The organism is Allosediminivita pacifica, from assembly GCF_003054175.1.
Taxonomy (GTDB): Bacteria; Pseudomonadota; Alphaproteobacteria; order Rhodobacterales; family Rhodobacteraceae; genus Allosediminivita; species Allosediminivita pacifica.
On the sequence record NZ_QBKN01000013.1, the window covers coordinates 56551 to 113491 of the forward strand.

49 protein-coding genes, 1 tRNA gene and 1 riboswitch (2 of these 51 running past the window's edge) are annotated in these 56941 nt (G+C 66.1%); of the genes, 23 read left to right on the forward strand and 27 right to left on the reverse strand.

What is annotated here, in order from left to right; genetic code table 11:
* On the reverse strand, positions 1-845 hold the 5' portion of the coding sequence (locus tag C8N44_RS11635) for an alpha/beta hydrolase (RefSeq protein WP_107976669.1). 82 nt of this gene lie to the left of the window's left edge; the window shows 845 of its 927 coding nt (coding positions 1-845); it begins with the start codon at positions 843-845; its stop codon lies off the left edge, out of view.
* Positions 846-959: 114 nt separating this feature from the next.
* Positions 960-1038: riboswitch (SAM riboswitch) on the forward strand.
* Positions 1039-1100: 62 nt separating this feature from the next.
* Here C8N44_RS11635 and metZ point away from each other — a divergent pair.
* The 5 genes from metZ to C8N44_RS11660 all read left to right on the forward strand — a co-directional run bounded on the left by metZ (position 1101) and on the right by C8N44_RS11660 (position 5788).
* On the forward strand, positions 1101-2279 hold the full coding sequence (gene metZ / locus C8N44_RS11640; RefSeq protein ID WP_107976671.1) for an O-succinylhomoserine sulfhydrylase: 1179 nt from the start codon (positions 1101-1103) through the stop codon (positions 2277-2279).
* A 129-nt stretch (positions 2280-2408) separates the two neighbouring features.
* Positions 2409-3503, forward strand: coding sequence for a GTP cyclohydrolase FolE2 (folE2, locus tag C8N44_RS11645; RefSeq protein WP_107976673.1), 1095 nt, complete (start codon positions 2409-2411; stop codon positions 3501-3503).
* Between the two features lie 165 nt (positions 3504-3668).
* The gene (locus C8N44_RS11650) at positions 3669-3896 is read left to right on the forward strand and encodes a hypothetical protein (RefSeq protein ID WP_107976676.1); all 228 of its coding nucleotides are present in this window, start codon (positions 3669-3671) and stop codon (positions 3894-3896) included.
* A 30-nt stretch (positions 3897-3926) separates the two neighbouring features.
* Positions 3927-4307, forward strand: a complete 381-nt coding sequence (locus C8N44_RS11655; protein WP_107976678.1) for a GFA family protein — start codon at positions 3927-3929, stop codon at positions 4305-4307.
* A 32-nt stretch (positions 4308-4339) separates the two neighbouring features.
* Positions 4340-5788 carry a TrkH family potassium uptake protein gene (locus C8N44_RS11660; RefSeq protein WP_107976680.1) on the forward strand — a complete coding sequence of 483 codons (1449 nt, stop codon included), beginning with the start codon at positions 4340-4342 and terminating at the stop codon, positions 5786-5788.
* Between the two features lie 164 nt (positions 5789-5952).
* Here the strand turns inward: C8N44_RS11660 and C8N44_RS11665 are convergent, their stop codons facing one another.
* Positions 5953-9138, reverse strand: coding sequence for a valine--tRNA ligase (locus C8N44_RS11665; RefSeq protein ID WP_107976682.1), 3186 nt, complete (start codon positions 9136-9138; stop codon positions 5953-5955).
* 760 nt (positions 9139-9898) lie between these two features.
* Entirely contained in the window at positions 9899-10117 is a 219-nt protein-coding gene (locus C8N44_RS11670) for a YjiS-like domain-containing protein (RefSeq protein ID WP_107976684.1), read from the reverse strand.
* Positions 10118-10377: 260 nt separating this feature from the next.
* Between C8N44_RS11670 and C8N44_RS11675 the strand changes: the two genes are divergently transcribed.
* Positions 10378-11442 carry an Mrp/NBP35 family ATP-binding protein gene (locus tag C8N44_RS11675; protein ID WP_107976686.1) on the forward strand — a complete coding sequence of 355 codons (1065 nt, stop codon included), beginning with the start codon at positions 10378-10380 and terminating at the stop codon, positions 11440-11442.
* A gap of 225 nt (positions 11443-11667) precedes the next feature.
* On the opposite strand, the gene C8N44_RS11680 is transcribed toward C8N44_RS11675, so the two are convergent.
* Genes C8N44_RS11680 through C8N44_RS11695 form a run of 4 tightly spaced genes read right to left on the reverse strand, consistent with a single transcriptional unit; the run spans position 11668 to position 15391 of the window.
* On the reverse strand, positions 11668-12789 hold the full coding sequence (locus C8N44_RS11680) for a DNA polymerase III subunit delta' (RefSeq protein ID WP_107976689.1): 1122 nt from the start codon (positions 12787-12789) through the stop codon (positions 11668-11670).
* Positions 12786-13412: a dTMP kinase gene (gene tmk, locus C8N44_RS11685; protein WP_107976691.1), complete on the reverse strand. Its 627-nt coding sequence runs from the start codon at positions 13410-13412 to the stop codon at positions 12786-12788. Before tmk ends, C8N44_RS11680 begins: the two co-directional genes overlap by 4 nt.
* Positions 13409-14578, reverse strand: coding sequence for a D-alanyl-D-alanine carboxypeptidase family protein (locus C8N44_RS11690; RefSeq protein WP_107976693.1), 1170 nt, complete (start codon positions 14576-14578; stop codon positions 13409-13411). Before C8N44_RS11690 ends, tmk begins: the two co-directional genes overlap by 4 nt.
* A gap of 33 nt (positions 14579-14611) precedes the next feature.
* Positions 14612-15391 carry an SPOR domain-containing protein gene (locus tag C8N44_RS11695; RefSeq protein ID WP_244641038.1) on the reverse strand — a complete coding sequence of 260 codons (780 nt, stop codon included), beginning with the start codon at positions 15389-15391 and terminating at the stop codon, positions 14612-14614.
* 186 nt (positions 15392-15577) lie between these two features.
* Between C8N44_RS11695 and C8N44_RS11700 the strand changes: the two genes are divergently transcribed.
* A tRNA-Ser gene (locus tag C8N44_RS11700) sits at positions 15578-15667 on the forward strand.
* Between the two features lie 421 nt (positions 15668-16088).
* On the opposite strand, the gene C8N44_RS11705 is transcribed toward C8N44_RS11700, so the two are convergent.
* Together C8N44_RS11705 and C8N44_RS11710 are read right to left on the reverse strand one after the other, a co-directional pair.
* The gene (locus C8N44_RS11705) at positions 16089-17678 is read right to left on the reverse strand and encodes an ABC transporter substrate-binding protein (protein ID WP_107976697.1); all 1590 of its coding nucleotides are present in this window, start codon (positions 17676-17678) and stop codon (positions 16089-16091) included.
* 43 nt (positions 17679-17721) lie between these two features.
* Complete coding sequence (locus tag C8N44_RS11710; RefSeq protein WP_107976699.1) at positions 17722-18333, reverse strand: helix-turn-helix domain-containing protein; 612 nt, start codon at positions 18331-18333, stop codon at positions 17722-17724.
* Positions 18334-18469: 136 nt separating this feature from the next.
* Here C8N44_RS11710 and C8N44_RS11715 point away from each other — a divergent pair, with 136 nt between their 5' ends.
* From C8N44_RS11715 to C8N44_RS11735, 5 genes are read left to right on the forward strand one after another with little or no spacing between them, the layout of a single operon-like run.
* Positions 18470-19495 (forward strand): ABC transporter permease, encoded by a 1026-nt coding sequence (locus tag C8N44_RS11715; protein WP_107976701.1) that lies wholly within the window; start codon positions 18470-18472, stop codon positions 19493-19495.
* Positions 19495-20397: a nickel transporter permease gene (nikC, locus tag C8N44_RS11720; RefSeq protein WP_210204160.1), complete on the forward strand. Its 903-nt coding sequence runs from the start codon at positions 19495-19497 to the stop codon at positions 20395-20397. The genes C8N44_RS11715 and nikC overlap by 1 nt, the downstream gene beginning before the upstream one ends.
* Positions 20394-21236, forward strand: a complete 843-nt coding sequence (locus C8N44_RS11725; protein WP_107976705.1) for an ABC transporter ATP-binding protein — start codon at positions 20394-20396, stop codon at positions 21234-21236. Before nikC ends, C8N44_RS11725 begins: the two co-directional genes overlap by 4 nt.
* Before the next feature lie 2 nt (positions 21237-21238).
* Positions 21239-22021: an ABC transporter ATP-binding protein gene (locus C8N44_RS11730; RefSeq protein ID WP_107976811.1), complete on the forward strand. Its 783-nt coding sequence runs from the start codon at positions 21239-21241 to the stop codon at positions 22019-22021.
* The gene (locus C8N44_RS11735; protein ID WP_107976707.1) at positions 22018-22518 is read left to right on the forward strand and encodes a GAF domain-containing protein; all 501 of its coding nucleotides are present in this window, start codon (positions 22018-22020) and stop codon (positions 22516-22518) included. Before C8N44_RS11730 ends, C8N44_RS11735 begins: the two co-directional genes overlap by 4 nt.
* 124 nt (positions 22519-22642) lie before the next feature.
* Here the strand turns inward: C8N44_RS11735 and C8N44_RS11740 are convergent, their stop codons facing one another.
* From C8N44_RS11740 to C8N44_RS11795, 12 genes are all read right to left on the reverse strand, one after another.
* Entirely contained in the window at positions 22643-24310 is a 1668-nt protein-coding gene (locus tag C8N44_RS11740) for an amidohydrolase (RefSeq protein WP_107976709.1), read from the reverse strand.
* Between the two features lie 61 nt (positions 24311-24371).
* Positions 24372-25406, reverse strand: coding sequence for an ABC transporter substrate-binding protein (locus C8N44_RS11745; protein WP_107976712.1), 1035 nt, complete (start codon positions 25404-25406; stop codon positions 24372-24374).
* 53 nt (positions 25407-25459) lie between these two features.
* Complete coding sequence (locus tag C8N44_RS11750) at positions 25460-26260, reverse strand: ABC transporter permease (RefSeq protein WP_107976714.1); 801 nt, start codon at positions 26258-26260, stop codon at positions 25460-25462.
* Positions 26253-27152, reverse strand: a complete 900-nt coding sequence (locus C8N44_RS11755; RefSeq protein ID WP_107976716.1) for an ABC transporter permease — start codon at positions 27150-27152, stop codon at positions 26253-26255. The genes C8N44_RS11750 and C8N44_RS11755 overlap by 8 nt, the downstream gene beginning before the upstream one ends.
* Before the next feature lie 4 nt (positions 27153-27156).
* Positions 27157-28233, reverse strand: coding sequence for an ABC transporter ATP-binding protein (locus tag C8N44_RS11760; RefSeq protein ID WP_107976719.1), 1077 nt, complete (start codon positions 28231-28233; stop codon positions 27157-27159).
* A 334-nt stretch (positions 28234-28567) separates the two neighbouring features.
* Entirely contained in the window at positions 28568-29446 is an 879-nt protein-coding gene (locus C8N44_RS11765) for an SMP-30/gluconolactonase/LRE family protein (protein ID WP_107976721.1), read from the reverse strand.
* Positions 29447-29472: 26 nt separating this feature from the next.
* Positions 29473-30399, reverse strand: coding sequence for a 3,5-dioxohexanoate:acetyl-CoA acetone transferase (kce, locus tag C8N44_RS11770; RefSeq protein ID WP_107976723.1), 927 nt, complete (start codon positions 30397-30399; stop codon positions 29473-29475).
* 2 nt (positions 30400-30401) lie between these two features.
* Positions 30402-31343 carry a 3-hydroxyacyl-CoA dehydrogenase gene (locus C8N44_RS11775; RefSeq protein ID WP_107976813.1) on the reverse strand — a complete coding sequence of 314 codons (942 nt, stop codon included), beginning with the start codon at positions 31341-31343 and terminating at the stop codon, positions 30402-30404.
* Positions 31343-32137, reverse strand: coding sequence for an SDR family oxidoreductase (locus C8N44_RS11780; RefSeq protein WP_170121084.1), 795 nt, complete (start codon positions 32135-32137; stop codon positions 31343-31345). The genes C8N44_RS11775 and C8N44_RS11780 overlap by 1 nt, the downstream gene beginning before the upstream one ends.
* 11 nt (positions 32138-32148) lie before the next feature.
* Positions 32149-34209, reverse strand: a complete 2061-nt coding sequence (locus C8N44_RS11785) for an ABC transporter permease (protein WP_107976727.1) — start codon at positions 34207-34209, stop codon at positions 32149-32151.
* Positions 34206-35777 carry a sugar ABC transporter ATP-binding protein gene (locus C8N44_RS11790; RefSeq protein ID WP_107976729.1) on the reverse strand — a complete coding sequence of 524 codons (1572 nt, stop codon included), beginning with the start codon at positions 35775-35777 and terminating at the stop codon, positions 34206-34208. Before C8N44_RS11790 ends, C8N44_RS11785 begins: the two co-directional genes overlap by 4 nt.
* Before the next feature lie 68 nt (positions 35778-35845).
* Positions 35846-36964 (reverse strand): sugar ABC transporter substrate-binding protein, encoded by a 1119-nt coding sequence (locus tag C8N44_RS11795; protein ID WP_107976731.1) that lies wholly within the window; start codon positions 36962-36964, stop codon positions 35846-35848.
* Between the two features lie 136 nt (positions 36965-37100).
* Between C8N44_RS11795 and C8N44_RS11800 the strand changes: the two genes are divergently transcribed.
* A complete protein-coding gene (locus C8N44_RS11800; RefSeq protein WP_107976733.1) occupies positions 37101-37772 on the forward strand; it encodes a GntR family transcriptional regulator in 672 nt (223 codons plus the stop codon).
* Between the two features lie 19 nt (positions 37773-37791).
* Here the strand turns inward: C8N44_RS11800 and C8N44_RS11805 are convergent, their stop codons facing one another.
* From C8N44_RS11805 to C8N44_RS11825, 5 genes are all read right to left on the reverse strand, one after another.
* Positions 37792-38826 carry a LacI family DNA-binding transcriptional regulator gene (locus tag C8N44_RS11805; protein ID WP_107976735.1) on the reverse strand — a complete coding sequence of 345 codons (1035 nt, stop codon included), beginning with the start codon at positions 38824-38826 and terminating at the stop codon, positions 37792-37794.
* Positions 38827-38951: 125 nt separating this feature from the next.
* The gene (locus C8N44_RS11810; protein WP_107976737.1) at positions 38952-40232 is read right to left on the reverse strand and encodes a TRAP transporter large permease; all 1281 of its coding nucleotides are present in this window, start codon (positions 40230-40232) and stop codon (positions 38952-38954) included.
* Positions 40229-40744, reverse strand: coding sequence for a TRAP transporter small permease (locus C8N44_RS11815; protein WP_107976739.1), 516 nt, complete (start codon positions 40742-40744; stop codon positions 40229-40231). The genes C8N44_RS11810 and C8N44_RS11815 overlap by 4 nt, the downstream gene beginning before the upstream one ends.
* Positions 40745-40803: 59 nt before the next feature.
* Positions 40804-41811, reverse strand: coding sequence for a TRAP transporter substrate-binding protein (locus tag C8N44_RS11820; protein WP_107976741.1), 1008 nt, complete (start codon positions 41809-41811; stop codon positions 40804-40806).
* Positions 41812-41902: 91 nt separating this feature from the next.
* The gene (locus C8N44_RS11825) at positions 41903-43324 is read right to left on the reverse strand and encodes an FAD-dependent oxidoreductase (protein ID WP_107976743.1); all 1422 of its coding nucleotides are present in this window, start codon (positions 43322-43324) and stop codon (positions 41903-41905) included.
* A 606-nt stretch (positions 43325-43930) separates the two neighbouring features.
* On the opposite strand from C8N44_RS11825, the gene C8N44_RS11830 reads away from it, so the two are divergent.
* The 8 genes from C8N44_RS11830 (at position 43931) to C8N44_RS11865 (ending at position 54111) form a co-directional block, all read left to right on the forward strand.
* On the forward strand, positions 43931-45340 hold the full coding sequence (locus C8N44_RS11830; protein ID WP_107976745.1) for an MmgE/PrpD family protein: 1410 nt from the start codon (positions 43931-43933) through the stop codon (positions 45338-45340).
* A gap of 9 nt (positions 45341-45349) precedes the next feature.
* On the forward strand, positions 45350-45922 hold the full coding sequence (locus C8N44_RS11835) for a TRAP transporter small permease subunit (protein WP_158274045.1): 573 nt from the start codon (positions 45350-45352) through the stop codon (positions 45920-45922).
* 1 nt (position 45923) lies between these two features.
* Positions 45924-47213: a TRAP transporter large permease gene (locus tag C8N44_RS11840; protein ID WP_107976748.1), complete on the forward strand. Its 1290-nt coding sequence runs from the start codon at positions 45924-45926 to the stop codon at positions 47211-47213.
* 84 nt (positions 47214-47297) lie between these two features.
* Complete coding sequence (locus C8N44_RS11845; RefSeq protein ID WP_107976751.1) at positions 47298-48338, forward strand: TRAP transporter substrate-binding protein; 1041 nt, start codon at positions 47298-47300, stop codon at positions 48336-48338.
* 464 nt (positions 48339-48802) lie between these two features.
* A complete protein-coding gene (locus tag C8N44_RS11850; RefSeq protein WP_107976815.1) occupies positions 48803-50368 on the forward strand; it encodes a peptide ABC transporter substrate-binding protein in 1566 nt (521 codons plus the stop codon).
* A 75-nt stretch (positions 50369-50443) separates the two neighbouring features.
* Positions 50444-51367: an oligopeptide ABC transporter permease OppB gene (gene oppB / locus C8N44_RS11855; RefSeq protein ID WP_107976753.1), complete on the forward strand. Its 924-nt coding sequence runs from the start codon at positions 50444-50446 to the stop codon at positions 51365-51367.
* 1 nt (position 51368) lies between these two features.
* Positions 51369-52304, forward strand: coding sequence for an ABC transporter permease subunit (locus C8N44_RS11860; RefSeq protein ID WP_107976817.1), 936 nt, complete (start codon positions 51369-51371; stop codon positions 52302-52304).
* A 1-nt stretch (position 52305) separates the two neighbouring features.
* On the forward strand, positions 52306-54111 hold the full coding sequence (locus tag C8N44_RS11865) for an ABC transporter ATP-binding protein (RefSeq protein WP_244641037.1): 1806 nt from the start codon (positions 52306-52308) through the stop codon (positions 54109-54111).
* 31 nt (positions 54112-54142) lie between these two features.
* Here C8N44_RS11865 and C8N44_RS11870 read toward each other — a convergent pair whose 3' ends face one another.
* Positions 54143-55312 carry an amidohydrolase gene (locus C8N44_RS11870; protein WP_107976757.1) on the reverse strand — a complete coding sequence of 390 codons (1170 nt, stop codon included), beginning with the start codon at positions 55310-55312 and terminating at the stop codon, positions 54143-54145.
* A gap of 179 nt (positions 55313-55491) precedes the next feature.
* Here C8N44_RS11870 and C8N44_RS11875 point away from each other — a divergent pair, with 179 nt between their 5' ends.
* Together C8N44_RS11875 and C8N44_RS11880 are read left to right on the forward strand one after the other, a co-directional pair.
* A complete protein-coding gene (locus C8N44_RS11875) occupies positions 55492-56403 on the forward strand; it encodes a metal ABC transporter substrate-binding protein (RefSeq protein ID WP_107976759.1) in 912 nt (303 codons plus the stop codon).
* Between the two features lie 33 nt (positions 56404-56436).
* Positions 56437-56941, forward strand: the 5' portion of a protein-coding gene (locus C8N44_RS11880; RefSeq protein ID WP_107976762.1) for a manganese/iron ABC transporter ATP-binding protein. Its footprint extends 401 nt past the window's final position; the window shows 505 of its 906 coding nt (coding positions 1-505); the start codon lies at positions 56437-56439; its stop codon lies off the right edge, out of view.

A 56941-nucleotide genomic window follows, 5' to 3' on the forward strand; every position in this document is an offset into this window, starting at 1 on the left:
TCGTCGGGCAGAAGCGCCCGGAGACGTGAGAGGGGCAGGGCCCCGGACAGAACCCTGCGGTAGAGCGGGAAGACGCCTTCGCGGGTGTAGGGGGACCAGTGGCAGATCCGGCGTAGCGGCGGCGCGATGCGGAAACCGGCGGTTTCAAGGGCCTCGAGGCTGCGCAGATCGTCGAGCTGAAGCGTCACCATGTTGGGCAGCCGGAGGCCTCCGAGGCCGAGCATGCGGTCGCCGGGGTGGGGCGACGCGACGAGGCGTTCCAGCAGGAAGTCGAAGAGGTCGTTTTCGCGGCTGGTGACGTTCAGCACCTGCGTCCCGGGCCCGGCATGGTGCAGCGCGGCTGCGGCGGTGCCCGAAAATTCGGCCGCGGCCAGCAGGATGCCGCGGGAGACAGTGCCGGGCCGGCTGAGGGCGATGGCCCGAAGGGTGACCCGGGCGCCGAGGGAGTGGGCGATGACGTGGATCGGTCGGTCTGGGGCGATGGCATGGATGCGCGCGAAGAGCCCGGCCATGGCATCGCCGGCCTGTTCCGCGCGGCGGTGGGCGGCCCAGATGGAGCCCCGCGCAGACCAGCCGAAGGAGATGCCGAGCCCCTCGCCATATTGGCCCTGAAGGCCGAGGTGGCTAGGCCAGCTTAGGATGCGTGCGTCCGCACGGGTGGGTTCCGCCGCCTGCAGCGAGGTATGCGGGCAGTGCACCGGGTGGCCGGGCAGGTACTTGTAGCCGTGAACCATCAGCGTCACCGGGCCCGGATCGGCCTGCAGGGCGGCGCGAAGGCTGCGCGACGCGCCTTCTGTTCCGAGCTCAAGTCCGGTGTCCGTTGCGGTTGCGCGTAGAATGGGCATGGCAGTGCTCCACTACATCTTGTGGCGAGCGCCTAAGCCAAGCCTGCAAAGCTTTCGTGAAAGCTTGGTTACACCAACGTGAAGCCCTTGATTTGTGGCGGCGGCGCCTCTATCCGCTTCGCACGTGGCGATTTGTTCACCGGATTGCGGGCCACGTAAAACATCCCGCTAAAGAGGTCGGACGGAAGGGCCCCTTTCGCTTGACCGCGACAGGGGCTTTTTTGTTGGGTCTACGCGGCCCTTGAAAGGATCGACATGGCAGACAAGCGCAAAAGAACGAACCTCGTGCACGGCGGCACGCGGCGAAGCCAGTACGGAGAGGTCAGCGAAGCAATCTACCTCACGCAGGGGTTCGTCTACGACACGGCGGAGGCCGCCGAGGCCCGGTTCCTCGAAACGGGGCCGGACGAGTTCATTTATGCCCGCTACGGCAACCCGACGGTCGCCATGTTCGAGGAACGGCTGGCGCTGCTGGAAGGCACCGAGGACTGTTTCGCCACCGCGAGCGGCATGGCGGCCGTGAACGGCGCGCTGACGGCGATGCTGCAGGCGGGCGATCACGTGGTGTCCGCCAAGGCGCTGTTCGGCTCGTGCCTCTATATCCTCGAGAACGTGCTGGGGCGCTTCGGGGTCGAGGTGACCTTCGTCGACGGCACCGACCTGAAGGCCTGGGAAGAGGCGATCCGCCCGGACACCAAGGCGGTCTTTTTCGAGAGCATGGCCAACCCGACGCTGGAGCTTGTCGACATCGAGGGCGTGGCGAAGCTGGCCCATGCCAAGGGGGCGCTGGTGGTCGTGGACAACGTCTTTTCGACGCCGATCTATTCGCGCGCGGTGGAGCAGGGGGCCGACGTGGTCGTCTACTCGGCCACCAAGCACATCGACGGGCAGGGCCGTGCGCTGGGCGGCGCGATCCTCGGCACCAAGGAGCACATCCGCGGTGTGGTCGAGCCCTACATGAAGCACACCGGCGGCTCGATGAGCCCGTTCAACGCTTGGGTTATGCTCAAGGGCATGGAAACGCTCGACCTGCGGGTGCGGGCGCAGACCCAGTCCGCGGGCGAGATCGCCAAGGCGCTGGAAGGGCATCCGAAGCTGAACCGGCTGATCTATCCCGGTGCCGACAGCCACCCGCAGGGCGAGCTTGTCGCGCGGCAGATCGGGGCGGGCGGCACCATGCTGGCCTTCGACCTGAAGGGCGGCAAGGACGAGGCCTTCCGCTTTCTCAACGCGCTCGAGGTCATCATCATCTCGAACAACCTCGGGGATGCGAAGTCGATCATCACGCACCCGGCCACAACGACGCACCAGCGGCTCAGCGACGAGCAGCGCGAGGAACTGGGCATCGGCCCGGGGCTCGTGCGCCTGTCGGTGGGGATCGAGGATCCCGAGGACCTGATCGCCGATCTGAAGGGGGCGCTCGAGGCTGTCTGACCCCGAAGGGGTGGGGGGAGTGATCCACCCGCCCGTTTCGCGCGTACCCTGACAACAAGACGGGCGATTGGAAAACGCCGCCCAAGTTCTTACGTCTACAGGGAACGCACGGGCAGGGAGCCTGAAGCCATGAACATGCATACGCCGGAAATCGACCGCAAGCCGAGCCGCGAGGAAGCGGAACGGGCACTGGAACTGCTCCGCCGCTGGGCCGGCAAGGCGAAGGACACCGAGATCGCGGAACTCGACCCGGCCGTGAAGCGGCTGGTCGAGGGCGCGGACGACTATCCCGCGCTGCGGCGCGAGTATCCGGACGGGTTTACCGTCGACGCCGACTACAAGGAAACGCTGCCGGATCTTCAGAACGGCCCGGCGGCGCTGATCCGCGGCGAGAACCGCGGTATCCAGCACGTGGGGATTTCCAACTTCCGCCTGCCGATCGCCTATCACACGCGCGACAACGGCGACCTCGTGCTCGAGACGAGTGTGACGGGGACCGTGAGCCTTGAGGCGGACAAGAAGGGCATCAACATGAGCCGCATCATGCGGTCGTTCTACGCCCATTCGGAAAAGACCTTCAGCTTCGAGGTGATCGAGGCGGCCCTGGACGATTACAAGAGCGATCTCGAGAGCTTCGACGCCCGCATCAACATGCGCCTGAGCTTTCCCATGAAGGTCGACAGCCTGCGGTCGGGACTGGCGGGCTACCAGTACTACGATATCGCGCTTGAGCTGGTCGAGGTGGACGGCGTGCGCCGCAAGATCATGCATCTGGATTACGTCTACAGCTCGACCTGCCCCTGTTCGCTGGAACTGAGCGAACACGCTCGGCGCGAGCGCGGACAGCTTGCCACGCCGCATTCGCAGCGGTCGGTGGCGCGCGTGTCGGTGGAGCTGTCGGGCGACGACTGCCTGTGGTTCGAGGATCTGGTGGACATGTGCCGCCGCGCGGTGCCGACCGAGACGCAGGTCATGGTCAAGCGCGAGGACGAACAGGCCTTTGCCGAGCTGAATGCTGCCAACCCGATCTTCGTCGAGGACGCAGCGCGGCTGTTTGCCGAGCAGCTTCAGGCGGATGCGCGGGTCGGTGACTACCGGATCGTCGCCAGCCACCAGGAAAGCCTGCACAGCCACGACGCGGTTTCGGTGCTGACCGAGGGTGATCTCTTCTCGGCCGACAGCCTTGATCCCAAGCTGTTCTCGACGCTCTTCCACGTGGGCTGAGGCCCGCACAGGAAGCGATGGAGCATGAAGCGCCCGGCCCCGTGCCGGGCGCTTTTTTGTGCAGGAATGCTGCAGTGCAGCAAAAATTTGCGATGCGGAAGGGAAATCTTCAGCCCTCGCGCGTTAGCTGGCCGACAGAGGCAGTGCCGAGGCAAGGAGGCAGCCATGACAACCCCCAACGTCCGCATCGCGATGGGGCGGGAATCGCTCCACGGCAAGATCGACCGATTTTTCACCGAGCGCGGCTTCGGGGTGAACCCCGACGGATTGCGGCGGGCCCGGATGCGCGAGATCATCACGCTCGAGATCATGAGCGACGCCGAGCTGGCGCACCTGGGTATCGGACGGGACGAGATCCTGCCTTTTGTCTTCCGCGACCTGCTGGCCGCCTGATAGGCTTCCCCGGGCAAGCGGGGAAGATCCATGGACGAGATACGCGGTCATTGCCTGTGCGGGGCCTGCAGCTTCAGCCTGCGGGGGCCGCACAACTGGGTGGCGCATTGCCATTGCGAGAGTTGCCGTAGGGCGACGGCCTCGCCCATGACGACATTCATCGGGCACCCGGACGGAGCCTGGAACTGGACGGGCCAGATACCCGCCCGGTACGAGAGCAGCCCCGGACAGACGCGGGGGTTCTGCGCGACATGCGGCTCGCCCATGTTCTACGCCTCCGACCGCTTCCCGGGCGAAACCCATTTTTATGCGGCGCTGCTGGAGGATCCCTCCGGCCTCGTGCCGTCGGTCACCTACCATGGTGACGAGGCGCTGCAATGGGCGCCGACGCTCTGTCCTGCTGAAGCTTGACACCCCCGACAGGGGCGACCAAGGCTTCGCGCATGTTCGACGTCCGTCCTGTCGCCTACGTGATCGGTCTTCTCGTGACCTGCCTCGGTGCCACCATGCTGCTGCCGCTCATGGTCGATATCGTCGAGGGCAGGGGGCAATGGCACGTCTTTGCCGAAAGTGCCATCCTGACCATGCTCGTGGGCGGGCTGACGGCGCTCTCCTGCTCGGATGCCGGGCGGCAGGGGTTGTCGATCCAGCAGACCTTCCTGCTGACATCGAGCGTCTGGGGCGTACTGCCCCTGTTCGGGGCGCTTCCCTTCGTCTTCGGCGCCACCGAGGCCAGCTTCGTCGACGCCTATTTCGAGGCGATGTCGGGGCTTACGACCACCGGATCGACCGTCTTCAGCAATCTCGACACCATGCCGAAGGGGCTGCTGCTGTGGCGGGGGCTTCTGCAGTGGCTCGGCGGGATCGGTATCGTCGTTGTGGCCATGGTCTTCCTGCCCGAGCTTCGGGTGGGTGGCATGCAGATCTTCCGCTCCGAAGGCTTTGATACCATGGGGAAGATCCTGCCGCGCGCGACGCAGATCAGCTCCTCGATCTCGACCATCTACGTGACGCTAACACTCGTCTGTGCCGGGGCCTACCTGCTGACCGGCATGAACCCCTTCGATGCCACGGTGCATGCCATGACCACCATGTCGACGGGCGGGTTTGCCAATTACGACGCCTCGTTCGGGGCATTCTCGGGTGCGCCGGAATACGTAGCCTCGGTCTTCATGATCCTCGCGGCGCTGCCCTTCGTGCGCTACGTGCAGTACGTGGCAGGCGACCGGGGGGCCATCTGGCGGGATATCCAGGTGCGCGGTTTCGTGTTCACCATCGGCGCGCTGGTGATTGTCGTGTCGGTCACGCTGCTGGCGGTCTTTCCGCACCATCCCGAACAGGCGGTGCGCGAGGCGCTGTTCAATATCGTCTCGATCATTTCGGGCACGGGCTATGCGAGCGTCGACTACATGGGCTGGGGCCCGTTCCTGGTCATGCTCTTCTTCTTCATCGGGCTGATCGGGGGCTGCGCGGGGTCGACCGCCTGTTCGGTCAAGATCTTCCGCTACCAGCTGCTCTTTGCTTCGGTGCGGGTGCAGTTGCGCCGCATCCGGGCGCCTCACGGGATCTTCACGCCGCGCTATGACGGACGCCCTGTGACCGAGGAGATCCTGAACTCGGTCATGGTCTTCTTCGTGTTCTTCGTCGTGTCGCTGGGGGTGCTATCGGTGGCGCTGAGCCTGACGGGGCTCGACTTCATCACCTCGCTCTCTGGGGCGGCGACGGCGCTGGCCAATGTCGGCCCGGGCCTTGGCCCCGAGATCGGGCCGGCGGGGAACTTCGCGGGGCTCAGCGACACCGCGAAATGGATGCTGGCCTTTGCGATGCTCGTGGGCCGGCTGGAACTGATGACGGTCTACGCGATGTTCACGCTCCGGTTCTGGAGGGCGTGAGGCCGGTTCCGCGACCGGAGCCCGGCAAGGCTCCGGTCCGCGTCAGGCGCTGCATTTTTGATACTTGAAAGACTGCTTCGGCTGCGCAGAGCGGGCGACGCGCAACGGTCGCCTGTGGTCGCGGGCGCCCGATGCACAAGCCCCGGGTGCCCGCGTGAGTGGCGTCAGCCGATTTCCTCGAGTCGCCGCATTGCATCCTGTAGCTTGGCCTTCTCGTCCTCGCGGGCGGCAAGGTTGCCCTCGGCCTCGGCCACCACCTCTTCGGGGGCGCTTTCGCGGAACTTCGGATTGTTCAGCCGGCCCTTGAGGCCGCCGATCTCCTTGTCGAGCTTGCCGATGGTCTTTTCGAGCCGGGCCTTTTCCTCAGCCACGTCGATGATGTCGGCGAGCGGCAGGCCGAAGACGGCGCCGCCCACGGGCACAGTTGCGCAGCCCTTCGGGAAGGCGTCGACCTTCTCAAGGCTCTCGATCCGGGCGAGGCGCTGGATGAGCGTCGCGTTGCGCGCCCATGCGGCGTCTTCGTGCGCCGTGATTTCCGTCACGAGCATCGGGATGTGCAGGCCAGCGGGCACGTGCATCTGGGCGCGGGCGGACCGCACGCCGTCGACGACGCCGATCACCCAGGACATCTCGCGCTCGGCCGCCGGATCGACGACCGCGGCGGTGTAGGTCGGCCAGTCGCGATGCACCAGAAGCTCGCCCCGCTTTGCCGTGGTGCCCCAGAGCTCTTCGGTGATGAAGGGCATGAAGGGGTGCAGCATGATCAGGCACTGGTCGATGACCCAGGCCATGCAGGTCTTGGTTTCAGCCGCGACGGCGGGGTCCTCGGAGGCCAGCAGCGGCTTGGCGAATTCCACGTACCAGTCGCAGACCTTGTGCCAGGTGAAGGCGTAGAGCCCGTTGGCTGCGTCGTTGAAGCGGTATTCCTGAAGCGCGGCATCGACGGTTTCGCGGACCTTTGCGGTCTCGCCCACGATCCAGCGGTTCACGGTCTGCGTCGCTTCGGGCACGGCGTCGGGCGCCAGCGTCGTGTGACCCTCGAAGGCGCCGTTCATCTCGGCAAAGCGCGTGGCGTTCCAGAGCTTGGTGCCGAAGTTGCGGTAGCCCGCGATGCGGTCGACCGAGAGCTTCAGCACGCCGCCGATGGAGGCCATGGAGGCATTGGTGAAGCGCAGGGCGTCGGCCCCGTATTCGTCCACGATTTCAAGCGGGTCGATGACATTGCCCGTGGTCTTGGACATCTTCTTGCCCTTCTCGTCGCGGACGAGCTGGTGCAGGTAGACCGTGTGGAAGGGCACCTCGTCGACCACGGCAAGCTGCATCATCATCATCCGGGCGACCCAGAAGAAGAGGATGTCGAAGCCGGTGATGAGCACCGAGGTCGGGAAGAAGCGGTCGAGCTCGTCGGTCTGTTCGGGCCAGCCCAGCGTACCGATGGGCCAGAGCCCGGACGAGAACCAGGTGTCGAGCACGTCGGGTTCGCGCCAGACCGGGTAGACCAGCTGGGTGGGGTCCTGCGTCGTCTCGTAGGCGGCGAGGCTTTCGGCCAGCTGGTGAATGGCGGTGGCGCGGTCCTCGACCTCGACCACGCGGGCGTGGTTGAGCGGCGTGGGCAGGCGGCCCAGCACGTCGCCGAAACGCGCGCGGACGCTGTCGAAATCGGCGGCGGCATGGTGGATGGCGTCGCCGGGCAGCATGGACTGCGCGTTGAGCAGGCGGCCCATCTCGACGAGATCCAGCGCGCCGTCACCCTCGTCATCCTTGAAACCCGGTGCGTCGAGGTCGAGCCCGTACCAGACAGGGATCTGGTGACCCCACCAGAGCTGGCGCGAGATGCACCAGGGCTCGATGTTCTCGAGCCAGTGGTAATAGGTCTTCTCGCCGCTTTCGGGCATGATCGTGACGCGCCCGTTGCGCACCGCGTCGAGGGCCGGGCCCACGATCCTGGCGGCATCGACGAACCACTGGTCGGTCAGCATCGGCTCGATCACGACCTTCGAACGGTCGCCGTAGGGCTGCATGATCGGCTTGGATTCGACCAGCGGGACGAGCTTGTCCTCTTCGACGCGGTCCTCGCCGCCTTCCTCGGGGGCGAGCGGCTTTTTCGCCGCCTTGCCGAGACGCGGATCGCTTTCCTGCGTCATGACGGCGAGGCCTTCGGCGGTGATCTCCTCGACCACCTTCTCGCGCGCCTCGAAGCGGTCGAGCCCGCGCAGGTGGTCGGGGACGAGGTTCAGCGTGTCGACCTCGGCTTCGGTGAACTCGGCACCGTTCGCGATGTCCTGCGCCCGGGTGGCGGCATCGGCGTAGGGCGCGCCGTCGGCCCGCATCTGGCCTTGCGTGTCCATCAGGCGATACATGGGGATGCCGCCGCGCTTGGCCACCTGGTAGTCGTTGAAGTCATGCGCGCCGGTGATCTTCACCGCGCCCGAGCCGAAGGTCGGGTCGGGGTATTCGTCGGTGATGATCGGGATCAGGCGGCGGTGTTCCTTCGGGCCGACCGGGATCTCGCAGAGCTTGCCGACGATCGAGGCATAGCGTTCGTCCGAGGGGTGCACGGCCACGGCGCCGTCGCCCAGCATGGTCTCGGGGCGGGTGGTCGCGATCGAGATGTAGTCGCGCTCCTCCTGCAGAAGGACGTTCCCGTCTTCGTCCTTCTCGACGTAGGTATAGGTCTCGCCCCCGGCCAGCGGATACTTGAAGTGCCACATGTGGCCCGGGGTCTCGATGTTCTCGACCTCGAGGTCGGAAATCGCCGTCTCGAAATGCGGGTCCCAGTTCACCAGCCGCTTGCCGCGGTAGATCAGGCCCTTGTCGTACATGTCGACGAAGACCTTGATGACAGCATCGTGGAAATCGGGGCTGTTCTCGTGGCCCGTGCGCGGGTCACCCGGCGCGCCCGCCATGGTAAAGGCGTTGCGGTCCCAGTCGCAGGAACAGCCCAGCCGCTTGAGCTGGTTGACGATGGTGCCGCCGTATTCGCCCTTCCATTCCCAGACCTTGTCGAGGAACTCCTCGCGGCTCAGGTCGGTGCGGCGCAGGTTGCTTTCGGCCTTGAGCTTCTTCTCGACCTGGAGCTGCGTGGCGATGCCCGCGTGGTCCTGTCCCGGCTGCCAGAGCGTGTCGTGCCCCATCATCCGATGCCAGCGCGTCAGGATGTCCTGCAGCGTGTTGTTGAAGGCATGGCCCACGTGCAGGGCGCCTGTCACGTTCGGCGGCGGGATCATGACGCTGAACGAGGGCTTGCCTGGCTTTGCGTTCGCCCCCGCGCGGAAGGCGTGTGCCTGGTCCCAGAGGGCAGAAATGCGCGGCTCGGCCGCGGCGGCGTCGAAGGTCTTGTCCATCGCCATGATGTGGGCTCCCGGGGGCTCTTTCGTCTTTCGGTCCTGTTACCGAATGGGCGCAGGAAGGGAAAGGCGCCGCGGGCGTCCCGTGCAAATGCACCGCAGCCGGGCGGTCTTCGTGATGGCGCGTGGGAAAATGAAAAACGGCGACGCCAGGGAGGAGGAGAGGCGCCGCCGTTTCAGGCATCGGACCCTCAGGGAGGAGGAGAGAGGGCCCAATTCGATGCGGGCGTCGGGCCCGCGATGTTCTGGTTGCGGCGGTGCCAGGGAGGAGGAGAGGCACCGCCGCGAGGATCAGGCCCTCAGGGAGGAGGAGAGAGGACCCAATGCTGTCGGGCCCGAAGGCCCTTATTCGTCGCGGCGGCACCAGGGAGGAGGAGAGGTGCCGCCGCTTCGGTCATCGGGCCCCCAGGGAGGAGGAGAGGGAACCCAATCCGATGTGGACCTTGCGATCCGGAATTCAGGCGCGGCGACGCCAGGGAGGAGGAGAGGCGCCGCCGCTAGGTATCAGGCCCTCAGGGAGGAGGAGAGAGGACCCAATCCGTTACGGGCCCGAGGGCCCTAAACTGTCGCGGCGGTGCCAGGGAGGAGGAGAGGCACCGCCGCTTCTGGTATCAGACCCTCAGGGAGGAGGAGAGAGGGCCCAATGCCGTCAGGCCCGAAGGCCCATGTAGGTGGCGGCGCGCCAGGGAGGAGGAAAAGCGCATCCGCCGGTATCGCAGGGCTCAGGGAGGAGGAAAGAGCCCGACGAAACTGTTGTTCCTTGTCAGCCTTCGCAGGCTGCCTGCCACGCAACACGGCGCAGCGAAGAGCGTTCCAGACCCAGATCGGCCAGATCACGGTCGCTCAGCATCGAAAGTTCTCCAAGCGTCGCGCGGAAAAGGCGACGGCGTGCAAAACGTGCGTCAATCTGATAGAGGATGGCGGAAACCCGGCCACCCAAAACGCTTTGGGTCTGATCGGCAATATTGCTGATGTAGGCCATTCTCGTGCGTTCCTCGTCTAGTCGTCCTTGGCGGCGGCCCGTCCGGCTGTCCGCGTCCTGTTGGCCCTAACATGTGGCAGATGCTGCAGATGCACAATCCCCCGGGGTCGCAATGCTGCCATGCGGCATTTGCATATTAACTCCGGGTAAAACCGGGTTGGTTCCCTGCGGGATCGAAATTTCCGCACGATGAATCCCCCGGGCTTGCGACTCCACCTCTTAGTTGCAAACAAGGAGGGCAGAATGAACGGAGAAGAGGCATGGATGATCTGAAAGACCGTGTCCGGGCCGCGCTGGCCCGGCTGAGCCTGCCCGACGGCGGCGACCTGGTCTCGCGCGACATGATTCGTGCCCTGAACGCCGAGAACGGTGCCGTCCGCTTCGTGATCGAGGCGCCGAGCGCGGAGATCGCCAAGCAGATGGAGCCCCTGCGCGCGGCGGCCGAGGAAACCGCGCGCAACGTGCCGGGCGTCACCTCGGCCAGCGTGGTGTTGAGCGCGCCGACCGCCCAGAAGGCGCCACCGCAGATGAAGGTGGGCGGACACGCGAAACAGCAGGAGGGGCCGATGCGCCCGCCCGGCGTCAAGGCGCTGATCGCCGTGGGGTCGGGCAAGGGCGGCGTCGGCAAGTCCACGGTCGCCTCGAACCTTGCCGTGGCCCTTCGGCGGGCCGGCAAGACCGTGGGTCTGCTCGATGCCGACATCCACGGCCCGTCGCAGCCGCGCATGTTCGGCCTGACCAAGCGCGCCGCCAGCCCCGACGGCAAGACCATCATCCCGCTTGAGGCGCATGGCGTGAAGGTCATGTCGATCGGCTCGATGCTCGACGAGCGCAAGGCCGTTGTCTGGCGCGGCCCGATGCTGATGGGGGCGCTGCAGCAGATGATGATGCAGGTGGAATGGGGCGCGCTCGACGTGATGGTCGTGGACCTGCCGCCGGGCACGGGCGACGTGCAGCTCTCGCTCTGCCAGAAGTCCGAGGTGACCGGTGCGCTCGTGGTCTCCACGCCGCAGGACGTGGCGCTTCTCGACGCGCGCAAGGCGCTCGATGCCTTCGAGACGCTCAAGACCCCGGTGTTGGGGCTGATCGAGAACATGGCCGTCTTCGTCTGCCCCAACTGCGGTCACGAGAGCCACATTTTCGGCACCGGTGGCGTCGCCGCCGAGGCAGAGGAGATCGGCGTGCCGCTGCTCGCGCAGCTGCCCATCGACCTGGAGACCCGGCTTGGAGGGGATTCCGGCCAACCGGTGGCGCTGGGCGAGGGGCCGATGGCCGAGGCTTACGCCGGCTTGGCCCGGCGGCTGATCGATGGCGGGATCGTCTGAACGCGACCCTGTGGCGGATCGGGCATGGGGCGCTGCCCCCGCCGCCCGTGGCTGGCGCCTCCCCCGGAGTATTTCGACCAAGAAGAAGCAGGGTGCGCGGCCTGCGGCTTCTTCTTGGCTCAAATACTCCCGGGGGTGAATTGGCCGGAGGCCAAGAGGGGGCAGAGCCCCTTCGCGGCGAAGCCGCGCGGAGCGGATCGCCTTGCGATCCGAGATCGCTCCGGTTCAGAGACCGGGGCGCATCTGCAGGAAGAGGTCGGTGACCAGCGCGGCCGGATCGATGTTGACCGCCCTTGCGTGCCGGGCGCGCTCGCCCGCGACCTGGGCGCGGGAGGCCCAGTGCCGCCCGGATGCCGGGTCGGGGGCGATGCGGGCCAGGACCTCGGCCTCGCCGCTGGCGGCCTCTCGGCCGGGCGTTTCTCCGGTCACCCCGCGGCGGGCGGCGCGTGCCAGGGCCCGGTCGGTCAGGCTGAGTAGGAGTTCTAGACGGGTTTCCTTGCCGCGCCCCGCGCAGCTTTCGGCCAGCGACAGGATGCGCGACCGGTCTAGGCGGGGCAGGCTGCCGAGAATGCCGAGTATCTCGCCGTAGAGGGCGAGTCCGTCAAGGTTCAGCAGGCGCATTGCCTCGCCTACAGACCCGCCCGAAAGCTCGGTCAGGGCGCTGGCGGTCTCGGGCTTCACCTCGGCGCCGGCCTGCGCGAGGGCCCGAGACATGTCCTCGGGGCCGAGGGCGGAGAGGCGAAGCTCGCGGCAGCGCGACCGTATCGTCGGCAATAGCCGCGCGGGCTGGTGCGCGATCAGCAGCAGAGTGGTGTTGGCGGGCGGCTCTTCCAGCATCTTCAGGAGCGCGTTGGCGGCCTGCACGTTCAGCTCGTCTGCGGCATCAACGATCACCACCCGCCGCCCGCCGTCGGCCGAGGAGAGCGCGAAGAATTCGCGCATGCGGCGCACCTCGGCCACGCGGATCTCGGTCGCGAGCCGGTCGCCCTTTTCGTTTGCCCCGCGACGGAGCAGGAAGAGCCCGGGATCCGATAGGGCCCGGACGCGGTGCGCCACCGGGTGATCGGCGCCGATTTCCAGCGAGGACGGGGGCGGGGGCGCGCCGAAGAGCCCGTCATCCGCTTGCGCCGGTGTGGCCAGCAGGAAGCGCGCGATGCGCCATGCGAGCGTTGCCTTGCCCACGCCCTGCGCGCCGGTGACCAGCCAGCCGTGGTGCAGCCGCGATCCCGAGAAGGCCGAGAGGAAATCCTCTTCCGCGCGGGCCTGCCCGAAGAGCACGTCGGTTTCGCGCGGATGGGGGGCGCCTTCGACGCGGTCGGGTTCGGGAAGATCCTCGGCGGCGCTCATGGCAGATCCGGGGCGATGGCCTCGCGCACACGGGTGGCGACCGTCTCCTCATCGGCGGCGCCATCCACCACGCGAAAGCGGCCCGGTGCGTCGGCAGCCAGCCCGAGGAACCCCGCGCGCATGGCCTCCTGCAGGTCGAGACCGAAGTCCTCGAAGCGCATCTCGATCCCGCGGCGCGCGTGGGCGCGGGCGAGGGCGTCTGTCGGGGACATGTCGATGAGCACGGTAAGATCCGGTTCGATACCGATCATCAGGTCGTGCAGCGCGTCGACCTTTTCGCGCAGATCCCCGCGCGACAGCCCCTGGTAGAGCCGCGTGCTGTCGGCAAACCGGTCGCAGATGACGATCTGGCCGGCCTCGAGCGCGGGCGTGATGACCCGTTCGATGTGATCGCGGCGCGCAGCCGTGAAGAGCAGCATCTCGGTTTCCGCCGACCAGCGGTCCGGGTCGCCCTGCAGGACAAGCGCGCGGATTTCCTCGGCGCCGGGCGAGCCGCCCGGTTCGCGAGTCAGGATGCAGTCGCGGCCTTCGCCCGACAGCGTCTCGTAGAGCCGGCGCGCCTGGGTCGATTTACCCGACCCGTCGATGCCTTCGAAACTCAGAAAAAGCCCCTTGCGGGTCACATCACATCCCCGTCGGGTTCCTGCACGCGCTTGAGAAGCGCCATGCTCGCCATGCGCAGCCGGGTCACGAAGCCGCCCGCATCGACGGGCGCGGCCGCGAAGAGCGGCACGCGGTGTTCGGGCAGGCCCTCGGGCGAGATGATGAGTTCGGCGAGCTGCTGGCCCTTGGCCACGGGCGCGCGGATCGGGCCGGTATACACGACCTCGGCGCTGACGCCTTCGGCCGACATGGTCGGCACGAGAAGCGAAACATCGCGGTCGGTGACGAGACCGACGCTGTCCTCCTCGCCCATGAAGACCTCGGCGCGGGCCACTTCCTCGCCGGGGGTGACGAGCGTGCGTGCGGCGAATTGGCGGAAGGCCCAGTTGACGATGGCCTCGGCTTCCTCGGCGCGGTCGTTTTCGGTGTCGAGACCGGTCATGGTGAAGATCACGCGGCGCCCGTCCTGCGTGGCGGAGCCGACGAGGCCATAGCCCGCTTCCTGCGTGTGCCCGGTCTTGAGCCCGTCTGCGCCGATGCCAAGGCCGAGCAGCGGGTTGCGGTTGAAGCGGTTCGTGCGTTCGTTTTCGTCGAAGAGGAATTCACGCTCGGCGAACATCTCGTAGAACTCGGGGAAGTCCTCGATGATGTGGCGGGCGAGCAGCGTCAGGTCGCGCGCGGACATCACGTGTCCGTCGGCGGGCCAGCCGTTCGAGTTCTTGAAGACGGAATTTGTAAGGCCCATCTGCTGCGCGCGCTGGGTCATGAGGCGGGCAAAGCCCTCTTCCGTGCCATCCGGGGACAGCGCCTCGGCGATCACCACGCAGGCGTCGTTGCCCGAGAGCACGATGATGCCGCGCAGCAGGTCCTCGACCTCGACCCGTTCGCCGGCGCGCAGGAAGAGAGTGGAGCCGCCGTAGTCCATGGCGTGCTGCGACACGCGCAGTTCCTCTTCAAGGCTGAGACGGCCGTCACGCACCGCCTCGAAGGCGATGTAGAGCGTCATCAGCTTAGACATGGAGGCCGGGGGCATCGCCTGGTCCGCGTTCTTGGCCAGCAGCACGGTGCCGGTGCCGTAGTCGAGAACGAAGGCGGCCCGGGCGCTCGTGTCGAAGGCCTGGGCATTGCCGGCGACGAGCGCGGCGCAGGCCGTGGTCAGCACGAGGCGGCGTAGGGCGCGGATCATGGGGCAGCTCCTGTCCTTTGGGTCGGGACGCCGTCAGCCGTCGACGGCGTAGGCGTCCGAAAATCCGGTTCCGCGGATCGTGTCAAGCAGCGTCGCACGTTCCTCCGCGTTCTGTGAGGGGCCGACAAGCACGCGCCAGTAGGCCTTGCCGTCGCGTGACTGCGTCTTCAGCGTGGGGACCATGCCTGCCTCGCGCAGTGTCGTGGCGGTGTTCCGGGCGTTCTGTTCGACGCTGAAGATCCCGACCTGGATGAAGGGCTTGTCGAGCGAGGACGCGGGAGCGCCGGGGGCGGGGTCGGTTTGCGTCGTCGGGGCAGGGCGCGAGGTAGTCTGCAGGTCCGGCGTGGGGCCGTTCTCGCGCCGGAGCGCCACCACGTCGAGGCTGGCGGGGACACTGGCCGTCATGCCAAGCGCCGCCGCGGCCTCGGAGGACACCTGCAGGCGCGGACCCGATGTGTTGGCCTTGCGCGGGTAGAGGGCGCCCATGACGAAGGCACCGTTGGTTTCGTTGCGGATGATCACGCGGCCGGGTTCGCTTGCCTCGGGATGTGAGATCCAGACCCCACCGGACGATGGCGTGCCGTCCCACTGGCCTGGCTCGGTGAGCTGAAAGATTTCCGGCGCCTCGATGTCGCGCGGTGCGCTGGCGCTGCCGTCGGCGCGACTGACAGTCTCGCCCTGCGCATTGTCCGTTCCGCGAAGCGCGCCGCATCCCGCGAGAAGGCCGAGGGCCATCGCGATCGCGAGGCCGCGGCGCAGGGTGCAACCTGGCGTGCCCATTGTATTGCCGATGATGCGACGCTCACCTGTCACTGGTCCGTCCCGTCCGGTGGCACCGAAGACCGGTCTTTCCGGCTGCCCTCGCGTGCCTGCTCTGCCTTGAGGGGCTCTCTCGGCCCTTGGGAAGAGAGTAACCGCAGCGCGCCTTCAAGGGAAGCCCGCTGCGCGGTGTGCCGATGCCCTTCCAGAATCGCGCGGGCGGGGCTATCGGTCGGGTCCGGAGGCTTGGCAGAGTGGTCGATTGCGGCGGTCTTGAAAACCGTTGACCCTTCGCGGGGTCCGTGGGTTCGAATCCCACAGCCTCCGCCACCTCGCCCTTGGCAGTTTCGATCTCCGTCTTGTCGTGCCGTGTCTTAGGTGGTCCCCGAACTGGGCCCTGGGTCCTCGCGAGGACCTTTGCAGCAGGTCGGTCGTGTGTTTGCGTCTTCAACCTCGGGTGGGCGGTGCAACGCCGATCGTGTGAACCGTGTTCGCCACCGACTACGTTTGCGACGCCAAGTCGACCTGCCGAAGCTTCGTGACGATTTCTTCGTGCTTGTGCGTCGCCCTCCAAATGCTCCCCGAGTCAGTTCAGTGAGGGCCACTTTCGAGCGGGCGGGCCAAGGCAGCACATTTGTCCGGGGCTCGAAGCCGGCCAGTTCAGCTTTAGCTACGGCCCTTCTGCGTAGCCGCAATGAAAAGGGCCGCCGGTCAACCGGCGGCCCCAGAGCCTCGAGCAGGCGTCGATGGCTTACTCCTTGTCGACCAGCCGGTAGAAGACGAAGTCCGAGGTCGCGCCGTTCACGTAGCCCGTGACATCCGCGCCCATGGCGACCTCGTAAGAGGCCTGGAACATGATCACGATGGGAGAGGACTCCTGCACCTTGGCCTGCAGGTCACGGTACATCTCGAGACGCGCTTCGGGATCGCTTTCCGACAGGGCGGCCATGGTCTGCTCGTTCATCGCGTCCGGGACGGCCCAGGCGTTCCGCCAGGTGGTAGTCGCCTGGTAATTGTCGTCGGAGTTGTCGGAGTTGTAGGCAAAGGCCTTGGCGTTCGAATGCGGGTCCATGAAGTCCGGGCCCCAGTACAGCAGCATCGCCTCGTGGGTCCGCTCGCGATACTTGGTGATGACCTGGGCGCCGGTGCCGGGCAGGATCTCGAAGTCGATGCCCGCGTCGGCAAAGCTCGCCTGCAGCGACTGCGCCATGTCGGTGAATGGTGCCGCGTTGATCACGTCGAGCGTCACCTCGATCGGAGTCTCGACGCCCGCGTCCTTGAGGATCTGCATTGCCTTCTCGGGATCGTAGGTGAAGGGCGTCTCGTCGTAGGAGCCGGGGAAGCCCTTGGGCCAGAAGGCCTGGTGGACCTCCATCTGGCCCTTGATGATGGTATCGGTCATACCCGTGTAGTCGACGAGGTAGCGCGCGGCTTCCCAGACGGCCGGATCGGTCAGGCTGTCGGTCTTCTGGTTGAACGACAGGAAGTGGACGGCCGCCTGCGGGAAGGTCTCCACCTTCACGTCGTCACCCGACAGCGATGCGACCTGGTCGGGCGTCAGGTTGCGCGCCATGTCGATGTCGCCCTGTTCGAGCAGAAGCTGCTGGGTGGCGGCCTCGGCCACGTGGCGGATGATGACCTGGGACATCGCGGGCGCGCCCTTGAAGTAGTCCTCGTTGGCGGCCATGCGCACCATCTGGCCCGGGGTGTAGCCGGTCAGTTCGAACGGGCCGGAGCCTGCCGAGTTGGCGTTCAGCCAGGCGTTGCCCATGTCGCCGTCCTGCTCGTTCTCCATCACCAGCGCCTTGTCGACGATGGAGGCGGGACGCGCGGCCAGCACGTTGAGCACGAAGGCGGGCGAGAAGTCGCCCTCGTATTTCACCGTCACGACGTTGCCGTCGGCGGTGACCATGTCGTCCACGTTCTCCGGGGTCCAGCCAAGCTGGGCGAGGATGAAGGCAGGCGTCAGGTTCAGCTTGATGACGCGCGAGAGCGAGAACAGCACGTCCTCGGCGGTCACCGGGTTGCCCGAGTTGAAGACGGCATCGTCGCGCAGGGTGAAGGCGATGGTCTTGGCCTCTGCGTCGACCTCCCACTCGGTCGCGATGCCGGGCGCGAGGACGGTCGGGTCCTCGGCATCGTACTGGACAAGGCGGTCATAGAGGTTGGTGACCAGCTCGCCCGAGGTGAACTCGTAGGCCTGGGCCGGGTCGATCGCGACGATGTCGTCGATGTTCTGGGCGATGACCAGCACGTCATCGGGCGTGTCGGCCAGCGCCGCGGTGCCCGCCAGGGGCAGCGCGAGCGCCGAGGCGAGCAGCGCGGGTTTCAGCATGTTCATTTGGCTCTCCTTGTTGGTGTTCGATGGCATGGGACGGCGTTGCTCAGCTTTCCAGCTGCGCCATCTCCGGTAGTTTCATCCCGCCCTTGCGGTTCAGAACGGCAAGGGTTCCGGTCCAGAGGATGCGGACGGGCCTGTCGGTGGGATTGGTCCATGAATGGGGCCGCAGCCCGCTGTAGTGCAGGCTGTCGCCGGCCTTCATGCGAATGATCTGACCGTCGAGTGTCTGCTCTATCTCGCCTTCCAGGATGTAGATGATCTCCTCGCCCTCGTGGCTGACCACTTCGGAGGCATATCCGGCCGGTACGTGGAGAATGTAGCTCGACAGCTCGGCCCCGGGGAAGTCAGTGGCGAGATTCTCGTATCCGATGGACGAGCCGTTGAGCGAGAATTGCGGTCGGGTCTCGGCGCAGGTCAGGCTGTCGGCGGGGCCGGGGGTGGCGATGAAGTATTCAAGCTTCACGTCCAGCGCCGCGGCGATCTGTGCCAGCGTTCCGAGCGTCGGCGTGGCATTGTCGCGCTCCACCTGGCTGAGATAGCCGACCGAGACGCCAGCGGTATCGCCCATGACCTGCAGCGTCAGCCCGAGCTGCTTGCGGCGCTTGCGAATGAGGGGGCCGAGCTGCGGCTCGGTCTTGTGTTTCTCCCGTGTCATCGCGGGGTCCTTCCGAAACTATCTCGTGGACCTTACAAAAATTTTTTTACTATGGCAAAAATTCTTGCGACACTGCGGACTGGATTTCAATTGGCAGAGGCCACGGGAGGCGGAGACCTTGGCGACAGATGCAACAATGGCCGTCCGGGCGGGACGCAGCGCGCGTGGGATCGGCGGCTTTGTCATCGTCACCGCGCTGACCTTCCTGGGCTTGCTGGCCATCACGTTTTTCATCGGGCGGGTGGTGCCCATCGACCCCGTCCTGTCGGTGGTCGGAGACAGGGCGACGCAGGCACAATACGACGCCGCCCGCGTGGCCATGGGCCTCGACCGTCCACTCGTCGTTCAGTTCTTCGACTACGTCTGGTCGGTGATGCAGGGCGACCTGGGCACATCGATCTCGACAAACCGGCCGGTCGCGGTTGACCTGCTGCGCGTCTTTCCCGCGACGCTCGAGATGGCGACGCTCGGCATCATCATCGGCATCGTTCTGGGCGTGCCCGCCGGGGTCTGGGCCGCCACGCGCCGCGGCGAATGGGTGGACCAGGTGATGCGGGTCTTCGCGCTGCTCGGCTACTCGGTTCCCGCTTTCTGGCTCGGTCTCGTCGGGCTGGCGTTCTTCTACGCGGGGCTGGGTTGGGTCGCGGGACCGGGGCGCCTCGACATCTTCTATGAAGGTCTCGTCCCCTCGCGCACCAATGTCATGCTGATCGACGCGGCGCTGGCCGGCGACTGGACCGTGTTCGGCAACGCGCTGTCGCACCTCGTTCTGCCGGCCTCGATCCTTGGCTTCTTCTCGCTCGCCTTCATCGCGCGAATGACGCGAAGCTTCATGCTGGACCAGCTTGGCCAGGAGTTCATCACCACCGCCCGGGTCAAGGGCGTGCCGGAGTGGCGGGTGGTCTGGGTCCATGCCTTCATGCCGATCCGGGTGCCGCTGATCACCGTCATCGGCCTGTCCTACGCGGCACTGCTGGAAGGATCGGTGATGATCGAGACGGTCTTCAGCTGGCCCGGCATCGGCAACTACCTGACCACTGCGCTTCTGAATGCCGACATGAATGCCGTGCTGGGGGCGACGCTGGTGATCGGCTCCGTCTTCATCCTGATCAACAAGATCTCGGACGTACTCTACCGCGTCCTCGATCCGAGGAGCAAATGATGAGCCCCCGTGACTGGCTTCTCGACGACAGCCCCGCCACGCTGACCCAGGCGAACTTGGGCCGTGCCTGGCGTATGACGACAGCCCTCCTGCGCAATCCGCTGGCTGTCGCCGGAATCCTGATCGTCCTGCTGCTGCTGGCCACCGCGCTATTCGCGCCCTGGATCGCGCCCGAAAGTCCGGTGGGGCAGAATCTGCGGACGCGCCTGCTTCCTCCCTCGGCCGAGCACTGGATGGGCACCGACGAACTGGGGCGCGACATCTTCAGCCGCGTCGTCTACGGGTCGCGCATCACCTTGATGATCGTGGCGCTGGTGGCCGTGATCTCGGCCCCGCTGGGGCTCATAATCGGCGCGGTCGCGGGCTACTTCGGCGGCTGGGTCGATCGCGTCCTGATGGGGGTGACCGACATCTTTCTTTCGCTGCCCAAGCTCATCCTCGCGTTGGCCTTCGTCGCGGCGCTCGGGCCGGGTATCGAGAACGCGATCATCGCCATCGCGATCACCGCCTGGCCGGCCTACGCGCGGATCGCACGGGCGGAAACGCTGACCTTCCGCAACTCCGAGTACATCCAGGCCGTCCGGCTCGTCGGCGGGTCGCATGCCCGGATCATCTTTCGGCACGTGCTGCCGCTTTGCACCTCGTCGATGATCGTGAGGGTCACGCTGGACATGGCAGGCATCATCCTGACCGCCGCTGGTCTCGGCTTTCTGGGGCTCGGCGCGCAGCCGCCGCTGCCGGAATGGGGTGCCATGATTTCCCGGGGCCGGACATTTATCCTCGACCAGTGGTGGGTCGCCACCATGCCGGGCTTTGCCATCATTCTTGTCTCGCTGGGCTTCTGTTTCCTGGGCGACGGGCTGCGAGACGTGCTCGATCCCAAGCAAGGGAGCGAGAAATGAACGAGACACCGCTTCTGGAAGTCGAGGATCTTCGCGTCAGTTTCGCCACGCCCAACGGGCCGGTCGAGGTGGTGAAGGGCCTCTCGTTCACTCTGGGTCGCGAAGAGCGCCTGGGCATCGTCGGCGAAAGCGGATCGGGCAAGTCGATGACCGGCCGGTCGATCCTGCGCCTGATCCGGGCGCCGGGAAAGCAGACGGCCAAGACATTGCGCTTTGACGGGCTGGACCTCATGGCGCAGGGCAACCGCCAGATGCGCAAGGTGCGCGGCGCGCGGATCTCGATGATCATGCAGGACCCGAAGTTCTCGCTCAATCCGGTCATGACCATTGGCGAGCAGATCGCCGAGGCCTTGCGGGTGCATGAGCGCCTTCCGCGCCGCGACCTGCGGGCCAGGGTGATCGAGATGCTGACCTCGGTACGCATCAACGACCCCGGCCGCGTGGCCAGGATGTATCCGCACGAGGTGTCGGGCGGCATGGGGCAGCGGGTCATGATCGCCATGATGCTGATCCCACGCCCCCAGCTCCTGATCGCGGACGAGCCGACCTCGGCACTGGACGTCTCCGTGCAGGCGCAGGTGCTGGATCTGATCGAGGAACTGGTGACCGGCAACGGCATGGGCCTGATCCTGATCAGTCACGACCTGAACCTTGTGGCGCGCTACTGCGACCGGATCCTGGTGATGAACGGGGGAGAGGTGGTCGAGGCCTGCGCCGCGCAGCGCCTTCACGAGGCCAGCCATCCCTACACCCGCGGACTTCTGGCGGCCCAGCCTCGCATGGAAGAGACCCGCGACGAACTTCCGGTTCTCGACCGAAGCGGAGGAGCAGGCACATGACCATCCCGGCGATCTCTCTCAAGGATGTCGATATATCCTACGGTGATACCAGGGTCGTGCGCGACGTGAGTTTCGACGTGGCACTGGGCGAAAGCTTTGCGCTCGTGGGCGAAAGCGGGTCGGGCAAGTCGACCGTGCTGAAGGCCATTGCCGGGTTGGCGCCGGAATGGACCGGCGAGATCTCGGTTCTGGGCAAGTCGCGCGGGCACGGCATGGATCGCGCCTTTTCCGAAAACTGTCAGATGGTGTTCCAGGACCCTTACGCTTCGCTGCACCCGCGCAAGACGATCGACACCGTCTTGAACGAACCGCTGGCGATCCACGGCATCGGCCGGCGCAGCGAGAAGGTGATCGAAATGCTCGCGGCGGTGGGCCTCGACCGGCGATTCCGCTTCCGCTTTCCACACCAGTTGTCGGGCGGACAGCGCCAGCGCGTGGCCATTGCCCGCGCTCTGATGCTGGAGCCCAGGGTGATGCTTCTGGACGAACCGACCTCGGCGCTGGACGTTTCGGTGCAGGCGGAAATCCTGAACCTGCTGAAACGCCTGCGGCGCGAACAGGGGCTGACCTACCTGATGGTCACCCACAACCTGCCGGTGGTGAGCTTCATGTGCGACCGCATGGCGGTGATGAACAAGGGCCGCATCGTCGAGATCGCCCCCAAGACAGCGCTCTATGACGGCGGCTTCGCCGATCCTTACTCGCGCGAACTCTATGCCGCGTCCGGCGGCAACCCCGGCGCCGAACCCGACATGGTCGCGCCAGCTACGAAGGACCCTGCATGACCGATACGACCAAGGCGCTTGCCGATTTCACCGCCGCGCTTTCTGCGGCGACCAGCGAGGAAGCGGCCTTTGACGCGCTCTGTGCGCTGACCAAGGCGACGGTGGGCGCAAAGCTGTTCACGGTTATGACCTCGGACACCGATTCCATGGTTGCCCGCCGGGCCTATACCGACGATGCCGTGAACTACCCCACCTCTGGCGAGAAGCCGATCGTGCTCAATCGCTGGTTCGACCAGGTGCTGACCCGTCAGCTGGCCTTCGTCTCCAATACTCTGGCCGACATCGATACGGTCTTTCCCGATGCCGAGTTGATCGGCAAGCTGGGCTGCGGCTCGGTAGTGAACCTTCCGTTGATCATCGGCGGCAAGGTCGTCGCGACCATGAACATCCTGCACGAAGAAGGCTATTACATACCCGAGCGCGTGACCCTGCTCCACGACACCCTGCGCTTGCCGGCCACCGCCGCCTGCGCCGTGGCGATGCTGCTGCGAGACTGACCTCGCGCAACGGTTCGGCCTGTGCCCCCGTATGCTGTGAGAGGGGGGGCGGGAAGTGCCGAAGGCGTCCGTGGTCACCGCTCCGTGGCTCCCGGCATTACCGCACTTGCAGGAAAGCCGGCTTTCAGGCGGCGAAGGTCACTTCGCCGCCGCAGATCGTCACCGCGGCGCCGGTCTGTTCGACCGTGTCCGGCTCCATGGCCTCGAGATCCTCTCGCAATACCGCGATATCCGCGACCATGCCCGGATGTAGTCGGCCCTTGCGCGCTTCGGAGAACTCCAGCCAGGCATTGTCCGCGGTCATCGACCGAAGTGCATCCATCAGGGACTGGCGCTGATCCCCCCACGGGGCCGGCATGGCGACGGGCGCGATCGCTGCGCGCAGCGTCGCCATAGGGTCGAGTTTGATGACAGGCCAGTCGGTCGAGAAACACACGGGGTTTCCGGCCTCGCGCAGGGTCTGCCAGGCGTAGGCAAGCGGCTTCTGATCCTCGTGCAGGTGCGGCCCAAGCGCTTCAAGAGGAAAGATATGCCCGAAGGGCGCGTGTCCTGGCTGGTAGGACGCCACGACGCCCAACTCGCGGAACCGGGGCAGGTCGGCCGGGTCCAGCGTCTCGATATGCTCCACGCGGTGCCGCGCGTCGCGCGCGCCGTTCGCCTCGCGGGCCGCGGCGTAGCCCTCAAGCGTTCGGCGCACAGCCAGATCGCCGATCGCGTGCGTGGCGATCTGAAAGCCCCGCGCGTCCGCTTCGACGCAGGCGGAGTTGAAAGCCTCGGGCGTGAAGACCGCGTCACCAGAAAGGTCCGAGCCGGGGTAGGGGCGCAGCATGAGCGCTGTCCGGCTTTCGATCACGCCGTCCATGAACATCTTTACGCGATTGCACCAGAGCCGGTCGGAGGCCCAGCGGCTGCGCATCTCTTCCGCCTCGGCGAACCGGTCGAGGCCGTCCACCGCCTTGAAGTGAAACGGAACCTCGGTCCGGCAGGGCAGCTCGCCGTTTGCTTCGAGCTCGGCCAGAAGCTCCATCGTGTAGAAGTTGCCGTCCATGTTGTGCAGGCCGGTGATCCCGTAGGAGGCACAATGGGCCAGCCCGCGCCGAAGGGCATCCAGATCGCGCCCGCGTTCCGCGACGGACGCGGCTGGTACGGGATCCTTGCCGGTGACAAGCCCCGCCAGGTCTCGACCGCCATGCGGCGTCATCGCCAGCACCCGCGCGTAGGCCCCGGGCTCGCGCAACTCCCCCTCGGCAAGACCGTCCTCGCCCATGACGATCTCCGATCCCGGTTCGGTTGCCCCGCCCTGCAGAAGCCCCGCCGCCTCGAGCGCGCGGGTGTTGGCCCAGATCGTGTGGTGGTCGGCGGCGAACATCGCGAAGGGCCGGTCAGGCATCACCCGGTCGAGATCGTGGCGCGTCGTCCGGTGTCCCTCTCCGAACATCGCGTAGTCTGCCTGCACCCCGAACAGGAGGGGCGCATCGGGTTCCTCTGCGGAGCGGGCGCGGACCGCGGGGATCACCGCGTCGTCGCCCTGCAGCCCGCCCAGATCCAGGTAACCGAGCTCCACCGACCCGCCGAACAGGTGCACGTGCGAGTCGATGATGCCGGGCATGACGGTGCCGCCGGCGGCGTCGATCACCCGTGTGCCGTGGCCCGCCAGAGCGCGTATCTCGGAGGTCGTGCCGACGGCCACGATCACGCCGTCCCGTACCGCAAGCGCCTGGGCGCGCGGCATGGTGTCGTCGAAGGTCAGCAGGCTGCCGTTCAGGATGACGAGGTCGGCGGTGTCGGTCATTGAAACCTCTCGAGAAAGCAAACGGCGGCCCGATGAAATCCGGGCCGCCGCTCGAAGTGTCTTACTTGGTCAGCTCGGTCCAGATCTGGCTGTAGATCTTCTGAGCCTCGGGCGGGCAGTTCTTCGAGATGTAGCCCGCGTCTGCCAGCTCTTCCGGCGTGTTGATCTCGGGTGCCTCGGCCATGACATCGTCCATGAATTCCTCGCTGCCCTCGATGCCGTTGGCATAGCGCGCGAAGTTCGACAGCATCGCCGCGTTCTCGGGCTCCATGATGAAGTTCAGGAACAGCTTGGCGTTCTCGACGTTCTGCGCATCGGCGGTGATCGCCGCGTTGTCCATCCAGATGGAATAGCCCGTCTGCGGGTAGCCGAAGGCGATATCCTCGTTCTGCAGGCGCGCCCGCATCGAGGCCCCATTCCAGTTCAGCGTCGCGGCGATGTCCTCGTTCGCAAGCCGCTCGATGTTGCCGTAGGCCATGGAGAGCCAGTGGGGCTTGGCCTCGACCAGCTTGTCTCGGACCTGGCGCAGCACCTCGCGGTCGGTGGTGCATTGCTCGCCGCCCATGTAGTGGATGGCGCTGCCCATGACGTCGTTCATCTCGGGGATGACGTTGATCTTGCCCTGAAGCTCTTCCGGCGGATCGAAGATCAGGCCGGCGGTGTTGATGTCGCCGTCATAGACGGAGGTGTTCACGCTGACACCGACCGTGCCCCATTGCCACGGCACGGTATACTCGCGGCCCGGGTCGAATTCGACGTCCACCCAGCGCTGGGCGACGTTGCCGAAGTTCTCCATCTCGTTGGGGTTGGACTTCATCAGCACCCCTTCCTCGATGAAGATCGGCACGTAGTTGCCCGAGGGCACGACAATGTCGAAGCCGTGGCCGCCGGCCTTGAGCTTGGCCAGCGCGGTGTCGTTGGAATCGTAGTCCGTGACGGTGACGTCGACGTCGAATTCCTGTTCGAACTTCTCGATCATCTCGGGGCTGGTGTAGTTGCCCCAGTTGTAGATGTTGAGCTCGCCCTCGGCGTGGGCGGCGCCCGCGGCAAGCGTGAGCGCCGCGATGCCGGCAATTGGCGTGATGCGGTAGGTCATGGTCGGTCTCCCTGTTGTGGGCCGCCCGGCTTGGCGGTCCGTGTCGGGCCGGATCATTTGCGTGTCCGGCTCATGAAGAAGAAGGCTGTCACCAGAAGCACCGAGATCGCCAGAAGGGCGGTCGAGATGGCGTTGATTTCCGGCGTGATGTTCCGCCGCAGCTGGCCCAGCATGTAGGTCGGCAGCGTGTCCTGGCCGGCCGACTTCACGAACTCGGTGATGACGACGTCGTCGAGCGAGATCACGAAAGCCAGCATACCTCCGGCGAGGATCCCGGGCCAGAGCTGGGGCAGGGTGATGTGGCGGAATACCTTGATCGGCGTACCGTAGAGATCGGCCCCCGCCTGTTCGAGATTGAGGTCCATCCCCTGCAACCGGGCACGGATCGGCATGTAGGCGAAGGGGATGCAGAAGGCCGCATGGGCGATGACGAGGTACCAGAGGCCGGTGTAGCCGGTCCAGACCTTGATCATCGAGAAGAAGATCAGCAGCGAAACGGCAGTTACGATCTCGGGCACCATCAGCGGCTGGTTGATCAGCGCGAACGCGACGGTCTGTCCCCGCCAGGGCGTGGTGCGCGTGGTGGCCAGCGCTGCCAGCACGGCCGCCGAGGTGGCGATGAGCGAGGCCCCGAGTGCGATGATCACAGAGCGGATCGTCGCGTCCTGAATCTGCTCGTTGTCCCAGGCGGATACGTACCAGCGCAGCGAGAACCCCTCCCACTGGGAAATCGACTGGCCCGCGTTGAACGAGTAGGCGACCAGCAGGATGATCGGCAGGTAGAGCAGCACGAAGCAGGCAATCGCGATCATGGTGAACCCGGGCTGCCGGGTGACGTCGAAGCTTCTAGCCATGTCCGCGTTCCTCCGCGCCCACGGTGCGAACGTAGAAGATCAGCGCCACCATGACGATCACCAGCAGTGTCAGCGACAGCGCCGCGCCAAGCGGCCAGTTGCGCAGCTGCCCGAACTGCAGCTCGATCAGGTTGCCGAGCATCAGCTGCTTGCCCCCGCCCAGCACGCGCGGCGTGACATAGGCGCCAAGGCACGGCACGAAGACAAGGATCGATCCGGCCACGATCCCCGGTTTGACGATGGGCAGGATGACCCGGCGCAGCACCTGCCAGCGCGTGGCGTAGAGATCGTAGCCTGCCTCGACCAGCCTGAAGTCGAACCGCTCCATCGAGGCGTAGATCGGCAGGATCATCAGCGGCAGATAGACATAGGTCATGCCCAGCAGCAGCGAGAATTCCGTGTAGAGCATCTGCACCGGCTGCGTGAAGAGCCCCATGGCGATCAGCACGGTGTTGATCGTGCCTTCGTTCCGGATCAGCTCCATGATCGCGAAGGTCCGGATCAGAAGGTTGGTCCAGAATGGGATCATCACCAGCAGCATCCAGATGTCCCGGCTGCGGCGCGGGCGCGTGGCGATGAAATAGGCTGTCGGGAAACCGAAGATGAAGGACAGAAGCGCCGTCAGGAGCGAGAGCTTGATCGACCGCCAGAACACCGTGAGGTGCGCGTCGGCCCAGCTCAGCTGCTCGGTAAAGAAGTCGCGCTCGGCGAGCACTCCGAACCAGGCATCGGTCGAGAAGTCCCAGACGACGCCGCCGTAGTCGCCGGGCGTCAGGAACGAGTAGAGCACGACGATGATCAGCGGTCCCGCGGCGGCGAAGATCAGGATCGCCATGGCCGGGGCCAGGAGGGCGGCGCGGGTGCGGGCGGTCGAGGAAATCGGATCCGGCATCGGCTCAGTCCCTCAGTACCTGGCCAGCGGAGCGGCCAAGCCTGATGCCGACGCGGTCACCGCGCTGGTAGCCGCGATCCTCGTCGGGCTGGTTCTGCTTGCGCAACACGAAACGCTCGCCGCCGCCGTCCAGGGCCACGTGGTAATGCGTGTCGGTGCCGAAGTAGACGATGTCCTCGAGCGTGCCGCCAAGCACGCCCTCGCCCTCGGGGGCAAGGTCGGCGTGCTCGGGCCGGATCGCCAGCGTGACTGTCCCGCTCGAGGCGGTGGCCTCCGACGCCCGCGCATGCACCTCCTGCCCTGAGGCAAGCCGCAGGCGTGCGCTCTCGCCCTCACGGCCCAGCATCTCGGCCTTGAGGAAGTTGGTATCCCCGATGAAGTCGGCGACGAAACGTTCGGCGGGATGGTCGTAGATCTCGCGCGGGGTGCCGATCTGCCGGATCTCGCCATCGCTCATCACCGCGACGCGGTCCGACATGGTCAGCGCCTCTTCCTGATCGTGGGTCACGAAGACGAAGGTGATGCCGGTCTCAGACTGCAACCGCTTGAGTTCGAGCTGCATTTCCTTGCGCAGCTTGAAGTCCAGTGCCGAAAGCGGCTCGTCCAGCAAGAGCACCTTGGGGCGAGGGGCAAGCGCCCGGGCCAAGGCCACACGCTGCTGCTGGCCGCCCGAGATCTGGCTGGTCTGCCGGTCGGCGAGGTGAGACATGCGCACCAGTTCCAGCATCTCGGAAACGGTGCCCGATATCTCCGACTTGGGCCTTCCAAGCATCTTGATGCCGAAGCCCACGTTCTCGGCGACCGTCATGTGCGGGAAAAGCGCATAGGACTGGAACACGGTATTCACCGGGCGCCGGTAGGGTGGCTGGCCGGACAGGTCCTCGCCGCCCAGCAGGATCTGCCCGCCGGTCGGCCCCTCGAACCCTGCGATCAGGCGCAGGAGGGTGGTCTTGCCACATCCTGACGGGCCCAGGAGGGTAAAGAATTCGTTTTCGCGGATGGTTACCGAGACCTCGTCCAGAGCGCGGAACGCGCCCTCTCCGGAGCCGAAGACCTTGGTGACGTCTTGTATTTCGATCATGAGACAGCCTGCTGATTCAATTTGATCAAATCAGAGGGGGGAGCGGAGTATCAAGAATTTATTTTGCCATGGCGGGGCTGACGAAAGGGATTGACTGCTCAGGCAGCGTTCCTTCCAAAGAAGTACGAGTGCGACGGCCGGCCAGGAGGAGGGCGCCGGGGACCGTAAGGAAAGATGATCCTACCCACCCCTTTTCGCTCGAGGTTGGTGGTCGCTGCCGCCTGAAACGCCCCGTTCTCGGACCTCGGAATGCTGGAGACGCGAAGCATGTCAGGGCCTTTCGACGCGCAGCGCCGGCAGGCCGGGCTGCGCGGGTCGATTTTTCGGCGAGGCGTCAGCCGCCGAATCGCGGCTCTGGCACGCCGGTTACGCCAAGCCCGTTGACCGCGAAGAGGCTGCCGCGCTGGACGCCGTCGCCGGGGAAGCGGGGCAGGGGCGGCTTGGCCATGGATGTGACATAGAGCGTGTCGAGGTTCGGCCCGCCGAACTGCACGCTCGTGACCTTCTTGACCGGCATGGGAATCTCCATGTCGAGCGAGCCATCGGGCGCGTAACGGCAGATCCGACCATCGTAGACCAGCGCCATCCAGTAGTACCCCTCGGAATCGACGGTTGCGCCGTCCGCGGCGCCGCCGTTTGAGGTGTCGACCTTGGCAAAGGTCCGGCGGTTCGAGACGGTGCCCGTTTCGATATCGTAGTCGTGGGCCCAGACCTCGCCGGTCCAGGTGTCGGTAAAGTAGAAAGTACTGTCGTCGGGCGAGAAACAGGGCCCGTTCGAGCAGATGATTCCGTCATAGACCTGCGTCACGCTCATGTCGGGATCGACGCGGTAGAGCGCGCCTTTGGGCCCTTCCTCCATCATGTCCATGGATCCGGCGAAGAAGCGGCCCCGCCGGTCGCATTTGCCGTCATTGATGCGGGTCGTGTCGAGACCGGATTCGGGATCGTGCAGAAGCTCGCACTCGCCGCTTTCGAAATCGAGCAGCCAGAACCCCTTGTCGAGCGATACGATGGCGCCCGATCCGTCCTTGCGCAGCGCCATTGAGCCGATCTTGCCGGGAACGTCCCAGGCGCGCAGCTCGGTGCCTTCGGCGGTGCAGCGGAAGACGCGGCCATCCATCGAGTCGATGAAATAGAGCCGCTGGCTTTCGACGTCCCAGACCGGGCCTTCGCCCAGCGTCGTCTTCACGTCGAGCAGAATGTCGATCTGCATGGTTTGTCTCCTCCCTCGGGGTCCGTTCAGAAATTTACCGCGTCGCCGCCCTTGAGCGACAGCATCTCGCGCGCCTCGGCAGGCGAGGCGATCTCAAGGCCCATGCCCTCGATGATGCTGCGCGCCTTGGTGACCTGCTGGGCGTTGCTTTCGGCCAGCTTCCCGCGCGAGATCCAGATGCTGTCCTCGAGCCCGACCCGGATGTTGCCGCCCATGCTGACCGCCTGCGTTGCGATGCGGAACTGGTCCTTGCCGGCGCCCAGCACCGACCAGCGAAAATCCTTGCCGAACAGCCGGTCGGCGGTGCGCTTCATGTGCATGATGTCCTCGTGGTGCGTGCCGATGCCACCAAGCAGACCAAAGACCGACTGCACGAAGAATGGCGGCTTCACTAGCCCGCGATCGGCGAAGTGGGCGAGGTTGTAGAGATGCGAGATGTCGTAGCATTCGAACTCGAACCGCGTGCCGTTGTCGTAGCAGGTCTCGAGCACGTACTCGATGTCCTTGAACGAGTTACGGAAGACGAGATCGCGCGACCCTTCGAGGTGCTCGCGCTCCCACTCGTGCTTGAAGGTCCTGTACTTCGCCAACAGCGGATAGAACCCGAAATTCATCGAGCCCATGTTGAGCGACGCCACCTCGGGCGACCACTTGGCCGCAGGCTTGGTGCGTTCGTCGACCGTCATGTAGGGCGATCCGCCCGTGGTGATGTTCACCACCGCGTCGGTCGACTGCTTGATCCGGCCGAGGAAGGGGGCGAAGGCCTCGACCGACTGGTCGGGTTTGCCGGTCTGCGGGTCCCGGGCGTGCAGGTGCAGGATCGCGGCGCCCGCCTCGGCGGCGCCGATTGCGGCCTCGGCGATCTCGTCCGGCGTAATCGGCAGGTGGTCCGACATTGTCGGGGTGTGGATCGCGCCGGTCACGGCGCAGGTGATGATCACCTTGTCAGTCATGGTCAGTCTCCGATTTCGTCCGTTGCGCGCCGCTTGTGGGCGGCAAGCGCCATGAGGCGCCGGTCGCGCCAGGCTTGTCTTTCGGCGAGCGCCTGCGCGGGCAGGGCGGCGCGGCGCTCTGCCTCGATGCTGTCGAGAACCGGTCCGCGCCAGTCGGCGGCGGGCTGGTCCGAAAGGCCGTCGTAGATGCCCGCATAGCGTTCGACGTATTGCCGGATGCCCTCGGGCGCGTTCAGGTCGATGGTCTCGAACGGGCCGATGAAGGACCACCGCAGGGCAAGACCCTCGCGAAGGCCGATGTCCACGTCCTCGGCGCTGGCATAGCCGTCGGCCACCAGGCGGAAGGCCTCGTGCAGCAGGGCGCCCTGCATCCGGTTCATGACGAAACCGTCGATCTCCTTCTGCATGACGATGGGGCGCATGCCGGCCGAGCGCAGCATATTGGCGGTACGTTCCATCAGCGCGGGATCGGTCCATGGCGCGGGCACCAGCTCTGCCGCCGGGATGAGGTAGGCGGGGTTGATCGGGTGGTTCACCATGACCCGGTGGTGCCCTTCCAGCCCCTCGGAAATGGCAGAGGGCAGTAGCGCCGAGGAGGACGAAGCAAGCACCGTTTCCGGTCCCGCGATTGCGTCGAGCCTCGCAAAGATCGCGCGTTTGACGCCGATCTCCTCGAAGGTGCTTTCCTGCACGTGCTCCGCCCCGTCCAGCGCCTCTTCCAGGGTGGCAACGGGGTGGATACGGCCCAGAGCGTCTTCGGCCGTGCAGTCGATAAGACCCTGGCTTTCCAGTTCCGGGAGCATCTTTGCAGCAAAGTCTCGGGCGGCGGCCGGGGCGCCGGGGTTCTCGTCCCAGAGCCGCACCTCGTGACCGGCGCGTGCAAAGACGATGGCCCAGCCGCGACCGATGAGACCCGCACCCACGCATGCGACAGGGGCGGCCATCATAGCGTCTCCACGTTGCCGTCGACGGGAAAACTCTGTCCTGACAGGTTGCGCCCGGTGTCGGCGATCAGGAAGGCGGCCATGTCGGCCACGTCCTCGGGCGGGGTCATGCGCCGCAGCGAGATGCGCGACAGGTACTCTGCCGTCATGTCCTCGCGGCTCACGCCGGTCTGCTCCGCGCGGGCGGCGATGACGCCCTCGATCCGCGGCCCCTCGATGATGCCCGGCAGGATCGCATTGGCGCGGATGTTGTCGGGCCCGAGTTCCTTGGCAAGGCTCTGCGTAAAGCCGATCACCCCCCACTTGGCCGAGGCATAGGGCGTGCGGAAAGCGTAGCCGAACTTCCCGGCCGAGGAAGATATGTTGACGATGGCGCCGCCGCCTGCGGCGCGCAGCATCGGCACCGCATGGTGGGTGCACAGGAATTGCCCGGTCAGGCAGATGTCGATGCAACGGCGCCAGTCGGCGGGCGTGATCGCGTCCACGCCGCCGGTCGGCCCGGCAATGCCCGCGTTGTTCACCAGCGCGTCGAGCCCGCCCATGTCAGCCGCGATGGTCTCGAAGAAGGCGGCCACTTGGGCCTCGTCCGATACGTCGACCTTCATGGCAACCTCGGCGTCAAGTTCCTCTGCGGCGACCTTCAGCGCCGCGTCGTCGACGTCGCAGATCGCCAGCCGTGCACCCTGGCGTGCCAGCTCTCGTGCGATGCAGAGACCGATGCCGCCTGCGCCCGCGGTCACCGCGACGCGCGCGCCGGTCAGGCCGGGCAGGGTCATGCGGGGGGTGTCACTCATGGATAACTCCTTCATTCACGCAGCGCGATGACGGCCATCAGGATGACGAGGCCGAAGAAAACGGATCGGAAGGCAAAGGGCAGCGCGGTCCCGGCCAGCAGGGTCTGCATGGCGGTCAGCATCAGCGCGCCGCCCAGCATCCCGGCATAGTGGCCGCGCCCGCCGGTGATGAGCGCGCCGCCCACCACCACCACCGCGATCGAGGGCAGCAGGTAGTCGTCGCCCATCCCGAGGCTCGCCTGTCCCGAGAACCCCGCGAGCAGCACGCCCACCAGCGCCGCGCAGAGCGCCGAAAGGATGTAGACCGAGACGATCACGCGCCCGGTGCGCACGCCCGAGAGCCGGGCTGCCAGTTCGCTGTTGCCGACGGCATAGACGCGGCGGCCGAAGGCGGTGCGTCCCAGAAGCAGGATGGCAAAGGCCGTGAAGACCACCATGAAGAGGATGACAGGCGTGATGCCCATGACCTTGCCGGTCATCATCCAGCGCAGCACCGGCGGGGCAAAGCCCGCGGGCGTGCCGCCGGACCAGATCAGCGCGGCGCCCTGCAGGATGCCGTTCATGGCCAGCGTCACCACGATGGGCGAAAGCCCGAGGGCGACCACGCCCAGCCCGTTCGCCAGACCGATCACCGCCGCCACCGCGAAGACCACCGGTAGGGCGGTCAGCAGACCCATGTCCTGTCCGCCGACGAGCCCTGTCAGCAGCACGCCCGAAAGCGCGATGCACCAGGGCAGCGACAGGTCGAGCCCGCCGGTCAGGATCACCGCGCCTTGTCCCAGTGCGAGGATGGCGAGGAAGCTCGACAGCACGAGCAGCGAATCCCAGTATCGCCAGCCGGTGAACACGTTGCCCAGCACCGCCTGCGTCGCGATCAGCACCAGCGCAAGGCAGAGCCAGGCAGGCAGCGCGTGACGGAGCGTGTGGCCGTACTTCTGCATGAACGAAAGGCGCGGGGCCGTGTCGGAGGGTCGGGTGAAGGCGAGGCGCCTGTCCTCTGCCGGGCGCTGCGTCACGAGCCAGCCCTTCCGTCTCGCAGACAGCGCGTCGCTCAGGTCGCGCAGCCTTAGCGACAGCGTGCTGTCCTTGCTCAGCGACCCCGCCAGTACCGCGATCAGCAGGACCGCGCTTTCGGCAATGGTGGAGTAGTAGGCCGAGACATTGAGCGACAGCAGCAGGTTGACGACGATCATCAGGATATAGGCGCCGAGGATGGTGCCCAGGACGCCGCCCTTGCCACCGCCAAGCCGGGTGCCGCCGATGACAACCGCGGCGAAGGTCGGAAGCAGCAACGCATTGCCTGCCAGCGGGTCACCACTGCCGGTCTGTGCGCTGACGAAGACCCCGGCGAGCCCGTAGAGTCCGCCTGCGAGCACGTAGGTCGCGAAGGTGACCGTGCGGGTTCGCAGGCCGGTGGATCGCGCGGCCTCCGGGTCGCTGCCCACCGCGTAGAGCGTCACGCCGTAGGCCGTGCGCTTGAGCCAGAGCCAGAGCGCGACCAGTACCAGCAGCAGGGTGACCGGCGCGGGCAGAAGCCCGGGGATCGTGTCCCCGAGGTACGTGCTGGCAAGCGTGGGCGAGACGAACCCGCCGGGCATTGCCATGATCAGCAGTGTCAGACCCTGCACGATGAACATCACCGCCAGCGTCACCACGATGGGCTGCAGCCGCATGACGGCGACGAAGAAGCCGTTCACCGCGCCGACCCCCATGCCGATCGCGATGCCGATGGCGGTCCAGAGCGGCACAGAGGCCTCCATGTTTGACGGATCCATCGAGGTGGCCAGCACCGCGTTGACCAGCGACACCACCGCCCCGGCGGAAAGGTCGAAGCCCCCCGACAGGATCACCAGCGTCTGTCCCGCGGCCGCGATCGCCGTGGTGGCGCCGCCGCTGGCAAGGAAGGAAACATCAAAGTAGCTCAGGGGGTAGGGGCTCAGAAACGCGTTGAGCGCCATCAGCGCGGCAAACACGAGCGCGGCAACGATGACGGCCTGCCCGCGTTTCAGGTTGCGGAAGCTGCGGGTGGCCGTGCGGCGCGGTGCCGGGGAATGAAGGGTCTGGTCGGTCATGCCGGCTCCTTTTGTCCGGTGCGGGCCCCGGAGAGATGCAGGGGGTCGCTGCCCCCGAGCGTCGCTTCCATGATCGCATTCTCGGTCAGGTCGCCGCCCTGCAGCCAGCGCGACAGGCGGCCCTCGTAGAGCACGCCGACACGGTCGCAGAGATGAACGAGCTCGGGGATTTCGGTCGAGTGGAACAGCACAGACCCGCCCGCGTCCGAATAGGCGCGCAGCAGGGCATAGAGTTGCTCCTTGGTGCCGACGTCGATCCCGCGCGTCGGATCGAAAAGCAGCAGGATGCGGCTCTGGGCCACGAGCCACTTGGCCAGCACGATCTTCTGCTGGTTGCCGCCGGAAAAGGCGCCCGCGGGAAGATAGTGCGCCCGTCCGTCGACCTCGACGGCGGCAAAGGCGCCATCGGCGGCGCGGGCCTCGGCAGCATCGTCGAGCAGCGGGCCGTTGTGAAAACGGGACAGCACCGGAAGGCTCGCGTTCTGCCGTCCGGGAAGCTTCAGGAAAAGCCCTTGCGTCTTGCGCTCTTCCGGCACGAAGCCGATGGAGACGGAGGGATGCATCGCGTCCGAGGGCGCGCGCAGGTGCAGCGGGGTGCCGTCCAGTTCGATATGCCCCGCGGTCAGGTGCTCCTGTCCGAAAAGCGCCGAGAAGAGCGCCTCCTGTCCCATGCCCTGCAGTCCCGCGATCCCGAGGATCTCGCCCCGCTGCAGGGCGATCTCGGCCTCCTTCAGCTTCGGACCGGCCGAGAGCGCGCGGGTGGCGAGCACCGGCGTTTCGCCCGAGGTGTCGCGGGGCGCACGGGGCGGGGGAAAGGCGTTCTCGACCGAGCGCCCGATGATCATCTCGACCACCTCGGCATCGCTTACGTCAGCCACTTTTCCCGAATGCACGGACTTGCCGTTTCGCAGGATGGTCAGCGTGTCGCAGAAGGCGCGCACCTCGGGCATCCGGTGCGAGATGAACAGCACGGTGATGCCCTGTCCCGAGGCCTCGGCGATGACCCGGCCAAGCCAGTCCACGTCGCTGCCCGACAGCGCCGAGGTCGGCTCGTCCAGCAGCAGGATGCTGGGCTTGCGAGAGAGCGCCCGGGCGATCTCGATCTTCTGGCGCACGGCGAGCGTGAGTTCCGAGGTCAGCGCGTCGAGGTCGACCTGGAGGTCCAGCGCCTCGAAATGGTCCGTGACCTCGCGGCGGATGCGGGCCCGGTTGAGCGTGCCGAGCGGCGTCCACGGCGCGCGCGGCAGCAGCATGTTGTCGAGCACCGTCAGGTCCGGCACCAGCGTGAGTTCCTGGAAGGCGGTCTGGATGCCGTTGGCGTGGGCATCGCGCGCGGTGCCGAGGCTGATCTGCTCGCCGTAGATGTGGATGCTGCCCGCGTCCGGACGGACGAGCCCCGACAGGAGCTTCATGGTGGTCGACTTGCCCGCGCCGTTCTCGCCCAGCAGCGCGTGCACGCGGCCCGGCGCGACCGAAAAGCTGACCTCGTCGTTGGCCACGGTGGGGCCGTAGGCCTTGGTGAGGCCCTCGACCTCGACCGCGGGCGCGGAGCCATTGGCGGATGACATGCCGTCCTCCGATATGTGTTGTGATCAGGTGGAAGGGCCCCGACGGCCGTGACCGCCGGGGAAGCTCATCAGCTCTCGGGCTGACCCACGAGGGCGGCATTCAGGCCAAGCTGCGGCAGCTCCTCGGAAAAGATCGAGGCAAACCAGCCGGGGTTGGAGACGAGGCCGGGCTGGAAGGCGTTGCAGCCCGCCTTCTGCTCGTCCCAGCTACCTGTCTCGCAAAGCTCGATGGTCTCGTTGGTCACGAGCGGCAGCGGTAGGGTGGTGTGCTCCGGGATATCCTTGCCGTCGAGCTTGTCCACCGCCAACTTCAGTGCAAGCGCGCCAGAGTAGGGCGGCGAGGCATATGAAATCCGCGGAGCGCCCATGGGCGCGTAGGGGGCGCTCGCCCCGTCGACCTCGGTATCGGCGGGCAGCATCTGGATGCGGCCCCCGTTCGATCCCTCGCCCGCGCAGGGCAGAAGCTCGGAGGGCTCGCGTCCGGCTTCGAGCTGCATCGCGTTGGCGGTATAGCAGCCGACCTGCATCCACAGTCCGTCGATATCGGACCAGTCCCGCGTGGCCATCAGCTTGTTGAGTTCGGTCCGGGCAACCGCCTGGCTCCACATGCCGACGGCTTCACCGACGATGTTGATGCCCTCGTGCTGGGCAAAGACCTCTTTCGCGGCGCTGGTGCGCGCAGTGTCGACCGAGGTACCCGGCACGCCGGTTACCATGACCACGTCGCCTTCGCCGTCCATCTCATCGACCAGCCATTCGGCCGTCTCCCGCCCGGCTTCGGCCTGATCGATGGTGACATTGTAGGCGCAATCCTCGGTGATCTCGGCATCATACGCGATGATTGTCACGCCGCGGGAACAGGCGCTTTTGACGACGCTGTTCAGGGCGGTCGGCGAGATCGGGAAGACGACGATCGCGTCGGCCCCAGCCTGTACCATTGCGTTGATCTGCTGGATCTGGCGCTGTGCATTCGGCCCGGCGACCTGCACCTCGAGGTTGACGCGGTCAGCATAGTCCGACGAGGCGGCCAGCGCCTTGACCATGTTCGAGGCTTCGGCCTGCCAGTCGTTCCCGATGTAGCTCATCGAAAGGTAAATGTCGTAGGGCGCGCCCTCGTCCTGCGCCTGTGCGGCGCCCGCGGAAAGCGCCAGTGCGCAGGCCGTGCCCGCAAGAAATCGTCCGATCATGATGTCCTCCCTTGGCAGGCGACCCTCCCGATCGCCTGGCATGATTGATGATCCAATATCTTTGATCAAAAGTCAAAACGTGTTTTGTTATCTCGAAAGGCCGCGTAGTTTGGGCGGCGAAGCAAGGGATTTGGGCATGTTCGAAAGCGTCACGCCACTGAAGCGGGAAACCCTCCAGACGCTGGTGCACCAGCGCCTGTGCGACCTGATCCTACAGGGCGAGATCGCGCCCGGGGAATCGATCACGGTGGGCAGCATCGCCAAGGCGCTGGACGTGAGCCCGATGCCCGTGCGCGAGGCGATATCGCGGCTCATGGCGCTGGGCGCGCTGACGGTGGTCTCGGGGCGCTCCATAGGTGTGCCCCGTCTCGGGCTGCAGGAACTTGCCGACCTGCGCAGGGTACGTTCCGAGGTCGAGGCCTCGGCCGTGCGCTGGGCAGTGCAGCAGCGCGACGCCGCCTTTCTGGCAAAGCTGGAAGAGATCCTGTGCAGCATGGAAGCGGCCGAGAAGGCAGGGCAGGTCCGCGAGTTCATCCACGCGAACTACGACTTTCACTTCGCCATCTACCGTCAGGCGGGTTCGCCACTTCTGCTCGAGATCATCGGCAACATCTGGCTGCGCATCAATCCCCAGTTCCACCTGCTGCAGCGCCACGGGCACTACCGGGTGTCCAATCGTCAGCACCGCGCGCTCTTCGACGCGATCAGCGCGGGCGACGAGGCGGTGGCCGTCGCTGCCCTGCGCGAGGACATCGGCAGCGCCTACGAGGTGATCCTCGAGACGCTGAAGGACGACAGCAAGGACTGACCGGCCAAACGCTCGTGTTTCACGTCGGCCGGAAGGCCTCGCCGCGAATGGTGTCGCGCCAAACCAGCCGCCCCGGGATATGCGTGGCCTCGGCAGGACCGACACCGCGGTCGGGATCGTCGAGATGCAGGTGCGCGATCGTCCGTTCGACCATCGCGGCCACCGGTTGTTCGATGGTGGTGAGCCGATAGGGCAGGCGGCCGGATTCGGGAATGTTGTCGAACCCGGCCACCATGACGTCCTCGGGAACCCGCAGCTGGTAGCGGTAGGTCAGCTCGTCGATGGCGCCCATGGCGATCACGTCGGCGATCCCGAAGATGGCATCGGGGCGGAAGCCCCCCTCGATCATCTCGCGCGTCGCCGCGGCACCGCCCTCGTAGGTGCTGTGCGCCTCAAACAGCCGGATGGAATCCCCCGGCAGCCCGGCTGCCAGCACCGCGTCGGTGAAGCCGCGCACCCGGTCGTTGCTGGTCGAGCCGTTGGCATCTCCGGCCAGCACTGCAAAGCTGCGCGCCCCTGCGGCGAGAAAGGCCTCGCCTAGGATCTTGCCCCCGTTGCGGTTGTCGCAGCTGACCGAGGGGGTTTCGAGGCTTGGCAGGATGCGGTTGAATGAGACGACCGGGATGCCCCTGTCGTGGCACATCGCGGTCATCCGCGTCGACATGTGCGCAGACGTCAGCACGACGCCGTCGACCTGGTACTGCAGCACCTCCATCAGCGCGCGGTCACTGTTTTCCTCGCGCTCGACGGCGAAGACCAGCGCCTGCCGCCCGATGGCACCGAGCTTCCGGCTGAACTCGTGAAGCGCCATCATGTAGAAGGGGTTGTCGCGGTTTCCGAGAACCAGTGCCACGATGTTGGACCGCCTCGTCGAAAGCCCCCGCGCAAAGGAATTCGGCACATAGTTCAGCTTGTTGGCGGCCTCGAAGATCTTTTCCCGCGTGGCTTCGGCGATTACCGCGCCGGGTGAAAAGGCGCGCGACACGGCGGATTGCGAGACACCTGCCAGCGCTGCGACATCGACGGAGGTCACACGACTGCTCTTCTTCTTCAACCTTGGACTCCTGGTCGAAAAGGCGGCGGGGTCACGTCGCGGACGTGCCCCGAGGCCACAAGTCTATCGACATGAAACGTGTCTGCAAGCGCGGTCGCCCCGGGGCTCCGCGCCTGGCCTGGGATTCAGAAGCCGGCGAGGCGGGGCAGGAACAGGAAGACCTGCGGCAGGAACAGCGCGGCCAGCGCGACGCCCAGCTGGATCACGATGTAGGGCCAGACCTCGCGCGCGATCGCGCCGACTTTCAGCCCCGAGATCCCGGACATTAGGAACAGCAGGGCGCCCACCGGGGGCGTCAGCATGCCGACGATCAGCGTCAGGATGAAGACCAGCGCGAAATGCAGCGGGTCGATCCCGTAGGTCAGAGCCATGGGCGCGAAGATCGGCACCAGCATCACGTAGGCGGCCGTCGTCTCCATGAACATGCCGATGACGATCAGCATGGCCATGACCATCAGGAGGAACAGCGTGGCGTTGGTGGTCAGCGCCTCCATCAGCCCGCGGATGTCGGTCGGCAGGTGGTCGATCGAAAAGATGAAGGTCACGGTCGAGGCGAAGGCGATGATGATTGTCACGATCCCGGTCGTCAGCCCCGCATGCAGCATCGCCTCGCCGATCGACGTAAGGTTCAGTTCACGCGTGTAGAAAAGTCCAAGCAGAAGCGCCATGAGGACCGCGATGGCGCCGCCCTCGGTCGCGGTGAAGGCGCCACCGATGATGCCGCCGATAACCGCGACGGGCAAAAGAAGCACCGGCAGCGCACGGGCGCCCGCGCCGGCGACAGCGGACCAGCGGAAGGGCTCGCCCGTTAGCGGATAGCCCCGGCGACGCGCCGCGAGGTAGATGTAGGCGCTCATCAGCAGCGCGATCAGCAACGCCGGCAGGACCCCGGCGATGAAGAGCCCCGGCAGCGACAGTGTCGGACCCGCGATCGTCGCGTAGAGGATCATCGTCGTCGATGGCGGAAGAACCGGCCCGAGGTTGCCGGTGGCCGCAATCAGCGCCGCACCGAAGGGCTCCGAGTAGCTTTTCTGCAGGGGCTTCATCAGAGCCGAGCCGAGCGCCGCGGAATCCGCCAGCGCCGCCCCCGAGACCGAGGCAAGCCCCAGCCCCGATGCGACAGTCACGTGCCCCAGGCCGCCACTCGTGCGGCCGAGGATGGTGTTGGCAAAGTCGATGGCGATCCGCACGATGCCACCTCGCACCATCAGCTCGCCCGCGAACATGAAGAAGGGGATCGCCAGCAGCGGGAACGAATTGATCGAGAACATCATCTTCGAGGCCATGACCTCGATCGGCAGGTTCATCATCCAGACGCCGACCAGACCGGCAAGCCCGAAGGCAAAGGCAAGCGGCACGCCCAGCAGGCATCCTGCGAAGAAAAGCAGTCCGACAGGCAGGCTCATGAGGTCGGCTCCATCGTCTCGCCGGGGGTGGCCGCGTCACGCCCATGCCGAAGGCCGTCCACCAGTTGCACCACGAGATGCACGAGGCTCCAGCCCGCGCCGAGCGCAACGGGATGGAAATACCACGCCGCGGTCAGGGGCAGGGTGTTCATCTGCTCGTAGGAGCGCGCGTCGATGCTGGTCAGAGCGCCCATCAGGACGACCACCATCAGCGCGATGACGAAGAGCGTGGACAAGGCCCACATGCCCGTCCGCAGCAGCGGCGGCACGTTGTCCTGCACCGCGGTGATGGCCACGTGCATGCCCCGCGATATGCCCAGTGGCATCACGAGGAACGTCAGCCAGATGAGGCCCAGCCGACTCAGTTCGCTCGAGAAGATGATGGCGCTGCTGAAGATGTAGCGGGCGATCACGTCGGCGATGATGGTGGCGCAGATCACGCCCATCATGAGAATGACGCCGGTCATGAAGAGCCGGTCGCCCCAAAGGGTCGCTTTCCTGATGGTATGCATGGTGCTGGTCCTCGGCCCGGGATGGGGCGGGGGCGCGCCGAGCGCCCCCGCGACGTGGGTCAGTCCTGCGCGTCGGCCAGTTCCTGCAGGAACTGGCCGACGAAGTCGGGATCGATGCTCTCGCGGATCCAGTCGTAGATCGGCGTCGATGCTTCGATGAAAGCCGCGCGCTGCTCCCCGGTCAGCTGGTTCATCTCCATGCCGGTTTCGAGCACGGCCTCGCGGTTGGCCGCCTCGTCGGCGGTCGCCAGGCGGCGCTGTTCCTCGGTGGCAAGTCGGCCCGCCTCGATCACCGCCGCGCGGTCCTCGGGTGTCATCGAGTCGAGCACGCGCTTGGAGCCCGCGAAGACGATCAGGTCGAAGAAGTGACCGGTTTCCGAGACATAGGGCTGATTGGCATCGTAGAGCCGCAAGTTGTTGATGACCGAGTAGGGGTTTTCCTGCCCGTCGACGACGCCCTGTCGCAGGGCCGGGAAGATCTCGGTCCCGTCGAGCGCCACGGGGTTGGCGCCGTATTCCTCGAAGGTCGCGATGTGCACCGGGTTGGTCTGCAGCCGGATCGAGAGCCCCTCGAGATCCGCTGGCGTCTCGATCGGGTGAACGGCGTTCGTGATATGGCGGAAGCCGAGTTCCATGAAGCCGAGCACGACCAGCCCGTCTTCCTCGAACTTGGGCCTGAGCACGTCGCCGATCGGGCCGTCGATCACCTCGAAGGCGACTTCGCGGTTGGGAAAGACGAAGGGCAGGTTGGTGACGCCCAGCTCAGGCACCTGCGCGTTGAAGAAAGCGGTCGAGGCATAGGCGCCGAAGTTGATACCGGACTGGGCCTGGTTGATCATCTCGTTGGTCTGACCAAGCTCGGCATTGGCAAAGACCGCAACGGTGTGGCGACCTTCGGTCAGTTCCTCGACCTTCTCGGCGAAGACGCCGCGCAGCGCCTGCGCGGTCGAATGCGTGTCGCCGAAGTTCGATCCGATGCGAAGCTCGTCGGCCTGGGCGGACAGCGCGCCGAACCCGAGGACAGAGGCGAGAAGGGTGAATTTAATAGTTCTCGGTATGACAGTCATGACAATTCCCTGTTGGAGGAGGAGGAGGGCGGGCCGCGCGATTTCTTATGTGCCGGATCGTGCCCGCGCAGCCCCTGGGGTCCGATCCGGTTCAGACGAGTTCTTCGGCAGAGATCCGCGCCGCCGCCTGACCGGCGAGCCGGCCCAGCGTCAGCGCCATGCAGAGCCCCGCGGCCGGCAGATAGCCGTCGCAGTGGTGGCCCGAGATGCTGCAGGCCGCGCCGCCCCCGGCGAAAAGGTTGGGCAGGGCGCTGCCATCCTCGCGCAGCACCCGCGCGTTTTCGTCGACCATCAGGCCGCCCTGCGTGTGGAACAGCGCGCCGGTGACCTTCAGCGCGTAGAGCGGCCCCTCGGACAGCGGGTCGGACCCGGTGAAGTCGCGGCCGAAGGGGCAGGTGGCCTCGCCGCGGGTCATGGCGCGGCTCTCGGCCAGCGTGGCTTCCAGCGCCTCGGCGGGTACGCCGATCAGCGCGGCAAGGCTCCGGGCATCGTCGGCGCTACGGACAGCCCCAAGCGAGACCAACTCACGGAACTCGGGCAGGTCCTCGGCCAATGCGCGCCGCGCGTCGTCGACGACCACCCAGCCGATACCGCCGGGCTGCGGAAGGATCTCCAGCGACTGTGCCGAGATGTCCTTGTTCTCGTTCGAGAAACGTTTGCCCTCGGTGTTCACCATGATGCCGCCGTGCATGATCATGTCGTAGTTCACGATGATGCCGTGAGGCTCGGCCAGCGCCCCGTATCCCTGGAAGCTATCCATGCAACCAAGCGCAGCGCCGAGGTCGCGGCCCCACTGGATACCTTCGCCCTCGTTGCCCTCGTGCCCGAAGTATCGGTAGTAGGGCGTCTTGCCGAAGGATGGGATATGCGTCTGCACCATGTCCTCGTTCGCGCCGAAGCCGCAGGTGGCCAGCACCAGCCCCCCGCAGCCGAGGCTCTCGCGCGCGCCGTCCTTGCGGGTAAGGGTGATGCCGGTCACCCGACCGTCCGGATCGTGATAGACCGTGTCCACATGCGCGCCGGTCACGACCGTGACCCCCGCCTTGTCCGCGGCATGCTGAAGGCTTTCGTGCAACTCCTCACCGGTGCGGCTCGGCACGCCGTGCATCCGGTTGACCGAGTGGCCGAAGAACCCGCTCCAGGGCAGGTTCATGCGAAAGGGGATCCCGTGCCTGTCCATCAGCCAGTCGATGACCGGTCCCGAGTTCTCGGCGATGGTTCGCGCGATACGCGGATCGGCCTGGCCCTTCGAGCGCGCCATGATGTCGGCGTAGAAGGTGTCGGGATCGTCCTCGACACCGGCTTCGCGCTGGATGCGTGAACCGGCGGCGCAGGCATATCCCTGCGACATGCTCGTGCTGCCGCGAGGTACCTCGTCTCGTTCGAGGAGTATCACCTCGACACCGGCGTCGCGGGCGGCCAGTGCCGCGGCCAGCCCGGCCGCCCCGGCGCCGACCACGACGACCGGCACCTCGATATCGAATCCGCCCGGGGGCGTGGGTTTGACGGGCATGGAACCTCCTTGCGTCTCTTTCGTCCGGCGGCCCGCATCGGAAACGCGGACATCTCTATCCCTTCGGCCGGGCCTCGTGGCCCGTAAGGGGATGCCGGATTGCCCGATTGGGGGTCGAGCAATGAATACGTATGCATACCAAGTGCGAGGGTGGGCCGGTCAATCCGAAAATAAGTTCAGAGTCCGATGAAGAAATCTCAGCATCAGTCAAACAAGCCGGATTTCCGGCCGCGACACTGTTCGCGAGGCCTGCGCTGAAAAAAGCGCCGAAGCGGAAAGCTCATTTCGTGGGCGTCGGAAAATACACTAAATATCTGTTTTAAAGTTGCTAAATCTTATCTCGCTCCGGGGCAGGTGGGGGCCTGCGCGCCGCCAGGTCCCTGGAGAAAACAGGGGTATTGAACATTGCTTCAGCGTTGCCCCTTCCGGGCCCTTTCCGCGGCTCGTGTCTTCTTGACAGCTTGGGGAGGGCTCTTGTTGCATACCAATGCACCGTGATCTCACGTCCGCCCTTCACTGAGCCGGCTGGAGGAAATCGCGGGACAATTCACGCCGCGCGGCAGGACGCGATCAAGGGCCCGCGCGCCCCGAAGGAAGGACACGACCATGACCACCAAGGAAAACCCCGTCCCCTGGCTTGTCGAGCGGATCGTCTCGACCAAGTTCGAGGATTTTCCCGAAACCACCATCGCGGCGGCCAAGACCTTCCTTCTCGATACCTTCGGCGTCGGTGTCGCCGGTTGCTACGGCTGGAAGCTTGACGAAGTGCGCTTGGTCGCGGCCGGGTGGGGGCAGGGCGACGAGGCCACCGTCTGGGTGAGCGGCGATCGCCTTCCCGCCGCCTCGGCCGCCTTCGTGAACGCCTACCAGATCCACAGCCTCGAGTTCGATTCCGTCAACGAGGCGGCGGTGCTGCACCCGCTGGCCACGATCCTGTCGGCGGTCTTCGCCTACGCCGAGCGCCGCGCCGCACGCGGCACCCCGGTCAGCGGCCGCGATCTCTTGGCGGCCATGATCCTCGGCGTCGATGTCTCGGTCTTTCTCGGCAAGGCCTCGACCGGCCCGATCCGCTTCTTCCGCCCCGCAACCGCGGGCGGTTTCGGTGCCATCGCAGCGCTGGGTCGGCTGGAAGGCTTCGATACCGAGCAGATGACCTGTGCGCTCGGCACGCAGTATGCCCAGACCAGTGGCACGATGCAGTCGCACGTCGAGGGATCGCCGCTGCTCGGCATGCAGGTCGGCTTCAACGCCCGCGCTGCCGTCACGAGCTGCGACCTCACCATCGCCGGTATCGCCGGACCCAAGGACGTGCTGACCGGCCCTTATGGTTACCTGCGGCTTTTCGAGGGCGGCGTCTACGACATCTCGTCCGCCGTGGCGGAGCTGAACGAGACCTTCCAGGTCGAGCGCATGTCCCACAAGCCCTTCCCATCGGGGCGGCTGACACACGGCATCGTCGACGGCCTGCATCGCCTCATGAAGAGCGAGGGCTTCGGCGCGGACGACGTGGCGCACGTCACCTGCCATGTGCCCCAGCTGGTCAAGCGGCTCTGCGGCCGCCCGGACCTGCCCGAGCCCGCGCCGAACTACGCCAAGCTCTGTCTGCCCTTCGTGGGTGCGACCTACATGCGTCATGGCAAGGTCGACGTCGAGCATTTCGTCGGAGCCGAGATGCTCAACGATCCGAAGACCCACGAATATGCCGCGCTGATCGAGGTGGTCCAGGACGACAATCCCAGCCATTCCGCGATTTCTCCGCAGCGGGTCGTGGTGACGCTGAAATCCGGCGCCACCCACGCCATCGACCTGCCGTTCATCTACGGCCATTACGAGGTCCCGCTGACCCGCGAGGAACATCTCGACAAGTTCTTCCGCTGCTGGGGGCGCGCCGAGGGCATGGTGCCCGCGAACGGCCAGCGGCTGTCGGACATGGTCGACGGTCTCGAGACCCTCGCCGATGTCAGCGATCTCGTCGCGATGATGGTGCCCGAACGCGCCCGCGCGGCGGCAGAGTAGGGGGGAATGATGGACCGGCTCGACCGTCACATCCACACCCTCGGCACCGCCTTCGCGCGCTTTGCCGGCGGGCTCATGGTCTTCATCGCGGTCATCGTCGCGATCGACGTTGTGACGCGCAATGTCACCGGGCAGACCTACCTGAACGCCTACGAGTACAGTCGCTATCTCTTTGCCGTCGCTCTGAGCTTCGGCATGTCCTATGTTCTGCTCTGCGGGGCGCATATCCGGCTGGACATCGTCTACCAGAAGTTCCCGGATCCCATCCGGAGTGCCCTCGATCTGCTCAGCAGCCTGTCGCTCGCGATCCTGGCATGCGGGCTTGCGTGGTTCGCGGTCGATCTGACGCTGGAAAGCTATCACAACGGCACGATCTCGACCTCGGCGGCCTCGACGCCGCTGGCCCTGCCGCAGGGTGTCTGGGCGCTGGGTCTCGTGGTCTTTGCCGTCACGGCCGTCTTCATGGCCGCACGCCACGTGCTGGCGTTGGTGGGCGGACCTCGTGCCGAGACGGCGTATTTCTCTTCCGACCGTGAAATCGAGGAAGCGGTGGCCGACGCCGCCGCGCAGAGAGGCACCTGACATGATCGGAACACTGCTTGTCATCCTCTTCGGCGGCCTCGCGCTCGCGCTGCCCGTGGCGGCGGTGCTGGTGCTGGCCACCGTTGTGCTGGACCAGACCTTCTCCTTCTTCCCGGTGATGCCCGTCGTGGGCGAAATGCTCTGGAGCGGCTCCAGCAACTTCTCTCTCACGGCGGTGCCGCTCTTCATCCTCACCGGGGAGCTTCTGCTGAGCTCCGGGATCGCGGCGCGCATGTTCCGCGCCATCGATGCCTGGGTCCGCGTGGTGCCGGGCGGCATGCTGCACACGATCATCGGGTCGAGTGCGCTCTTCTCCGCGACCTCCGGGTCGTCGGTCGCCACGGCGGCGACGATCGGCACCGTCGCCATGCCCGAGATGAAGACCGGTCGCTACGCGCCGCCGCTCTTCTTCGGCTCCATCGCGGCGGGCGGCACGCTGGGAATCCTGATCCCGCCCTCGATCAACATGATCATCTATGGCGTGCTGGCCGAGGTCTCGATCGGGCGGCTCTACCTCGCCGGGATGATCCCGGGACTGCTGCTGGCCTTGCTCTTCTCGACGATCGTGGTCGTGCTGACGCTCTGGCAGCGACGCGGATCGCGGATGCAGGTGACGCCCGCCACGTGGCGCGAACGCATCGAGGCCCTTCCGGGTGTCCTGCCGCCGGTCGTGCTCTTCATGCTCATGGTCGGCTCGATCTACGTCGGCGTCGCCACCCCGACCGAGGCCGCCGCGCTGGGCTTTCTCGCGGCGCTGGGCATGACGGCCATGGCGGGACGCCTGAGCTGGCCGATGCTGCTGCGCGCCTTCGAACGGACCATGCGCACAACCTGTATGGTCATGCTGATCGTGCTGGCGGCCGAGTTGCTGAACTTCGTCATGGTCTCTGTCGGGCTGGCCGACCAGATCCGCAGCCTCGTCGCCGCGACCAACGCCTCGCCGCTCACCATCATGCTGGGTATCGTCGTTGCCTACATGGTGCTCGGCTGCTTCATGGAGACGCTGTCGCTGATGATCGCCACGACGCCCATCGTGGTGCCGATCATCACCTCCATCGGCTACGACCCGGTCTGGTTCGGCGTGGTCTTCATGATCCTGATCGAGGCCGCTCTGATCACGCCGCCCATCGGCATGAACCTCTTCGTGGTCCAGTCGGTCCGCAACGAGGGCAGCTTTGCGGACGTCAGCCGCGGCGCCTTGCCCTTCGTGCTGGCGATGCTCGCAATGATCGGGCTGCTGATCGCCTTTCCCGGGCTGGCCAACTGGCTGCCATCGGTGCTGCGCGGCTGATCGCGCGGCGCCCCACGCTCTACCCCGGAGGAATAACCGGGGCTCCGAACCTGCAAGATCAATCCCAACAGAGAGACTTCCCCAATGAAAAAGCTCTTCGCTTCGACCACCCTCGGCGCGGTGGCCCTCGCTGCCGCGGCCGGTGCCCAGGAACTTCCAAAGACCGAGATCAACGTCGTGGGCAACCTCGGCACCACCACGCAGTCGCGCCTGCTCGAGGCGCCGTTCTGGGCCGAGGGGGTGACCGAGCTCTCCGACGGGCAGATCACCGCGCGCTTCCGGCCGCGCAACGAACTCGGGCTGGAGGGCCCCGAGACCTTCGGTCTTCTGGCTGACGGCGTGATGAACATCACCAACGGCGCACTCGGCCACCAATCGGGGCGCGACCCGATCAGCGACGGCAACGACCTGGCCGGGATGACCACCAGCTTCGACGAGTTCGAGGCCGCCTCCGAGTCCTTCCTGCCCGTCCTGCAGGACTACTACCGCGAGAACCTCGGCCTGCAGCTGATCTCGCTGCTCTCCTTCCAGAGCCAGGTTCTCTACTGCCGTGACGAGTTCGCCGGCCTGCAGGACGTCGAGGGCAAGCGCATCCGGACCTCGGGCGCGAGCCAGGCGGATTTCATTTCCTATCTCGGCGGCTCGCCCATCGACATGTCCTTCGGCGAGGTCCAGCAGGCGCTCGACCAGGGCGTGATCGACTGCGGCATTACCGGCACGCTCGGCGGCTACACCTCGCACTGGTACGAGGGCGCCAGCTACATCTACTCGCTGCCCATCAACTTCGGCGCACAGGCCTACGTGGCAAATGCCGAGTGGTGGGACGGGCTTCCCTCCGAGGTGCGCGAATTCCTCGAGACCGAGATCAACGCGCTCACCGACGAGATGTGGGCCCTGAACCGCAAGGAGAACGAAGAGGGTCTGCTCTGCAACTCCACCGGCCCATGCGAGTGGGGCGAACCCGCGGGCCTCACGCTCGTCGAGCCGACGGAGGAGGACTACGCCCTCCAGAAGACCGCCTTCGAGGAAGGGGTGCTGCCCTCCTGGATCGAACGCTGCGGCGAGGAATGCCGCGAAGGCTTTGCCGAGACCATCGCTCCGGTCCTGGACATCGACATGCCGTGACCCCGGAGGCCGGGCACGGAAGGCATCGGGAGGGGCCGGCAGTCTTGCCGGCCTCTTGTCGTTTCGGGACGGCGCCCCGGTACGATCCGACACTCTCGATGCTCGCTATGGTAGAGTAATGGCGAATCATTCACCCGCGAGAGAGGAAAATCGCCGCCTCACTGAGCAGCAAGGTTCCGGTAGCCGGACAAGAAAGTTTCGCAAAACCCGTGGTCTCGTGACGGAAATTTGCAAAATCTGGCCGGTGATGCGGAATTGCCTCGGGTCAAGCTTGCTGCAACTTGGTGGCTTGCTATCAGATCGCCGGATCGGGCCGGCGCGATTCCTCGATACTGGATCGCTGGGGGACCGCCCGGTTCAATTCTCATAAGCACAGGTATCACAGGGAGATCATCTTGACCCGTACCACGAAACTGGCACTGGCAGCACTGCTGTCGAGCACCGTGCTGGCCACGCCGGCCGCCATGGCTCAGACCGAGACGCATCCCGAAACCGGCGAGACGCTGGCCGAGGACCAGACCTTCACCTACCGGATGCTGGATGACGTGAGCTCGCTCGACCCGCAAATCGTCGAGGACGTGAACGGCTCCGACATCGTGCGCAACCTCTTCGAGGGTCTGATGAACCAGGCCGCCGACGGCACGCTGGTGCCGGGCGTGGCAACCGACTACGAGGTCAGCGACGACAACCTCACCTACACCTTCACCCTGCGCGACGACGCGGTCTGGTCGAACGGTGATCCCGTGACCGCCGGCGATTTCGTCTTCGCCTGGCGCCGCGCCGCGGCCCCCGAGACCGCATCGCCCTACCAGTGGTTCGTCGAGCTGATGTCGATCGAGAACGCCGCCGCGATCATTGCCGGCGACATGGAGCCTGAGGAACTCGGCGTGCGCGCGGTCGACGACAAGACCTTCGAGGTCACGCTCTCGACGCCGCTGCCCTACTTCCCGCAGATGACGACGCACTCCACGACTTTCCCGGCGCCCCAGTCCGTGATCGAGGAGCACGGCGCCTCTTGGACCCAGCCCGAGAACATGGTGTCCAACGGTGCCTACACGCTCTCCGAGTTCAACCCGGGCGAGCGCATCGTGCTCGAGCGCAACGAGAATTACTGGGACAACGAGAACACCATCCTCGACCGCGTGGTGGCCCTGATCATCAACGACGAGAACGTCGCCCTGACCCGCTACCAGGCGGGCGAGCTCGACCGCACGGAGGTGCCCGCAGGTCAGTTCCCGCGCCTCAAGGAAGAATACCCCGAAGAGGCGGTCAGCTTCCCGCGCCTCTGCAACTACTACTACACCTTCAACCTCTCCGAGAGCGGCCCCGAGGCCTTCAAGGACCCCAATGTCCGAAAGGCGCTGGCGCTCGCCATCGACCGCGACATCATCACCGAGAACGTGAAGGCCGGGGGCGAGCCGCCCGCCTACACCTTCACCCCCGAGGCCGTCGCGGGCTTCACGCCTCCGACCACCGAGATGGCCGAGATGACGCAGGCCGAACGTGACGAGATGGCCCGCGAACTGCTGGCCGAGGCCGGCTACGGCGAGGACAACCCGCTGTCCTTCGACATGATCTACAACACTTCTGAAAGCCACGAGAAGATCGCCGTGGTCATGTCCCAGATGTGGAAGCAGAAGCTCGGCGTGCAGGCGAACCTTGCGAACATGGAGTGGAAGGTCTTCCTCGACACCCGCGGTCAGCAGGACTTCGAGATGGCCCGCGGCGCATGGTGCGGCGATTACAACGAGGCCTCGACCTTCCTCGACCTGCTCCAGAGCGACTCCGGCTACAACGACGGGAAGTACGCCAACGAGGAATACGACGCGCTCCTGGCCGAGGCGAAGACCGCCGAGGACACCTCGCCGCTCTACACCGAGGCCGAACAGATCATCGCCGAGGACATGCCGGTGATCCCGATCTACCACTACGCGGGCGTCTACATGCTCGACAGCGACGTGGGCAACTGGCCCGTCGATAACGTCGAGCAGAACTGGTACGCGAAAGATCTCTACAAGATCGCCGAGTAACAGACCAATCCGCACACGCGCGCCCCGGAACGCCTCCGGGGCGCGCGCCATATCTGACAGGTTCGTTCCTCACCCATGTTCTTCTACACCCTTCGCCGCCTGCTGGTGGCGGTGCCGACCATCCTGCTTCTGGTCGTCGCTGCCTTCTTCATGATCCAGGTCGCGCCGGGCGGCCCGTTCACTTCCGAACGTCCGCTGCCGCCCGAGGTCCTGGCCAACATCGAGGCCCAGTACGGGCTCGACCAGCCGCTCTGGAAGCAGCTCTTCGACTACTTCTACAACATCGTCGTGCATTTCGATTTCGGGCCGTCCTTCGTTCAGAAGGACCGCAACGTGAACGAGATCATCGCCAATGGCTTCCCGATCTCGCTGACCTACGGCACGCTCTCGTTCCTCGCCGCGACCCTCGTGGGGGTGACCCTTGGCATCGCGGCCGCGATCCGGCACAACAGCTGGATCGACTACGCCGCGGTCAGCCTCGGCATCGCCGCGCAGGCGCTGCCCAACTTCATCATGGGCCCGATCCTGATCCTCACCTTCACGCTCTGGCTGGGTTGGCTCCCGGGCGGCGGCTGGAACGGCGGGCAGTGGGAATACCTGATCATGCCCGTGATCGCGCTGGCCACCTCCTACATGGGGTCGATCGCGCGGATCACGCGCTCCTCCATGCTCGAGGTGATGAATGCCAACTTCGTGCGCACCGCGCGGGCCAAGGGCCTGCCGTCGCGGACGATCATCTGGCGCCACGCCATGAAGCCGACGTTGCTGCCGGTCATCTCGTACCTCGGGCCGGTCTTCGTCTACGTGCTCACCGGCTCGGTCTTCGTCGACCTCTACTTCTCCACCGGCGGCCTCGGGCAGGACTTCGTCAACTCGGCCCTGACGCGCGACTACGCGGTGCTGCTCGGCGTGACCATCCTCTACGGGGCGCTGACCGTCATCGTAAACCTTCTGACTGACCTGGCCTATGCCTGGTTCGACCCAAAGATCCGGTACTGACATGCGCACACTGGGAACCTCCAAGAGGGCGGCGGAGCTTGCCGCCGACGTCACAGATTTCCGCGCGGTCCGGGGCCGGTCGCTGTTCCGCGACGCCATGGGCCGCTTCCTGTCGAACAAGGCCGCCATGGCGAGCGTGATCGTGCTGGGCCTCATCGTGCTCTTCGTGCTGTTCGGGCCCTTCTTCGCCCAGTACAGCAACGAGGAAATCGACTGGACGCGCATGGGCGACATCCGGGGGCAGGGGATGCCCTCGTTTGAGACGGGCCACTTCTTCGGCCTGGATGAACTCGGGCGCGATCTCTATTCCCGTACGATCCAGGCGACGCGCACCTCGCTTCTCGTCGGGCTCATCGGCGCGGCGGCCGCGCTCGTCATCGGCACCGCCTGGGGCGTGATCGCGGGCTACTACGGCGGCAAGCTCGACAGCGCCATGATGCGCATCGTCGACATCCTGCTCGCCATCCCGCTGACGCTGGTGCTCATCCTCATCCTCGTCGTGGCAGGCCGCAGCTTCATCGCGCTCTTCCTCGGCCTCGGCGCGGTGTCATGGCTCACCATGGCGCGGATCGTCCGGGGCCAGACCCTCACGCTCAAGACGCGCGAGTTCATCGAAGCCGCCCGCGCCGGCGGTGTCTCCGAGACCAAGATCATCACACGGCACATCCTGCCCAACCTGATCGGCGTCGTGATCGTCTACGCCTCGCTGCTGGTGCCGGAAATGATCCTCGCGGAAAGCTTCATCTCCTTCCTCGGCCTAGGCATCTCCGAGCCTCACACCTCCCTCGGCCGCCTCATCGCCGAAGGGGCGGGCACGATGAACTACGGCACGCTGTGGCAACTGGCCTTCCCGCTTTTCTTCTACGTCACCATCATCATCACGATGTTCTTCATCGGCGATGGCCTGCGTGACGCGCTCGACCCGAAGGACCGATGACATGAGTGTTCTTTCCGTATCCGACCTTCACGTGCGCTTCGAGACGCAGGACGGCCCGGTCGAGGCGGTGCGCGGCGTCTCCTTCGACATCGAGGCGGGCGAATGCCTCGGCATCGTCGGCGAAAGCGGCTCGGGCAAGAGCCAGAGCTTCATGGCCGCCATGGGGCTTCTGCCCCCCAACGGCAGCGCCTCGGGCTCGGTCACCCTCGGCGGGACCGAGATCCTGAACCTGCCGCCCAACCGGCTCAACCGCGTGCGCGGCTCGGACGTGGGCATGATCTTCCAGGACCCGCTCACCGCGCTCACCCCGCACCTCAAGATCGGGGCCCAGATGGCCGAGGTGCTCAAGGTGCACCGCGGCATCACCGGCAAGGCGGCGCGGCAGAAGTGCCTCGAATGGCTCGAACGCGTCCAGATCCCCGAGGCCGCCCGCCGCATGGACCAGTACCCGCACGAACTCTCGGGCGGGATGCGCCAGCGCGTGATGATCGCGCAGGCCATGCTCTGCGAACCCAAGCTGCTGATCGCGGACGAACCCACCACCGCGCTCGACGTGACCGTGCAGGCCGAGGTGCTCGACCTCATGGTGAACCTGCAAAAGGACCTCGGCACCGCCATCGCGTTGATCACCCACGACATGGGCGTGGTCGCGCGCATGTGCGACCGCATCAAGGTCATGCGCCACGGCGCCTTCGTCGAAGAGGGCAACACCGAAGAGATCTTCGCCAACCCCTCGCACGACTATACCCGCAAGCTCCTCGACGCGATGCCGCGCATCAACGCCGAGGCCTCGCCCGCGGGAACGGCAGGCGAGGAAATCCTCCGCGTCGATGACCTCAAGGTGCACTTCCCGATCCACATGAAGGGCGGGCTTTTCGGGCGGACGCAGGACCTCAAGGCCGTCGATGGTGTCTCCTTCGGTCTCGGCCGGGGCGAAACGCTGGGCATCGTGGGCGAAAGCGGCTGCGGCAAGTCCACGCTGGCCCGCGCCGTCCTGCGCCTAGTCGAACCCTCGGCGGGCGACGTGAGCTGGCTTGGCACGCCGCTCACCGACCTCGACCGCAAGGCGCTGATCCGCGAACGCAAGGATCTCCAGATCGTCTTCCAGGATCCTCTGGCCAGCCTCGACCCGCGCATGACCATCGCGGATTCCATCGCCGAGCCGCTCAAGACCTACCGCCCCGAGATGACCCGCCGCGAACGGAAGGACGCGGTGATCGAGATGATGGAGCGTGTGGGCCTCGAAAAGGAAAAGTACAACCGCTACCCGCACGAGCTTTCGGGCGGCCAGAACCAGCGCGTCGGCATCGCGCGCGCCATGATCAACCGACCCAAGATGATCATCTGCGACGAGGCCGTCTCGGCCCTCGACGTCTCTATCCAGGCGCAGATCGTGAAGTTGCTCAAGGAACTTCAGGCCGAATTCGGGATGTCCATGCTCTTCATCAGCCACGACCTGTCGGTGGTGCGCGAGATCTCGACCCGGATTATGGTACTCTACCTCGGCCGGATCGTCGAAATGGGCGACGCCGCCACCATCTGCACCGAGCCAAAGCACCCCTACACGCGCTCGCTGATCTCGGCGGTGCCGATCCCCGACCCGCAGGTGGAACGCAGCCGCAAGCGCATCCGCCTTCCGGGAGAGCTGCCCTCGCCGCTGGATCCCAAGGCGTCGCTTCGCTTCCTGCCGTCGCGGCTTGAAGGCGGGCAGGGGGACTACGTGCCCAAACTTCAGGAAGTCGCTCCAGGCCACTACGTCGCCGAACACGACCCGCTTGAAGATATCATGGCCCGCGGCGCGGCCTGATCGTCATCCGGGCGCTTCGCGGGGAAGGGCCTCAGCCCAAGCAGCCGCGTAGCGCCCGGACGAAAAGTCCCGCACCGAGTTGGATGAGGCTGTCGGGAAAGTCGAAGTCGGGGTTGTGCAACCGTGGCGTGTCGACGCCCGACCCGAGAAAGACCATCGCGGCGCTGGCGTGATCGCCGAAGCGACCGAAATCCTCGGACGCACGCATGGGCACCCCGTCGCGGCGCACGGTGATGCCCCCGGCCTCCAGCGCCTCGGTCAGGATGCGCGTCGCCTTGGGCGCGTTCTCGCAATGGCGGAAGATGTCGTGGTAACTTATCTCGTGCGCAAGGCCGCCCTCGACGGCCGCCGCCGCGACCAGGTCTTCCGCCGCTTCGACCAGCGCCTGCATCTGCGCATCGGTGCGTGACCGGAGCGTCACCCGCAGTTCCGCCTCGCCGGGCGCGATCCCGAAGGCGGGTTCGCCCAGCCGGGCATGGGTCACCGTCGCCAGCGCGAAGTCCGGATCGTCCACGCCCGCCCCCTGCGACAGCGCCGTCAGCGCGGGGATCAGCCGTGCGAGCGCCGGGGCGGGCGAGATGCCGTTCTCGGGCTCGGAGGCATGGGCGGTGCGCCCCTTCAGCAAGATCTTCATCCCGCGCGACGCGCAGTTCGCGATCCCCTCAGCAAGCAGCGCCTCGCCCACCGGAACGCCGGGATAATTATGCAGCGACAGGGCGATCTCGGGCCGGATCTCCTCGAAGCGCGGATCCTGGATGACCTTGGCTGCGCCTGATCCATCTTCCTCCGCGGGCTGGAACAGCAGGATCACGCGGCCCTTCGCGGGCGGATAGCGGTGCAGCCAGCGCGCCACCGCCAGCAGGATCGTCATGTGCCCGTCATGTCCGCAAAGGTGCCCTTTGCCGGGGACGGTCGAACGGTAGCGCAGATCCGGATTGAGCTCCTCGATCGGCAGCGCGTCCAGCTCGCAGCGCAGCAGCACCGCCGGCCCGCCGGCGGCGCCCTCGTAGACTGCGGCCAGACCATGCCCGCCTAGGCCGGTCAGGATGCGGTCGGGCGCCGTGGGCTCCAGCATGCCTTTCACGCGCGCGGCGGTCTCGGCCTCCTCGCCCGAGACTTCGGGGTGCCGGTGCAGGGCGCGGCGGAACTCGGTCAACTCGGCCACGTCGCGGTTGGTCAGGATCGGGGCGTCATCGGGCATCGGCTCTCCAGTCTCCGGGGTAGGCCCGGCCCGACCAGTTCGCCACGCCGGAATGCGAACGGCAAGGGCAGTGAGCCAGTCTTGAACTGGCAAATTTGAGAATGCCTCGCAATTTCATTGACGGCGGGAAGACCCCGGTCTAGCTATGCCGTACGAACAGGAATTCACGAGGTATCTACATGTCGGCGATCCGTCCCGCTCTGCTAGCCGCCGTGGCCACGGCGGCCTTGGCTGTCGCCCCCGGCGCGCAGGCCCGCGAGGGCGATCCGATGAAGGTCGTCACCACCTTTACCGTGCTCGCCGACATGGCGCGCAACGTGGCGGGGGAGGCCGCCGAGGTCGTCTCGATCACCAAGCCGGGCGCCGAGATACACGGTTACGAGCCCACGCCGCAGGACATCGTCGGGGCACATGACGCCGATTTGATCCTCTGGAACGGGCTGAACCTCGAACGCTGGTTCGAGCAGTTCCTCGCCAACCTCGGCGACGTCCCGTCCGTGACGCTGACCGAGGGCATCGACCCGATCCCCATTGCCGAGGGCGCCTATGAGGGGCAGTCGAACCCCCACGCCTGGATGGGCGTCGAAAATGCCATGGTCTATGTCGACAACATCGCGGCGGCCCTTGCCGAGCATGACCCCGACAACGCCGAGACCTACGCCGCCAACGCGGACGCTTACAAGCAGCGCATCCGCGACGAGATCGGCCCGCTGCGTGACCGCATCGCGCAGATCCCCGAGGAAAAGCGCTGGCTTGTCACATGCGAAGGCGCCTTTTCCTACCTCGCGCGGGACTTTGACATGCAGGAGCTCTACCTCTGGCCCATGAATGCCGATCAGGTCGGCACGCCAAGGCAGGTCCGCGCGGTCATCGACGGCGTCCGCGAACATGAGATTCCGGTCGTCTTCTGTGAAAGCACGGTGAACACCGCGCCCGCGCAGCAGATCGCACGCGAAACCGGCGCGGCCTACGGCGGGGTGCTCTACGTCGACTCACTGTCGGAAGAGGGCGGGCCGGTGCCCACCTACCTCGACCTTTTGCGCACGACGTCCGAAACCATTGCCGACGGGCTGGCGCCGGCCTCCAACTGACAGGGCCGCCAGGCGGCTTGGAAAGACAGACAGATGCTTGACAGAGAGACACCACAGGCGGACATCGCGGCCGGAACCGATCCCGGCGGCGGCATCCTCGCGCGGGACGTCACCGTCAGCTATCGCAACGGCCACACTGCGCTGTCCCATGCCAGCTTCGAGATCCCCCTGGGCACCGTAACGGCGCTCGTGGGCGTGAACGGCGCGGGCAAGTCGACGCTCTTCAAGGCGATCATGGGCTTCGTTCCCGCCGCCGCGGGCGAGATCCGGCTGCTCGGGCGCACGGTGAAACAGGCCCTGCGCGAGAACCTCGTCGCCTATGTCCCGCAATCCGAGGAAGTCGACTGGGCCTTCCCGGTGCTGGTCGAGGACGTGGTGATGATGGGCCGCTACGGGCACATGGGCTTCCTGCGGCGTGCATCAGCCAACGACCGCGCGGCGGTCGATCAGGCCTTGGCGCGCGTGAACATGACCGACTTCCGGCACCGCCAGATCGGCGAGCTTTCCGGCGGGCAGCGCAAGCGCGTCTTCCTCGCCC

Bases quoted from the DNA above. Each gene is read 5' to 3' on its own strand.
- metZ (WP_107976671.1), top strand. From the start codon at position 1,101: ATGGCAGACAAGCGCAAAAGAACGAACCTCGTGCACGGCGGCACGCGG.
- folE2 (WP_107976673.1), top strand. From the start codon at position 2,409: ATGAACATGCATACGCCGGAAATCGACCGCAAGCCGAGCCGCGAGGAA.
- C8N44_RS11650 (WP_107976676.1), top strand. From the start codon at position 3,669: ATGACAACCCCCAACGTCCGCATCGCGATGGGGCGGGAATCGCTCCAC.
- C8N44_RS11655 (WP_107976678.1), top strand. From the start codon at position 3,927: ATGGACGAGATACGCGGTCATTGCCTGTGCGGGGCCTGCAGCTTCAGC.
- C8N44_RS11660 (WP_107976680.1), top strand. From the start codon at position 4,340: ATGTTCGACGTCCGTCCTGTCGCCTACGTGATCGGTCTTCTCGTGACC.
- C8N44_RS11665 (WP_107976682.1), bottom strand. From the start codon at position 9,138: ATGGCGATGGACAAGACCTTCGACGCCGCCGCGGCCGAGCCGCGCATT.
- C8N44_RS11670 (WP_107976684.1), bottom strand. From the start codon at position 10,117: ATGGCCTACATCAGCAATATTGCCGATCAGACCCAAAGCGTTTTGGGT.
- C8N44_RS11675 (WP_107976686.1), top strand. From the start codon at position 10,378: ATGGATGATCTGAAAGACCGTGTCCGGGCCGCGCTGGCCCGGCTGAGC.
- C8N44_RS11680 (WP_107976689.1), bottom strand. From the start codon at position 12,789: ATGAGCGCCGCCGAGGATCTTCCCGAACCCGACCGCGTCGAAGGCGCC.
- C8N44_RS11690 (WP_107976693.1), bottom strand. From the start codon at position 14,578: ATGATCCGCGCCCTACGCCGCCTCGTGCTGACCACGGCCTGCGCCGCG.
- C8N44_RS11705 (WP_107976697.1), bottom strand. From the start codon at position 17,678: ATGAACATGCTGAAACCCGCGCTGCTCGCCTCGGCGCTCGCGCTGCCC.
- C8N44_RS11710 (WP_107976699.1), bottom strand. From the start codon at position 18,333: ATGACACGGGAGAAACACAAGACCGAGCCGCAGCTCGGCCCCCTCATT.
- C8N44_RS11715 (WP_107976701.1), top strand. From the start codon at position 18,470: ATGGCCGTCCGGGCGGGACGCAGCGCGCGTGGGATCGGCGGCTTTGTC.
- nikC (WP_210204160.1), top strand. From the start codon at position 19,495: ATGAGCCCCCGTGACTGGCTTCTCGACGACAGCCCCGCCACGCTGACC.
- C8N44_RS11725 (WP_107976705.1), top strand. From the start codon at position 20,394: ATGAACGAGACACCGCTTCTGGAAGTCGAGGATCTTCGCGTCAGTTTC.
- C8N44_RS11735 (WP_107976707.1), top strand. From the start codon at position 22,018: ATGACCGATACGACCAAGGCGCTTGCCGATTTCACCGCCGCGCTTTCT.
- C8N44_RS11740 (WP_107976709.1), bottom strand. From the start codon at position 24,310: ATGACCGACACCGCCGACCTCGTCATCCTGAACGGCAGCCTGCTGACC.
- C8N44_RS11745 (WP_107976712.1), bottom strand. From the start codon at position 25,406: ATGACCTACCGCATCACGCCAATTGCCGGCATCGCGGCGCTCACGCTT.
- C8N44_RS11750 (WP_107976714.1), bottom strand. From the start codon at position 26,260: ATGGCTAGAAGCTTCGACGTCACCCGGCAGCCCGGGTTCACCATGATC.
- C8N44_RS11755 (WP_107976716.1), bottom strand. From the start codon at position 27,152: ATGCCGGATCCGATTTCCTCGACCGCCCGCACCCGCGCCGCCCTCCTG.
- C8N44_RS11760 (WP_107976719.1), bottom strand. From the start codon at position 28,233: ATGATCGAAATACAAGACGTCACCAAGGTCTTCGGCTCCGGAGAGGGC.
- C8N44_RS11765 (WP_107976721.1), bottom strand. From the start codon at position 29,446: ATGCAGATCGACATTCTGCTCGACGTGAAGACGACGCTGGGCGAAGGC.
- kce (WP_107976723.1), bottom strand. From the start codon at position 30,399: ATGACTGACAAGGTGATCATCACCTGCGCCGTGACCGGCGCGATCCAC.
- C8N44_RS11775 (WP_107976813.1), bottom strand. From the start codon at position 31,343: ATGGCCGCCCCTGTCGCATGCGTGGGTGCGGGTCTCATCGGTCGCGGC.
- C8N44_RS11780 (WP_170121084.1), bottom strand. From the start codon at position 32,137: ATGAGTGACACCCCCCGCATGACCCTGCCCGGCCTGACCGGCGCGCGC.
- C8N44_RS11785 (WP_107976727.1), bottom strand. From the start codon at position 34,209: ATGACCGACCAGACCCTTCATTCCCCGGCACCGCGCCGCACGGCCACC.
- C8N44_RS11790 (WP_107976729.1), bottom strand. From the start codon at position 35,777: ATGTCATCCGCCAATGGCTCCGCGCCCGCGGTCGAGGTCGAGGGCCTC.
- C8N44_RS11795 (WP_107976731.1), bottom strand. From the start codon at position 36,964: ATGATCGGACGATTTCTTGCGGGCACGGCCTGCGCACTGGCGCTTTCC.
- C8N44_RS11800 (WP_107976733.1), top strand. From the start codon at position 37,101: ATGTTCGAAAGCGTCACGCCACTGAAGCGGGAAACCCTCCAGACGCTG.
- C8N44_RS11810 (WP_107976737.1), bottom strand. From the start codon at position 40,232: ATGAGCCTGCCTGTCGGACTGCTTTTCTTCGCAGGATGCCTGCTGGGC.
- C8N44_RS11815 (WP_107976739.1), bottom strand. From the start codon at position 40,744: ATGCATACCATCAGGAAAGCGACCCTTTGGGGCGACCGGCTCTTCATG.
- C8N44_RS11820 (WP_107976741.1), bottom strand. From the start codon at position 41,811: ATGACTGTCATACCGAGAACTATTAAATTCACCCTTCTCGCCTCTGTC.
- C8N44_RS11825 (WP_107976743.1), bottom strand. From the start codon at position 43,324: ATGCCCGTCAAACCCACGCCCCCGGGCGGATTCGATATCGAGGTGCCG.
- C8N44_RS11830 (WP_107976745.1), top strand. From the start codon at position 43,931: ATGACCACCAAGGAAAACCCCGTCCCCTGGCTTGTCGAGCGGATCGTC.
- C8N44_RS11835 (WP_158274045.1), top strand. From the start codon at position 45,350: ATGGACCGGCTCGACCGTCACATCCACACCCTCGGCACCGCCTTCGCG.
- C8N44_RS11840 (WP_107976748.1), top strand. From the start codon at position 45,924: ATGATCGGAACACTGCTTGTCATCCTCTTCGGCGGCCTCGCGCTCGCG.
- C8N44_RS11845 (WP_107976751.1), top strand. From the start codon at position 47,298: ATGAAAAAGCTCTTCGCTTCGACCACCCTCGGCGCGGTGGCCCTCGCT.
- C8N44_RS11850 (WP_107976815.1), top strand. From the start codon at position 48,803: ATGGCTCAGACCGAGACGCATCCCGAAACCGGCGAGACGCTGGCCGAG.
- oppB (WP_107976753.1), top strand. From the start codon at position 50,444: ATGTTCTTCTACACCCTTCGCCGCCTGCTGGTGGCGGTGCCGACCATC.
- C8N44_RS11860 (WP_107976817.1), top strand. From the start codon at position 51,369: ATGCGCACACTGGGAACCTCCAAGAGGGCGGCGGAGCTTGCCGCCGAC.
- C8N44_RS11865 (WP_244641037.1), top strand. From the start codon at position 52,306: ATGAGTGTTCTTTCCGTATCCGACCTTCACGTGCGCTTCGAGACGCAG.
- C8N44_RS11870 (WP_107976757.1), bottom strand. From the start codon at position 55,312: ATGCCCGATGACGCCCCGATCCTGACCAACCGCGACGTGGCCGAGTTG.
- C8N44_RS11875 (WP_107976759.1), top strand. From the start codon at position 55,492: ATGTCGGCGATCCGTCCCGCTCTGCTAGCCGCCGTGGCCACGGCGGCC.